This is a genomic window from Acinetobacter sp. ABJ_C4_1 (assembly GCF_044538495.1).
Taxonomy (GTDB): Bacteria; Pseudomonadota; Gammaproteobacteria; order Pseudomonadales; family Moraxellaceae; genus Acinetobacter; species Acinetobacter nosocomialis_A.
The window spans coordinates 1-57671 of record NZ_JBIUCQ010000017.1; the positions used below are offsets into that span (position 1 = coordinate 1).

Consider the following 57671-nt stretch of genomic DNA (forward strand, 5'->3'; position numbering starts at 1 on the left):
AAATATGACATTTGATGCTTAAAAATTTGTCACGGTATAACCAAAAATTTCTAAATAATTTTAATAAACAAACATAAACATATGATAAATATAATAATTTTAATATTTTGCATGCCATAAAATAAAGTTAAGGATATTTTTCACCATTTATTTTTTATATTTTACCGAATGATAAAAAAATACCACCCAATAGATAATAAAAATAAAAAAACCTCTTGTGATAATAAAGTTAATTATTTACCAAATGTTATATTTTAAAAAATTTTATTAAAAACACCATTAATAATTAGATTAAAAAAATAACATTCAAAAAAATATAGCAATTTTTCTTCTTGTTTTTTCATAAATGTATATTTAGATTTAATTAAGATTATTTAAAATCATATTTGTATTTTATGAATACAGTTTAAGCAAAATTAAATTTTACTTAACACTGCCTATAATATTTTAAGGAGAAAGTATTATTTCGATCAAATCGTGTGACATTTTAAATCAATTATATCTCTGTACTTAACCATAAAAATCCACCCAGCGTTAACTCATATTCAGCCAGGAAAGATTAAAAAACTCATGAAACTTAAAACAAATTTTTCGCATCTCGCTTATAGCTGTGCATTGGTATTATTCGGTTCTATGCAATTTGCCCATGCTGCACCTTTACTCACGTCTCATATCACAAATGAAGTCAGCCCTGCACCTACAGCAAATGCATGGATTGAAGTTGACACTCAAGCTTTTGAAGATAATATTAAAAGGACAAATCAATTACTTAATGGCAAAACACAACTTTGTGTAGTCATGAAAGCAAATGCATACGGCCATAGTATTGACCTACTTATGCCGAGTGTGATGAAGTTAAACGTATCGTGTATTGGTATTACCAGTAATGCAGAAGCGGCGATGGTGCGTAAGCATGGCTATAAAGGCAAAATTACACGTTTACGTACAGCAACTGATAGTGAAATCATCAATGCACATGCGTTAAATATCGAAGAGCTTTTGGGGAATTATGATCAGGCTGCCCGTATCTCTAAATGGGCAGAAGCGAACAATACAACTGTACATTATAGCTTGGCTTTAAATTCGGGTGGTATGGATCGTAATGGTCTTGAAATGTCTACAGCTCAAGGTAAAGAACAAGCTGTTGCAATCACTAAGCTTCCAAATCTTAAAATTGACGGCATTATGACCCATTATGCTGTAGAAGATGAAAAATATGTTCGTGAGCGCCTAGCTCAATTTAATGAACAAACAGCATGGTTGATTAAAAAAGCCAAACTGAATCGTAAAGAATTAACATTACATACGGCAAATTCATTTGCTACCGTAAATGTTCCTGAATCACATTTAGATATGGTCCGTGCAGGCGCAATTATTTATGGAGATTTTCCTAATCACCCTGAATTTAAACGCATGATGGCATTTAAAACACAAATTGCTGCAATTAATAATTACCTTAAAGGTTCAACTGTAGGTTATGACCAAACTTATACGTTGACACGTGATTCTAAACTCGCAAACTTGCCTGTAGGTTATTCGGATGGCTACCGTCGTAGTTTTAGTAATAAAGCTTTTGTCTTAGTCAATGGACAAAAAGCGCCAGTGGTTGGTCGAGTATCAATGAATACTGTTATGGTTGATGTAACAGATATTCCAGAAGCCAAAGCGGGCGATGAAGTTGTATTATTTGGACGTCAAGGCAATGCTGAGGTTCAATCTAGTGATTTAACGAGTCTTACAGGCCATATTTTGACAGAGGCCTATACTCCATGGAGTAACTCTAATCCACAAGTGATTAAACCTATTCAATCTCAGCAATCAACGCAAATCAGTAATCATCAAGTTACAGCAACCACTGAGTAAACTTTAGGTGAATTAATAAGTAGCCCTATATTTCAAAAAGTATCGGGGCTACTTTTAGTATGACCATATCTCTTAATCTATTACACCCTACTTAAATTCTTATATAAAAAAAGAGCATTTTCATGCCCTTTTTATTTTTATTTAGTCTTTAGCTTGCATGCTTAAAACTATCAATTTGCTTAATTTCATAAGGCAAACCGACATAATTTTCAGCCAATGTGGTTTTACCTGCAATTGAACCCAGTACATAACTCAACTCGGCTTGTTTAATCTTGTGATCGAACTCACTTTCAGTTTCAAAACGATGCAATAAATGAGTCATCCACCAAGAAAAACGCTCTGCTTTCCATACGCGTTGTAGGCATTTTTCAGAGTATTCATTTATACCTTGTTCGGAACCTTCGGCATAATATTCAATAAGTGCACTTGATAAATAAGCAATATCAGAAGCCGCGAGATTTAGCCCTTTTGCTCCAGTCGGTGGAACAATATGCGCAGCATCACCTGCTAAAAATAGTTTTCCGAAACGCATTGGCTCGGTCACAAAGCTACGTAACGGCGCAATACTTTTCTCAATAGAAGGTCCTGTCACTAACTTTTCACGGCTTTCGGGGTCTAGGCGTTTTTTTAACTCATCCCAAAATTTTTCATCCGACCAGTCTTCGACGTGATCTGTTAAAGGGACTTGTAAATAATAACGGCTACGTGTCTCTGAACGCATACTGCATAAAGCAAATCCACGTTCTGATTGTACGTAAATGAGTTCATCGGCTACAGGTGGCACATCGGCCAACACCCCTAACCAACCAAACGGATAAACTTTTTCAAAGGTCTTAATTTTATCTTGAGGCACGCTGGCACGACATACGCCATGGTAGCCATCACAACCAGCAATAAAGTCACACTGAATTTGAAAGGCTTTACCTTGGTACTCAAACTCAACTTTTGGTGAAGTGTAAAAATCTTTTACTTGTACATTTTGAGCTTCATAAAATGACTTGAGCTGCTCCGCTTCACGTGCAGTCATTAAATCTTTGGTGACTTCGGTTTGACCATATACGGTCACTTGTTTTCCACCCGTGAGTGCAGCCAAATCAACCCGATGTAACTCACCATTGGTCAAGATTTCGATGCCCGAATGTGGTAATCCTCTTTCTTTTAAGTTTTGGTCAACGCCTGCTTGTTTCAGTAAATCGACCGAAACTTGCTCTAAAATTCCTGCACGAATCCGTGAAGCCACATATTCAGCACTGCGTTGCTCAACAATAATATGATCGATGCCAGCTTTATATAGAAGTTGCCCAAGCAATAACCCTGCTGGTCCAGAACCAATAATTGCAACCTGTGTCTTTAAAATATCCATAACTTCATCCTTGTTTCATCCTGACTTTTAAATTACTGGCTTTAAGTTTTGTTCACTATGTATCCAAGACGAAAATAACCGTTTATCATTTAGTTTGTCCGAATAGCGGACAGAAACGATCAAAATAACAGGAATGAATGGATGCCTTCTCTCGATGCTTTTCTAGAGCACCCGAACTCGCATGAGAAAATACGTCAAGATGACTACATTGCAGGATTAGCAAAAGGCTTGGCTTTACTGGAAGCTTTTGGAACAGATCGGCAACGGCTCAATGTCACTCAAGTGGCTGAGCGAACCGGTATTAGTCGTACCGCGGCAAGGCGTTATCTAAAAACTTTAAAATACTTAGGCTATTTAGAAACCGATGAACATTACTTTTGGCTCACTCATCGCGTGCTGCGCTTTTCGAGTTCTTATTTAAGCTCTGCCCACCTGCCTAAAGTTGCTCAGTCATTTTTAAATCTTTTGTGTGCGCAGACATCACTTACTTTTTCAATTGTGGTTCTGGACGATAACGAAGTGGTGCCGATTGCCCGTAGTTATTTACCACAGCAAGATAATTTGCGTGTTAGCCCTTATGGTATGCATTTGGGAAACCGACTGCCTGCCCATGCCACTTCCACAGGTAAAGTATTGTTGGCAGCACTACCTGAAGAAGCCCAACATACGTGGGTAAAAAATTACGGTTTAAAACGCTTAACGCCTTTTACCATAGTAGATGAGTCAAAGTTTTTTGAAGTGCTTAAGGGTATTTCATTATCGGATTATTGTCTTTCCAAAGAAGAACATGAGCTTGGCGTAATTGCGATTGCAGTGCCCGTATTTAACGCCCAAGGTCAAGCCATTGCTGCGCTTAACTGCATGTCTCAAACCAACCGTGTACAAGAAGATTATTTGATTCAGCAAATTTTGCCACTGCTACGCAACACGGCAAATGAACTCAGAAATGTGATTTAAATGGACTTAGAAACTCTTGTGATCAATTAGAGCTGCAAGAGTTTCAACCATAATTTTAAATAGCGGATTCTTTAACTTGCTGACTTGCCAGATCTAATGCATTGCTGCGATAAGCCTGCATGTCTAAGCCTTCTGCATAAATAAAATCGACGTCATGAATACCCATTAGCCCTAACACCGCTTTGAGATAAGGCGTGACTGCCTCAGTTTCTTGGCCGACATGAATACCGCCCCGACTACTTACCACCACCGCTTTTACCCCTTCAACCAAACCTTGAGGATAAGTTTCTGTGTAGCGGAATGTTTGTCTTGCTCGTGCCACTAAATCAAACCAGTTTTTGAGTTGAGTCGGTACATTTAAGTTGTACATGGGTGCACCAATCACGAGTAAATCAGCATTTTTTAATTCAGCAATTAACTCATCAGACAAAGCAACGATTTGTTTAATGTCTGGTTTGTTATTTTCAGCCCCACGAAGCGCTTGGAAAATTTCCAGATCTAATACTGGCAGGTTCATTTCAGCTAAATTGCGTATGGTAATGTCATCTTGCAAACCTTGGTCTTTTCGATGTTCAAGCATTACATCAATTAGGCGATTAGTTTGTGAACCCTCACCCATAATGCTGGATTTTAATACCAATATTTTAGCCATGACTGTCTCCACGTTTTTGATGAAGCCATATTAACTCCACAATAAATTCAACAGTGGTGATATTATTTCTTATCATTGGTTCCTTTTAGGCAACAATCATGCAACATGAACTCAGTGCAATTTCTATATTTGTGACTGTGGTCGAAGCTGGAAGTTTTATGAAAGCTGCCGAGCAATTACATTTAACTCGTTCAGCCATAAGTAAAAATATTGCTCGACTTGAAGATCAGCTTGGTGTTGCTTTATTTAAAAGAACAACACGTTCGCTCAGCATGACTGACGAAGGCGCTTTGTTTTATGAACATAGCCGTCGAGCGTTAAGTGAAATACAAAATGCGGCGGCTTTATTAGACCAAAGGAAAATTAACGCAACAGGCCGTTTGCGAATGTCTGTGCCAGTGCTATTCGGGCAACTCTTTGCTGCCCCGCTCATGGTTAAATTTGCTCAACAGCATGCGGACTTACAGTTAGAAATTTCATTTAATGATCGGACTGTCGACTTGGTCGAAGAAGGTTTTGATTTGTGTATAAGAATCGGGGCATTGTCTGACACCACTCAGCTCGTTGCCAAACCGATTGGCGAACATCGAATGCTACTTTGTGCCTCACCTGACTATTTAAATAAAGCAGGTCCCCTAGAACATATTGAGGACTTAGACCATCACGCCACGATTGCCGACCCGCATTTTGGTCAAATGCAAAAATGGCGACTTCAAAAGGAAAATAGCGAGCCTTTATTTATTAAACCTAAAGCAAAACTTCTTTTGAATGACTTACAAGCTATTAAAAATGCAGCGCTTGCTGGAGCTGGTATTGCGTGGTTACCAGATTGGCTCATTCAAAATGAATTGCATGAAGGAAAGCTTATACAAGTGTTAGAAACCATGTCGAGCATTGCTTTTCCGATTCATTTGGTATGGCCTGCGCTGCCTTTTATGCCACTCAAAACCCGTCTTGCAATTGATTATTTGGCGCAGCATTTACCGTCTGAACTGAGCAAACAAGCTTAAAATAAAAGAGGCCTCGTCCACTTGAACATGGCCTTTTTGTGCAGCCATGCTTGCTTTGCGAATGTCATAATGTATATAGATCAAACTCAATATTTTTTTTAGAAAAAAGCCACATCCAAAGATGTAGCTCAATAGAGTTTACTCATCGTTCAATCGAAAACTTTCAAACAAACTAATCAGCTTTCTCTTTTTTAGAAGAAGGCCCCAAAGCCATACTCGAAAATACGCCATCGCGATAAATCCATGCATGTAATAATGCAGCAGATAAATGACCAATAACGACAGCAAATAATAGCCAAGCCAAAATTCCATGTAATGTACGGAACCAAGCGTAAAGCGTAGAGTTGGTTGGTGCTATAGGTGGAAGGTCCCAACCCGGAAATAAAGTGACAGGCCAATTACCTGCTGATAGCGTTGCCCATCCGAGCAATGGCAAAATAAACATCAAAATATAAAGTAGCCAATGTGATGCATGAGCAAGAAACGCTTGCCAGCGCGGTACAGTCGGCGGCAAAGGTGGAATTGGATAACAGAGTCGATTTATTAATCTTATGATGACCAATAGTAAGATTGCGATTCCTAAAGGACGGTGAATATCGATTAACCATGGACGCCAAGTCATTGAGGTGGTCATTCCTACCCCAATAAATAGCATAGCTAAAATTGCTGCCGCCATAAGCCAATGCAGTATTCGAGCAGTTAAATTAAAATGACGTGGAGCATTATCGTTAGATTTATTTTGCATTGTTCAGCTCTCCTATTTGCCCACAGCATCCGTTGCTTTGCCAAATCCAATTTCACGTAATCGGGCATTGTAAGACTGTGAATAGATAGCCGCTCGTGCTGCGAGTACTGGATCATCTGACAACTCAATTCCCGGTGGCACCAAAGTTGGATCAAAGTTAATATCACGACAAGCGCCATTTACCTGATCAGTCACATTTTTGACTTCTAATGTTCCGGCTATAACTTCTTTACGGTCTTTTGGCCAAGGCTGAGATGGGTCATTCACTGGGTCTTCTGGCTCGGCAAGTTGCAAAACTAAATCCCAATAGAGCGGTCCTTCAGCCAAACGTTTTTTGATGTCTTTAAATAAGAAATCATGATCAGCTTGATCACGTTGTTCTTTGGTCAGACTAATAAATTTTGAATGAGGACGCATAGACCAACGGACTGGCTGTTCTTGTCCATTGGCGGCCCGCAATATAAAGGCATTTACAACATAAAATTCTGCACCGCTAAAACTACCGGTTAATGGCATTTTTGCCTTTTGCTCAATAGATTTACGCGCTTCGGGATATTCTTTTAAAAACGCCTCAACAAGGGCTGGATCAGGTTTACCAGTAGACGGAACCGGTTTAAATGCTTTTTGCTGCGCCAAAAAACCTTCAGCATTTCGCGTCGGGAAATAAGGAAAGTTGTTTAATTTCATGCGCCACTGCGAATGATCGGCTGGAGAAAGTAATAAAGCCATACTCACTGTTGCGGTAGAATTATCTGCCGCATGCGGATTACCGCTTCCAATAGAAAATCGGCCAATTGCTGGTATATCAGACTTAGCAAATACAGTAGCTTTAGAAAGTGCTACTGCCGCACCATTACTATGGTAAGTGCCATCAAAACAAATACCTTTACCGTGTGCACGTCGATATCCGGGATCAAAGTTTTTTAATGTGTCACCCAAAAAAGTTTTGGATGTTGTTCGATGTCCAAATAGACCAGCGGTCCAAGCAAATGCCAATACTAAAGCGCCTGCGATTACAGCAATACCCACGAATCGCAGCCAGTACTTCTTTAGAGTTTTAAAATTCAAATTATTCATTCTTCATCCTGTGTAAATTATATAGCTGCATTTATAAAGAAAAGTTTGATCCTATAAAAAGAGTATTACTTATATTGATGGAATTATGTTCAAGATTAGCTAAGTAAATAAAATCCCGAAATTTCTGAATCTAATAGTGATAAGCCTTAATATAATATTTATTTCTGGCTATATAAGTTACGTACCGTGAGGTTAGTATTAAGTTTATTAACATTTGAATAGAGATAAATAAAGCGAGGTGATCCTTTTACTGGCGAAAATAATTGATTACATGGGCCAGATATAACTTATAAAAGCTAAAAAAGAGGCCGAAGCCTCTTTATTTTTATTGCAATCAAACTCAGTCATCAATCATAGCGAACTCTTGTTCAGGCGTGCCTTTCACCAAATGATGACGGCTATATAACAAGTAATAGAGTATAAATCCGACATAAATCAGCGCGGCTAATAACCAAACTTTTGGATTCACCATTAACCCTGCCACTACAGCAACGGCGGCAAGAATCAAAGCGATACAAGACGTCCATATTCCTCCAGGCGTTTTATATGGGCGTGGTAATTCAGGGCGAGACAAACGTAATTTAATATGTGAGAGCATCATCAACACATAAGAGATTGTTGCACCGAATACTGCCATTAAAATGAGTAAGTCCCCCTCACCTGTTAAAGACAGTAAAAAGCCAATAATGCCCGGAATGATAATGGCCCAATATGGCGCTTTATTTTCATTGGTAAGCGATAAGTTTTTTGGTAAATATCCTGCACGTGACAATGCAAAGATCTGGCGTGAATAGGCATAAATAATTGAGAAGAAACTTGCGACAAGACCCGCAAGACCTACAAAGTTAACAAAGCTTGCCAACCATGTGTGCTGACCATATACCGCAATGAGTGCATCAACTAAAGGTGCTCCCGAATTTTTTAAAGCATTTGAACCCGCTGCGCCTGCTCCTAAAAATAAAATTAAAAGTGCAAACGATGCCAATATCAACATTGAACCAATCAAGCCACGTGGCAATGAACGTACTGGATCTTTTGCTTCTTCGGCTGCCAGGGGTACCCCTTCAACTGCAAGAAAAAACCAGATGGCATAAGGTACTGCGGCCCATATTCCCATATAGCCAAACGGTAAAAAGCTACTCGCACCTGCATGAGAACTGACTGGAATATCAAATAAGCGCGCACTGTCAAAATGTGGAAGCATCGCGACGATAAATACGACCAGTGCAATACAAGCAACGGCGGTAATTCCAAACATGATTTTAAGCGCTTCACCTGCACCTTTCAGATGAATGCCCATAAAAACCAAATAGCAAATTAAATAAACCGCCCAGCCGCCAATTCCAAAGAGTGATTGGCAATATGACCCAATAAATACGGCAATAGCGGCAGGTGCAATTGCATATTCAATTAAAATCGCAGTCCCTGTGAGGTATCCACCAAAAGGACCAAATGCAACACGGGCAAAACTATAGCCACCGCCAGCAGTGGGCAACATGGTTGACATCTCAGACATCACAAAGCTCATGCAAAGATACATAAAAGCGACGATGACTGTTGCAATAAAGAGTCCTCCCCAGCCGCCTTGTGCCAGCCCAAAATTCCAACCTGCAAAGTCACCCGAAATGACGTAAGAGACACCCAGCCCCACTAAAAGTAACCAACCTACTGCCCCCTTTTTTAACTGACGTTTTGCAAAATACTCTGCGTCCTGTTGTAAAGCACCAACATCCACGCTTAATTCAGATTCTTTCATTGTCGTATTGCCTTATCGACCAAATTTACACCACCAATAGTTGCGCAAAAGATATTCATAAAACTTGACAGCAAAACATCTCCCCGACCACTTGAAGTCAAGTTGATTCATTTTTTCTTTTATAAGATCGACGGCATCTCAACACGAAACGTGTTTAAAAATTAAATTGAGGAGATGGGTTATGTCTGTAGAACAAAATGAATTTTTAAGCCAAGTTCAATTACAAATACTGGCAGAACAAGCAATTAAGCAGTATCCATCAGACTATCAAGGACAGGTCAAACTACTGTGTCAGTCTGAAAATGCAACCTATCAAGTTTCGACTGGGTCTGCCCGATATGCACTTCGAATTCACCGTCCGAACTACCACAGCAAACTCGATATACAAAGTGAGCTTGAATGGTTAGATGCTTTAAATGCCAGCGGTATTCAAGTCCCTGTTGCGATTGCAGATCAATCGGGTGAACGCGTCATTACCTTGAAACTATCGAATGATATTTATCGGTATGCAGTTCTTTTTAACTGGGTTGAGGGCGACATGCCAACCGTTGAAGTTGACCCCACTGCATTTGAGCAATTAGGACAAATTACCGCAAAGTTGCACGTACATAGTAAGACATGGCAAGCGCCTGAAAACTTTCAACGTATTGTGTGGAACCATGAAACCATGGTTGGTGCAGATGGTCACTGGGGAAACTGGAAAAATGCACCTCATTTAAGACCACAAGATCACGGCGTAATTGAAGAAGCCATTGCACAAATTGCGAAAGATTTAAATTTCTTTGGCAAAACTCAGGAACGCTATGGCCTGATTCATGCTGATTTGCGTTTAACTAATCTCTTACTACAACAAGAACGTATCGGCGTGATCGACTTTGACGACTGCGGAATGAGCTGGTTTATGCATGATCTCGCCGCTGCGATTAGCTTCAATGAACATTATGCAAATGCGCCTCATTGGGTTGATTACTGGTTAAAAGGCTACGAGCGCGTAGGTCATATTCAGTCTGAAGAATATGAAATGATCCCGACTTTTATCATGCAACGCCGCATTCAAATGATGGCTTGGAATGGTTCTCACGCACAAACAGAAATGGCTCAAAGTCTTGGAGATCAATGGTCCAATGAAACTGTGCGTCTCTGTAAAAAATATCTAAACGGACAAATGCCTGTCGGAATTTGAAAAGTGATTTAGATCGCTTTTCTTCATTTTCAATTTTTAGTTTTTAAATTTTATAGAGTTTAAAGGAAGGGTTTATGCAAGCTACCCATCAACTGAGCAAAGTTGCCAAAGCACTATTACTCACCAGTAGTCTGGCAAGCATGATTGCTCTAAGCGCATGTAACTACAACCCTGTACAAAATACATCTCCCGCAGTCGCTATTCCCAAAAAGGAATATATCCAAAAAGGTCAATGGGACGCTTTTAACTTTGACCAGCTGAATCAATTAATTGCTACCTATGGAAAAGATAGCCCAAACTACAATCCTGACAAGCGTCCCTATATTGTCACTGACTTTGACAATACCTCGGTATTTTTAGACATCGAAGAAGCAACTTTAATTTATCAGCTTGAACATTTAGCATTTAATGTCACGCCAGAGCAGCTTAATCAGATTATTCGTAAAGGAATTAGCTCGCAAAACTTTGAAGCAGCCTACAACAACCAGCAAGGCCAAGCCGTCAATATTGATAAAATTGCCCCAGATATTATTGCCAGCTACACATGGCTTTATCACCACTATAGCGGTCTAAAAGGCAAGCAAAGTCTGGATCAAATTAAACAAGATCCGCATTATCTCGATTTCATTACTAAAATGAGATATCTATATGCGGCAATTGGAGACACCTTTGATCATGAAGTTGCATATCCGTGGGTCACTTATTTATTTACTGGGCTTACCGAACAAGAAGTCCGTAATTTGGTAAAAGCAACAGTGGCTTGGCAAATGCAGCAACCGATTGGACCCGTGACATGGACCTCTCCCGCAGTACTTTCGGGCCAAGCAGGCGTTGTGAAAACCACTTGGGAAAATGGTTTAAGACCATACCGTGAAATGCAAAATCTATTTAAGGCCTTTCAGGACAATGGCATTGATGTCTATGTCTGCTCGGCATCTTTTATTGATGTGATTAAGGAAATTATTTCTAATCCAGAGATCGGCTATAACATTAATGAAAAAAATGCCTACGCCATGGAGCTAGAACGTGATGCACAAAATCGAATTTTACCTGAGTTTCGTCATGGCTATGCGCAAACTCAAGGTAAAGGCAAAACCGCAACCATCCAGCGTTTTTTAGTCTCTAAATATGGTTACGGGCCAATTTTTATCGCCGGTGACAGTGAAGGCGATCAAAATATGATGCAAGATTTTGCAGCGACTCAGAAGGTTCTAATTATTAATCGATTGCGCAGTCCGAGTTCTGATATTGGAAAGTTTTCTCAGCAGGCTGTGCAGAGTTATGGTCAAACCAATACTAAGTTTTTACTACAGGGCCGCGATGCCAATACAGGTCAATTTAGACCTTCAATGGCCAGTTTAAGTTATGGTACGCAAACAGCGAAAACTACAAAAAATTAGTATTTCACTTATTTTCTCATGCCTACAATACATGTTGTATGCATGAGAAGCCGCTTAATTTCTTGTTTTAGTTCTACCCTGTTTGCCTATCTCTAATGCATTTTCTGCCTTCTTTTAGTTCGCTACCCAACGTTAAATACAACTCTTGATCTGTTCTTAAAGAATCAAGACTGAAACTTAAAACAGCAACACATAAGTCATTATTTTATAAAAGCTTTTAATAAAACAAAATCATGGACGCAAGCAAAAACTGGTATGGCTTTTGCTTAATATAAGAATAGTAGGAATAAATATCATGAGACTTGACATGTTACATCTCAACCCAGCTCATCTTGTCGATTCAAATATGTGTAATCAAGGTGTATTGTCTGCAGCTGCCTCTGGATTAAGCGAGTTTATTCGTCAAAAAGGTGCAGATGTTGATCGCGTTTTAGGTATTAGTGGTATTAATCCTGAACTTTTAATTAGCCCAACTCTAAGCTTACAACTCCCCAATTATTGCAAGGTGCTAGAACAGGCAGCGCTGGTTTCTGGTTGTGATAATTTTGGCCTGCACTATGGTCAACAGTTTCAACCGAAATCATTAGGGCTCATTGGGTACATTGGTCTTTGTTCAAACACATTAGAGTCTGCACTCATGAACATGACCAATAACTTTTATTTGCATCAGAAAGATACCCTTAATCGAATGGTAGATTTAGGAGATAGCTGGCGCATAGATTATCAGGTTCAGCACGGCGCGATTTTAACTCGACGCCAAGATGCAGAACTCACCATGGGTATGTTTATGAATGTGATTCGTGAAGTGATGGGTCCTCATTATTCACCACGCGCGATTCACTTTGAGCATACTCGACCTGAATTCTGGCAAGAACACAGCAAATTATTTAACGCGCCTGTTTATTTTGATCAACCTTTTAACTCCATCCTCATTTCAAAAAAAGACGTCCAACATACTATGCCGGGCCGCGATTCTATTTTATTAACAGTGATTTTAGATACGCTGCTATTACTCAATCGTTCTTCACCAAGTCAAAGTCTTGCAGATCAGGTGCGCTCTCACATCCAACTTGAACTGAGTGAAGGTGAACCAAATCTTGAAAAAATCGCGCATGATATTGGTTTAACCAGTTGCACCCTTACCCGCCGTTTAAAAAATGAAGGACTCACCTTCACCCATTTAGTCGATCAGGTTCGTTGTGAGTTGGCCGAGCATTATATTAAACAGAAAAATATTCCAATTTCAGAAATGGCATTCTTATTAGGTTACTCAGAAGTAAGTGCTTTATCTCGTGCATTTAAGCGCTGGTTTGGTGTTACACCACGTCAATTAAGACACTAAAACATCGTAAATACAGGCCTTTAAATAAAGGCCTTTTTATTATTTAAGTTCGAGATAACGTCTAAAGACACATAAGATAATTACACAACAAAATACCCCTCAAATTAGATTTAACATCCAGTTTGAAGGGTATTTTTTATAGAAGGTCTTACTTTAATTTTGTTAAGGCTTGATCCAAAGCGCCAACTAACCAATCGATATCTTTTATTTGGAAAGCCAAAGGTGGGCGCAGTTTTAATACATTGCCATAAGGACCTGCAACTGATGTCAAAACTCGATGAGTATTTCTAAGCTCTTCAATAAGGTTCAAAGCCAATGCTTTATTCGGCTCTTTTGTGGCTCTATCTTTAACCAGTTCAAACCCTATAAACAAACCAGCGCCACGGACATCACCGACCATCTCGTGTTTGTCCATAAGTTTAGTGAGTTCTTTGAGAAGTAGCCCTCCCACATATTTACTATGGGTTTGCAATTCTTCTTCCTGAATGACTTTAAGTACAGCCTGTGCCGCTGCCATAGAAACAGGATTACCACCAAAGGTATTAAAATATGGAATTTTATCGCTAAAAGCAGCAAGGACTTCACTCTTGGCTAAAAGCCCTGACACTGGAACTCCATTACCCATTGGTTTACCTGTGGTAATAATATCAGGCACAACATTGTGACGACCAAAGCCCCAGAAAGAATCGCCAGTGCGCGCAAAACCCGGTTGTACTTCGTCAGCAATAAAAATACCGCCATTGGCATGCACGACATCAACCGCTTTTTGTAAGAACCCAACTGGATTAGGCATCACACCGTCAGAAGAGAATATTGAGTCCGCTAAAAAACCTGCAAACTTGATCCCTTTTGCATTCATATCGTCAATTTGCTGTTGAATCTGCTGCGCAAACCATGTGCCCAAATCATCAGTTTGAACCCGATAATAATCAGGTGCTGGAACTAGACGAGTTGTAGCATCTAAAGGCTGCTCAGTTCCAAGCGCTGGAGAGCATCCTGAGGTTAAACTACTGGTTCCATGATATGACTCTTGAGACACAATAATTCCTGTACCACCGCTATATTCACGTGCAATACGAATCGCTAAATCATTCGCTTCAGAACCTGTACACATATACATGGCACGGTCAATTTCATCGGGAGTGGTTTGTAAGAGTTCTTCGGTATAATCCAAAATATTTTCATGTAAATAACGGGTATGCGTATTGAGCATTTTCATTTGCTCATTTACCGCTTCAATCACCGCAGGGTGACAATGACCAATGCTGGCAACATTGTTGTAAACATCTAGATATTGATGACCTGCTGCATCCCATAAATATTGCCCCTGTCCTTTCACCAGATGCACGGGATTACGATAAAACAAGCGATAGGATTCACCTAAAATTTTATTTCTTTTATCGGTCAGTTTGCGGGTAGCATGGTCCAGCTCAGCAGCATGTTCTGGACGAAAGCTATTGGTATCCATAATGGTTGAACGCGTACCCATGAATGACTCCTCTATTTATATTCAGCATACTTTTGCGCGAGACGATGTGACGTAGGCAACTCATACGCTGATTCGAAATATTTCAGTATTTGATTGAAGTTACGCAAACCATATTGCTGAAGTATCTTTAAAAAAACTTGACCTCAGACCACTTAAGCCACAATTTGAAGTCAACTTATTGCTCTGTTAGTGCAACGCTCAAAGCTCATCTAATCGCTATTTATCATTAGGGCTGATACTTCCCGTAATTGTGGGCTAAAGTTTCTAACAAAAGAATTTAAAAAATAATCCAACACTACATCTCTTTCCTCCAAACCTTGCGAGCCTAAAACCTGTAGTAGTAAACCATCTATCAGGTTTACCACCATGTTGGCATCGAATTGTGGCTCGCAGATTTCACCGCTAAAAATCAGATCAAAAATTTCATGGCGCAGCCACTTTCGATATTCAACCGCCATACGGTAAGCCTGCGGATGAAGCAGTTTTATTTCAAAAATGGCTTTCAGTAAAAGGTTATAGAGGCTGTTTAAATGTGTATGTAAAACGATAATTTCTTTGAGTTTATCTTTTGATGTGTAGTAACGGTTTGAGTAAATGATGGCAAGCACTTCTTCTCTGAGTAAGCTTTTTTGAAAGGCGATGCACATTTCGACTAAGCGCTCTTTTGAGCCAAAATATTTATAAAACGTGGATTTGGTGATTTGGGCTTCTTTAGCAATCAAGTCTACGCCTGACGTGTGAAAGCCACGGGTGGTAAAGAGTTGAATTGCGGTTTGAATAACCTGTAGTTTTTTGGAAGAGATTTCTAAATTTCGCATAATTTTTCCGTTTTAAATTCTTGTTGTTTCTGCATGAGATAAAAAGCCTGTGCCCTTTTTGGGAGAAAAAAAGGCACAGCAAAGCCGTAAAGACTGTGCTTGGCACATCTCAAGTTTTGTTGTTGCTAAGTTTTAAGTAAAAATGACTTTAAGCCTGAAAACCTTGGGTCGTTCAAGCTGCTTTAATTTTTAAGCTGTGTCGTTATAGCTTTTGGCATTGATAGCCAAGAAATAGTGGATGTGCAAAGCCAACTCCTTTTTATTGGGAGTTCTGCCGACATGAATAGAAATTATGGTGGCAGAACGGAAGAAGGTTCGCGGACTGGTACAACAACCAGCACACCCGAAGGTGTCCCTCTCCCGTCCTACCGCTACGGGAGGAGACGAGGAGATGCTCACACAAAATTATCCCTCAGAAAGGAATAATTCTGATGCTGTTGTACTCGGTCCGCGACGACCGGCTGGTAATGTGACCAGCAGGCAAAGAATAGTGCCCAACCCTTTTGCAGTCAAGCACGCAAAATGCCGTTTGTTTTAAATTAAATCATTAAGAAAGTAAGGCTAAATAATGAGGGAGTTATTGTTAAGTCGGGGATTGTAGATGGGTGTAACTTTGTTAAGTTATCGCGAAAGAATACCTTATACTAGATTTCATCTTATTCATTTAGTTGTTAGCCCATTTTACTCTTTTGAAACTATTTTTAAAATTATATAAATCACTAATACTAGCAAAATGCTCATTATATTCATTTAATTTTTACGTCCTTATAAATTAATTAAGTGTTCCTTCAAATAGAATTTATATTTATAATCCCTCCACACAGGAAAATTCTGAATTTCAATTAAATATCAGAAATGTAAAAAAGATAAATTACTAATGACATGAGGAGCATAAGATATGAGCAAAAACCATCTTTCCAGCATATAAAAAACTCTAGCACTTAGTTAATTATTAGTTTGATTTTAAAATAAATTATAGAAGTAATGACAGGATACTCTGAATTATTTCCAAGGTATGAAGATGAAAAGAAATTACTTAAATCTAAACATTTACAATGGGATGGTTAGTTTTGAAAATTTAGAATTTAAAAAAGATGATACAAGTTCATATACAGGAGCTTTTGATTTTTTTATTAATTTTTTGCAAGAAATAGATATACCAGAAAAAGATTTAAAGGGTAAAAATCAAGTAATAGAAAAGCTAGATATATTAGTAAGGATTATCAACAATCTTATAAATTTTAAAGAGAAAAATCACAAACTAGATGAAAAACTTTTATTTATACTTTCCATTATAAATAAAAGTTTTAATAAGTTTATTGAGTATGATATTAGTATTACTGAATTACTAAGAGAAGTTAACACAACTCTTGAAAATGAATTATCTGACATTTTCAACAACTATCTCAACTCAGATTTCAATTTATTTACCTTTAAACAACTAAGCAAAACATCTTTAGAGGAAAAATTAGAAAATTTAAAATTAAAAGAAGAATTAACATCTATAAAAAAATATTATAGCGACAATTTAGTTAAACTCAATAAAATTGAAAATTCAAATAAAAATCAATCTAGTGCTGATATTTATTCAAAAATTGAAAATGATTTTAAAAAGTTAGAAGAAAAATATAGATTTTACTTTTTCACTTTTGTTATCTTAACTTTTATGTTTACCGTAGGTTACAACCCATTAATAGGAATATGGGATAATATATTAGGCTTATCTTGCAGCCTATCAATAAATACAAGTACTAACTGCTTAACTCTAAATAACCAAATTTTATATCCATTCAATGGAAACACATTAAAATATATTATCTTTAAATTTGCAATTTTATTGGTCGGGATCACTCTATCAACATATTTCTTAAAACTCACAAGTTTCTATCAATTAAGACAAGAGCAAGCAAAACAGACAAAACTTGAATTAGAAGCCTTTCCCGACTATGTTTCAGGAATGGACCAAGATGTTGCCAATAATATTCGAAAAGAACTTGCACTAAAATACTTTGGTAAAGATGTAGATAAAACACAAATAGATAAATCTGGAGATTTATTACAAGATCAAATGAAGATAAATACCGACATACTTAAAGCTACTATAGATTTATTTAAGAGCACAACATCAGTAAATACTAAAGATGATGATACTAAGATGAAAAATCCCTCATCATCATAGCTAAATATTAAATTATTCTTAATAACAAAGAGTAATTTTTTATAGCTTTTATCTATGTCAACTGATAAATACCAAGGTTAAATAAACCTATAGCTAATCATGTTAGATACTTATTTAAAAAAAATAAGCCTGTCTTAAGACAGGCTTATTCATAATTAAGATATAAAGATATTTTTAATTTCAAATTGACTTAAAATCTTTATCAAACATAGTTATAGCATCTTCAACTACTGGAAGTAAATTTTCTAAATTAAATTCTCGAGATAGATGATATTCACGACGCTTTATACTTTTTAATAAAAAGTATTCATTTGCAGATTGCCAATATTCATCATTCACCATTTCTTCAGATATTGTTGACATGGCATAAGGTTGAGAAACACCATTAACACTTATTTGATGAAAAAGGTCACAAAAAGCTGCCAACTTTTTGTCCATAGTTACAAGCCAGCAATCTTGTTTTATATTATCTAATAATTTTTTATCCATCGCATTTGTTACATGTAATAAATGAATATCACTCGCTCCATTAAATGCTATTTGCTTAATTTGATTTATGTCTACAGCACGTTTATTTTTGTATTTTACGGAGTTCTCTCTAATTTTTTGACAGAACTTTTTAAGTTTTCCTTCTTGAAGGTTTGTTGTATTAAAAAAACAATATTTGGCTACTTCAATTTCTGTGGCACTTAATAGATCAACTTTTTCTTCTAGTAAATCAACATAAGCTTTAAATTTTTCAATTGGAGTACCTGAATAACAATACTCAATGTAATTCAGATAAAGAAAGTTAAGATAAGGTAATACAAATGCTAACTTTGCTTCTGTGGTTAGATCGACAAAGCCATAGTCGCTACTAAAATCCGTATAAGCTTTACGTGTACTATTAGGTGTATCTACAAAATTTGGTAAATGTACTGAACAAAAATTTTCATAAAAATCCATGGAAATTTTGGCTTTTTGAGGAGGCATTTCTTTCAATGCAAACCCTGGAGATAAACAAACACTATAAGGATTACATTTTTGAAGCAATTTAATTAAATTATCTAATCCATTTTCTTTAACCGAGCTCCACTTATTCCCCGCTTTAACGACACGTTCCATTTTGATTAAGATATTAGAATCCAAGACCAATGTAGTCTCAATACCTTGTTTTTTATTACTATTTATTAAAACAGGATCTAATTTTGGTATATTCAAGCCTAGGTGATTCGGTTTTATAAAGATTGCCTTGTTTTCGTTCATTTAAATTTACCTAAAAATATATTAAGAAAATATAAATTAAACAAAAAACTTTTGGAAAGAAAGTATAAGAAATGCTCTGTGCGACAGTATGTGACGCTTCCTTTAATGTATCATGCTAATCTTATACAAATTATTATGTAATATTTAAAAATATGGAAAGAAATGAATACCAAGAAGATAAGTATAGAAAATTCATTTACTCGAGTAAAAGACGCATTCAGCGAAGAGTTCTACAATTAGAGAAACTTACGGCCGAGGCCATTCATAACTATATTCATCTCAACTACAAAGATGAATGGTTTGAAAGTAACTTTTCAATTTTAAGTTGTTGGAAATTCTCTAAAAAAGACTTTGATAACATTGACAAATTTTGGTGTGATGCCATTTATTTTGAAGACTTCCATATAGAAAAGGAACGAGTATTTACTTTTAATGGACACGCATGGATTGGCTTAGCAAGCAATGTTGGATCAGAATGGAAAGTACCAGTCTCAGGAAAATTTTGTATCAGTTCGAATGGGAAAACTTTAAAAAGCTATATCTTAACTTTTTACAATGAAAGTCAGGAATTGGTTTTATCAAAACGGAATTAATATGAGTATTTTTCTAATCCGACATGCTGAAAGTGAAGCCAACATTAATGGAAAAACCCTTTCACATGCTTCAATTGCTTTAAGTGAAAATGGGCATAAACAAGCGCAGACACTATGTTCAAAACTGCCTAAAATTGATCATGTGATTGTGTCTCAATATTTGCGTACACATCAAACCGCTGCCCCACTACTAGAAAAATATAATCTCAATTTTGAAGTAGATGAACATTTGCATGAATTTAGCTATTTGTCTGAGCGTAAATGTGCCAATACCAATATGGACGACCGTAAAGCTTGGGTAAATGCATATTGGGAAAAAATGGATTATCAGCATAAAGATGCCGACGATGCAGAATCTTTTGAAGATCTATATATGCGAGTTCAAGCTTTTCTTGAGAAGTTAAAAGCTTTGAATGAAAACTATGTCCAAAAGAATTTGGCTGTATTTAGTCATGGACATTTTTTGCAGCTTTTGATGATGCAAATACAACAACCTCAACCAATTTCCAAAGATTTAATGCAGCAATTTAGATACAACTTGGTTTATCAACCAATTAGAAATACTCAGGTTTTTAATTATTGAACTGATCAATTTCGTATAAGTTACTTTTAGACTTTTAGGAACTTCAAAACAATGAAAAAAATAATAACATTGCTACTCTTTTTTTGTATGACAGTAACTCTTTCAGCTTGCTCACAGAAAGAAATTTATCTTACTCCAGAAGTGACAGGCTATATTTATAATAACGCTACGAAAGAACCTCTAAGACAACAAAAAGGCTTTATTGAATTTAATGGTTTAACTCCAAATGATGCTCCCGAGCTTGTTTTAAATAAAGATGGTAGCTTCATATTAAAGCCAATTTCAAAAAAATATTACTTTTTTAAACCAGACATGCATGAGTACTCTAACATGGCTGCTTTAATTTATATTAGTTTTGATGGGTTTAAGGTAAAAGATATAGACTATTCTGAGGAGAAATATAAAAGAATAAAAGCTGATGAAGGTGAATTCAGACCTTATAAAAAAGTTAATTTAGGTGTTGTTTATCTAGACTCTGAAAAATAAGGCCCGTTCACAACTCATTATTTATAAAAGTGAGTAGTTTTAGACAGAAATAACGACTAATAGCTAAATAAAGAGGCCGAAACCTCTTTATTTTTGTGTCATAAAAAATCAGTCATCAATCAGAGTGAACTCTTACTCAGGAGTGCCTTTAACCAAAGACTGACGATCATATAACTAAAGAAAAGAATATATGCGCTCAGACCAACATCGACTGCTGAGCAGAGATACCCGCAATTGCACCCTGCGATGATGCTGCGGTAACTGAAGACATGAGTGGATTAGCGAGATCACCAGCAGCATAGATACCAGACATACTGGTTTCACGACGCTCATCAACTTTAATTGCTATACCGAAAGGTGTATCGACCGTTTCAAGACCTAATGGTTCGTGTAGGCCTGCGGATGGCTTAGTGTCTGGATGTGCGAATAGGATATCAACCATGACGTTTTGGTGGTTATCGAAGCATACCGTTGCACCACGCCCTTCATTGTGGACAATTTCGGTAATCTGGCCTTCTACCACATTTACATTACGGCGTTCGAGATCTGCCAGAATATCAGCAGAAATCTCGTGACCATTAGTAAAGACCGTTAATGTACTCGTCCAATCATGATATAGACGTACATAATTGTGGGACTTTGGGCCAGACCAAATGAGTCCCCAATGTTGTTCAGCAACTTCAAAACCGTCACAGTAAGGACAAGGCACGATGGATCTGCCCCAATTTTCAGCAAAACCAGAAATATCAGGCATCTGGTCGACCACACCATAGCTTAAGATAAGACGGCGTGCGCCCATAGTTTTACCATCGCTCGTAAGGACCGAGAAGTTATCGATAGAACCTGAGATGCTTTCAGCCCGGGCATTGACTAACTTAATCGTTGGATAGCGTTCTAACTGTTGACGTGCTTCAGCTAAGATTTCCAGCGGTGGCTTATGGTCATGTCCAAGCAAACCATGAGAATGACCAGCGAAACGATTGCGCGGCAGGCCCGTATCAAGAACAGTAACCTTACGACGAGCACGGCCGAGTTGCAGTGCAGCAGCAAGACCAGCAAAACTGCCGCCTATAATGATGACGTCATCCATAGTGATAGGCTCCTAATTTAAATCAAGAAGTTAGGTAATGCCTGAGGTTCAATACCCTGCTCAGATATTTAGTTGTAACAGGCAATAAATACACTTCTGCATTGCAGAGAAAGTCACCCATCACTGTGCTAACCAACCGAACGACTAAGATCTTATCAATCGATTGCACATTTAGGATACTTTATGGTATCGTAATTCAATAATTAAGATACTGTCAAGGACTATAATTATTGTGAGCGAGAAAAAGAGAAGTCAACGCGGTCGACCAATAAATCAAGAATTAGCTAAAACGATAGTTGATACGGCGTATGAGCTTTTTGTCGAATTGGGTTTTCAAGCAGCAACATTGGACAAAGTTGCCCAAAAAGCAAAAATATCGAAGCTTAGTATCTATCGGCACTTTGAGAACAAGGAAGCCCTTTTCAGTGCAGCAATATTGGCCCGATGCCAACAGTTTGCACCACAAAATCTTTTTGAAGGAATCCAAGGCTCGGCCGAAGAACAGCTTATGGCAGCAGGTTCATCTTTACTGCGTACATTATTAAGTTCAGATGTTCGCAGTGTCGAGGCTATGATCGTAGCTGACAAAACAAATCAAAAATCATTAAGCAAGCTTCATTACGATGCAGGCCCTACTCATGTCATCGCCCAAATCGAAGCCATGCTATGTCAGTTGCATACAAAAGAGCTTCTGAATGTGCCTAATCCTCATCAATCTGCGCGAATGTTTGCCGCGCTTTTTAAAGGATCTGATTTATTAATGATTGCACGTTTTGATGAAGCGAAAGCAACGGACGATAATGAAATCGAATCCTATTGTCGATCGGCTGTTGAAATGTTCATCGCTGCTCATGGTGGTAGCAACTAGATGAATTAATAGGCTTTGCTTTATCTTACGGCGCAAGCCTATAACAGGTAGATGTAAATAAAGCGACTCTATTATTCAAACCATCTGTTATCACCACTTCATAATGCGCGAATTTTTTACTACTTCCGACTTTAATTGCCGTTGCAAATAACACCTTATCTTTCGCACCGCTCATATAACGAATATCAGCCTGTAGGCCTGTATATGGCGCATCCCCTGCATTACAAGCCATCGCAAAAGCGATATCGGCTAAAGAAAATATAACACCACCATGCACGCCGCCCAATGCATTCATGTGTTCGTCTTTTACATTAAGCTTGCAACGCGCTTCATCAAAACTGCGATGCAGCACTTGTACACCCAATAGCTCTGCGAATTGATCAACCGCAGTAATTTCCATTTTTTGCACAAACGTCTCCCTACTCGTGCGAGTATTCCTTAAGTGTTATAAATCTATGTGTATTGAAATCGACTGATTAAAAGCCGTTAAACACTATCTTGTTTAATCTGATAGTTTGAAGAACTAAAGTCCTTATAGGTCAGGCGGTCATCCAACTCTGAGCTTAAAGGCTGGACCTCTTGCATTGAATTTAAGCAGCGCTGTGCAAGCTCAATGTATTCTTGCGTGCCTCTGGTTTTCCACTTTTTTTCTTGTTCTGATAAATCGCGTGCAACTTTGGCAGGACTGCCCATTGCCAGTACATTTGCCGGAATAATATCTTTGGTTTTGACCAAGCTATTTGCACCAATAATGGTGTTCTCACCAATTTCAGCATAGTCTAAAATTACGCTGTTCATGCCGACCAAAACATTTTTTCCAATGCGGCAGCCATGTAAAGTTGTGCCATGCCCAATGTGGCCCATTTCCTCAACTAAAGTCACGCTTTGCGGAAAGCCATGTACGGTGCAGCTATCTTGTATATTGGCATTTTGCTTAATATGAATACGACCAAAATCGGCACGCAATGAAGCAAATGGCCCTACATATACACCCGCTTCAATAATCACATCACCAATTAAAACAGCGGTTGGATGTACAAAAGCCTCTGGGCTGACCACCGGAATAACACCGTCAATACTATAACAAGGCATGATTTAACCTCTCATTTGTCGCCACCAAACCTCCGAAACGTCGCCAGTAATGTGCTGTGGCATTTGGCATTGGTCCTTCTGCTGTTGCGGCAACAGACAAGAAGTATTCATCCGCAGGTTCAAATACTTTTTTATAAATATTCATTGATAAAGTTCGTGCACTAATTGCAGGCCAGTCAGTTGGCAACAACTCAAGCGGTAATGCAGGGTCTTTCAACAAAATCCGTCGATAATAATGAATCAGCAAAGTTCGAATTTGAAAGGCCTGAACAGGTTCGAGTTGTTCGTTTTCCTGCATCAGCAACACGCCAATTTCTCTAAAAATATCGAGAAACTGTAGATATCTTTGGCGTAATTCATCGATGGGCCAGTTGGTTCTGAGCATACGACCAATGGTATCGACCGAATTATTAAAGAGCTGCAATGTTTCGGCTTTAAACACCACCACTTGCTCACTCATATTTAAGTCAACCAACAAGCGTTGCAGTTCAATACGGTTACACCCCGGATAAGCCATTAAGTTTGTCGAAATATTGGCAAACCCTAACCATTCGAGTTCTTTCTTTAGCAACGCTTTATTTTCGGTGTCGAGACTAGACATCAGAATAAGATCCCAATAATGGTCCCACTCTTTCATCTGGTCGTTATAAATACGTTGCTCGGCTTGCAAATAGGTCGAACGGCTTGAATCGGTAATTCGATAAAAACTGGTTCTGCCAATTTTGTCTGAACATAACCAATCATTTTTAACTAAACGAAAAACAGAGGTTCTTACAGCACGATCATTAAAACCAAATAGCTCTAATAACTGAATCAGGCTTGCAAGACTGATATTTCCACCCCGATGAAGTACTGAATCTCCAAAAATTGTCGAAATAAGCGAAGTTCCACTTAAGGTTTCATTCTTTACAACAGAATCAATTATTTGCTGTATTTTTGCACTCATACTCATGTCTTGGCGTTTAGTTTCAGGGTATAGATTCTATACCCTGAATGATCTTGATGTTAAGCAATCTGACGCATATCGATTACCCGCTTTGCCTTTCCTTCCGAACGAGGTAAGGTCGCTTCTGTAACAACTTCTACAGTAACGCTAATCCCAATCATGGTTTTAATGCGTTTCATCAACTCCTGAGCAAGTTGATTGGCCTGTATAGTACAGTTATGACACATCTCTGTACGAATATGCAAAGTATCCATATGACCTTTCTTAGTCACCAAAATTTCATAATTTGGAACTAAATGCGGAACTTGCAAAATTTGCTCTTCAATTTGAGTCGGGAAAACGTTCACGCCGCGAATAATCAGCATGTCGTCACTGCGGCCCACAATTTTATCCATTTTACGCATCGCCAGATTTTCGCCAGCGAGCAAACGGGTCAAATCACGGGTACGATAACGAATAATCGGCAAGCCTTCTTTGGTAATGGTGGTAAAGACTAACTCGCCAAGTTCGCCATCTTTACAGACTTCACCTGTTTCAGGGTTAATAATTTCAGGGTAGAAATGATCTTCCCAAATGGTTAGCCCTTCGCCTTCACCTAGACATTGCATGGCAACGCCCGGTCCCATCACCTCAGACAAACCATAAATATCGAGTGCTTTAATATTAAGACGTTCTTCAATTTCACGGCGCAGTTCGTTGGTCCACGGCTCGGCACCAAAAATACCGACTTTTAAAGACGTATTACGTGCAGTACCAAATTGCTGTTCTAGCTTTTCAATAATACTCACGCAATATGATGGTGTGACCATAATTGCAGTCGGTTTAAAGTCTTGAATAAGCTGAACTTGCTTTTCAGTTTGTCCACCAGACATTGGAATAACCGTTGCACCTAAGCGCTCAGCACCATAATGTGCGCCTAGTCCACCTGTAAATAGTCCATAGCCATAAGCCACCTGAACCATATCTTTCGCAGTTAAACCCGCCATGCGTAAGCAACGCGCAACAATGTCCGACCACGTATTAATATCTTTTTGGGTATAACCCACCACAGTCGGTTTACCTGTTGTGCCTGATGATGCATGTAAACGCACAATTTGCTCTTGCGGTACAGCAAACATTCCAAACGGATAGTTGTCTCTTAAATCCTGTTTGGTGGTAAATGGAAATTTTGCCAGATCATCTAAAGTCACGAAGTCGTCAGGATGAACACCTGCTTCATCGAACTTTTTCTTATAGACCGGACTATTTTCATATACAAAAGTCAGGGTTTGTTTTAACCGTTTAGTTTGCAGCTCTCTAAGCTCTGCAAGTGTTAATTGTTCAACATTATCCGTTGTAAGGCTGTCCATCGCCTATCTCCTCATTATGTAATTTTTTAAAACCGTCTAAATTAATTTAAATTTTCCAAAATCAGTGCGACGCCTTGTCCAACACCCACACACATCGTGCAAAGTGCATAGCGTCCACCGCGTTTTTTTAGCTCACGTGTTGCCGTAATCACTAAACGTGTACCGCTCATACCGAGCGGATGTCCTAACGCAATCGCACCACCATTTGGGTTAACGCGTTCATCGTCATCTTTTAGGCCAAGTTCACGCATACAAGCCAAAGATTGGGCTGCGAATGCTTCATTTAGTTCAATCACATCCATCTGATCTAGCGTTAAACCTGTTTGCTTTAAAATCTTCTGCACAGCCGGAACAGGACCTATACCCATATATTTGGGTTCAACCCCCGCACTTGCAATGCCAATCACACGTGCTAAAGGTTTTAAACCATGTGTATCTGCAAATTCACGGTTGGTAATTAACACACACGCTGCGCCATCATTTACACCAGAGGCATTTCCGGCAGTCACCGAACCACCTTCTTTTTTAAACGGCGCTTTTAGTTTTGCGAGTGCTTCAAGTGTTGTTTCACGCGGATGTTCATCGCGGTTCACCACATTCACATTTTTCTTACGATCTACAATCTCGACAGGCAAAATCTCGTCGTTAAAAAAACCATTTTGCTGTGCCGCAGCCGTTTTTTGTTGGCTACGCAATGCAAACGCATCTTGGTCTTCACGACTAATCTGATATTTTTCAGCTACATTTTCGGCTGTTTCAGGCATGCTGTCGGTGCCGTATTGTGCTTTGAGTTGCTTATTTACAAAACGCCAGCCAATGGTGGTGTCATAAATTTCAGGTGTACGGCTAAACGCTTCGGTCGGTTTAGCTTGTACAAATGGCGCACGGCTCATTGACTCCACACCACCTGCCAACACAAACTGCGCTTCACCTGCTTTAATTGAGCGCGCCGCAAGTCCTACTGCATCTAAACCCGATGCACACAGACGATTGACCGTCATCGCTGGTACACTATCAGGTAAGCCTGCTAACAGTGTTGCCATACGTGCGACGTTACGGTTGTCTTCACCTGCTTGGTTAGCACATCCTAAAAACACTTCGTCTACCGTATTCCACGGCAAGTTCGGGTGTTTATCTTTTAAATATTTGATGGGCAATGCAGCTAAATCATCTGCACGTACTGCACTTAAGGCACCTGCATATCGTCCAATTGGGGTACGAATAAAATCGCAAATTAAAACGTCTTCCATGTTGACTCCTGATTATGCAAATTCGGTCATATCACGTGAATATTGAGTAGCAATATTTTGAGTTTTCGCTACATATTGCTTGAGGTAGATACTCGCGCGATATTTTTCCTCTCCATACAGTGCAAATAAGTTATTTAAGGTTTGGAGGACATAAGCGCCGCCCATTTGTGTCAACCACTGGTAAGGACCCTTAGGATAATTCACTCCATATTTCATGGCATTATCAATATCTTCCAGACTCGCAACACCATGTAAACTTGCTTCGCAGGCTTCATTAATGAGTAAAGCGATGGTGCGTAAGGTTAACAGTGCCGGATGGTCTTTAATCCACATGACGCTGATACCAAACTGCGCAAAGTACGCTTCAACTTTAGCGAGATCACTTGCTTCACAAAGTTCGTTATGACTGAGTACTAAAGCCTCTGCGTGCTCAAAATCATGGTGCCAATCCATTAAAACCACTTTACGGCTTAAGTAATGAATATTGGCTGACTCACCTTGGCTTAAACGTAAGTCGATATCATCAATTTGAAGGATATTGTCGTCACTCGCAGATCCGCTTTTTAAACCTAAACGCTTTAAAAAAGCAGGTAGCTGAGACCAAGTCCCTTTTAGCTGAATATGGGCATCGACAGGCTTGGCAACCACAGCTTGAGGCTGAAATGTCTCGTACTGATTTTTTTCGTTATAGGTATAAAAGCCTTGTTTTGACTTACGGCCCCAAGCACCTGCATCGACCAATTCTTTTTGAATGAGGCTTGGACGGTAGCGTGGTTCGTAAAAAAACTCTTGGTAAACGCTTTGGGTTACCGAAAAGTTAACATCTTGCCCAATGAGGTCGGTTAGTTCACAAGGCCCCATCGCAAAACCGCCACATTGCTTTAAGGCATAATCTAGCTGGTCATAGCTGGTGACTTGTTCTTGCAGTGCTCTAAAGCCTTCTGCATAAAATGGCCGTGCAATTCGGTTAACAATAAAACCGGGAGTCGACTTGGTGAGTACTGGAATTTTTTTCCAATTCAACATCAAATTTTTTAGAGCCAAACATAAGCTGTTTGGTGTTTTTAAGCCTTGTACAATTTCGACCAATTTCATGACTGGCGCAGGGTTAAAAAAGTGTAAACCTACTACGCGCTCAGGATGAGCAATACCCGCCGAAATTGCAGTCACTGAAATTGAAGATGTATTGCTTGCAAAAATGGTTTGCGCACTACAAATTTCAGCGAGTTGCTTAAATAAAGACTGTTTAACTTCTTTTTTCTCAACCACTGCTTCAATCACCAAGTCGACATCACGCAGTGCTTCAACTTGGTTGACCACCGTTAAACGCGCTAAGGCTTCATCAGCTTGCTGCTCTGTGAGCTTGTTCTTTTCAACCAGCTTTTTAAATGTCTGCCCTAAGCCTTGAGCGGCTTGTTGCGCTTTTTGAGTGTCCAGATCATATAAAACAGTCGAATGCCCATTGACGATCGCTAACTGAGCAATGCCGATGCCCATGGTGCCAGAACCAATAACGGCAATTCGGGCACGAGATAAGTCTAAATCTGTCATGCTTAACGCCCTTTAAAATTTGGTTCACGTTTATTCATAAAGGCTTGTACCCCTTCACGATAATCTTCTGAACGACCCGCAATACGTTGTAAATCTCGTTCTAACAGCATTTGCTCTTCAAAGGTGTTATTGCTTGATTGATGAATGGCTTTTTTAATGAGAGATAGACCAAAAGTAGGTTGTTTCGCTAAACGTTCAGCGAGTTCAGTCACTTTTTCTTTAAGCTCAGCGTCCTCAACCACATCCCAAATCATGCCCCATTCTTTTGCGGTTTCTGCTGGTAGCTTGTCACCTAACAAAGCCAATCCCATCGCACGCGCATGCCCTACAGCACGTGGTAAAAACCATGTACCCGCAGAGTCTGGAACCAAACCTAAGCGGCAAAAGGCTTGTACAAAGTTTGCCGATTTAGCTGCAATCACCAAATCACACGCCAGTGCAATATTTGCCCCTGCACCTGCTGCTACACCATTTACGGCGCAAATCACAGGCTTTGGCATATTTACAATCGTTTTAATGAGCGGGTTATAGTAAGTTTCAATGGAATATCCTAAATCTGGAGCTTCAGCGTTTGGGTCTACTACACGATCACCTAAATCTTGTCCTGCACAGAAGCCACGGCCTTCGCCACTAATCACAACACAGCGGACATCCGGATTTTTGGTCCACTGGTTTAAAACCTCGGCCACTTCACGGTGCATATCAACGTTAAAGCTATTCAGTGCTTTTGGGCGGTTAAATGTCAGGTAGCCAACACCATTTTTTTCTTCAGCAATAATATTTTGATAGTCCATCACTCACCTCTAAACACTGGCTTTCTTTTCTCAAAGAAAGCATTAATCCCTTCGTTTCGATCTTTTGTAGCCGCCAGCCAGACAAAGTTTTGACGTTCAAACTTCAGTCCCTGACTTAACGTTGTTTCATGAATACTTTTAATTGATTGTTTAATCACGCGAATCGCTAAAGGCGCTTGTTTGGCAATTTTTTCTGCAAGTTGAACCGCATATTCAACGGTTAATTCGGTCGGAACCACTTGACTACAAATGCCATGTTGCTCGGCTTGTTTTGCCGAAATCATCTCACCTGTCATGGCCCAGCGCATGGTGAGTTGTTGTCCAACCAAGCGCGCTAAACGCTGTGTTCCGCCTGCACCCGGCAACATACCAAGACCAATTTCAGGTAAAGCAAAACGGGCATTTTCACCGCAAATCACCATATCTGAATGCAAAACCAACTCAAACCCAGCGCCTAAGGCATAGCCATTGACTGCGCTAATGAGTGGCTTACTAAACGCATCAATTTTCTGCCAAAGCTTCGGGCGAATATCGAGTTGCAAAGACACGGCGTCCATTGCAGCCAACTCACTAAGATCTGCTCCAGCCGCAAAACACTGAGCGTTACCCGTTAAAACCACTGCTTTGACTTGAGCATTATGTTCAGCTTCTTCGAGCAACTCGCATAAACACTGCAATGTTGCATTGTTTAAAGCATTTCTTTTTTCTGGACGGTTTAGGGTTAATAATAAAACACCGTCAGCAGCTGTACTGGCTTTGATCAACTCTTGCATGACAGCCTCTATTCATCAAAACTCAAGCGAACATTTGAGCCTTTTGGTAAGGTCTGACAGCTCAGCACATAGCCCTTTTCAACTTCATCTTCTTCAAGACTATAGTTAAGGAACATATCAACTTCGCCAGAAAGCACCTTACAACGACAGGTCGCACACACCCCACCTTTACATGCATACGGTAAGTCGGCACCCGCACGTAAAGCCGCATCAAGAATACTTTCATCATCTTGAGCCACAGAAACAATCAGCTCACGACCATCTAAAATGATGTTTACTTTTTCTTCTTTACGGTTTGCATCCGCTTCAACACTACGTTTACGCGCTTGTCCTGTATGGAAACGTTCGGTGTGAATGCGCTCTTTGGCAATACCAAAGTTCGGTAAAGTATTTTCTACGGCATTCATCATTTCGTCCGGGCCGCAGGCAAAAACATGGTCAAAGTTTTTTTCAAGCACTTCAAAATCAAAAAGTTGCTTAAGCTTTTCTGCATCAATACGACCGTTCATCAGTTCACTATCGTTGAACTCACGAGAAAAAATATTGATGAGTTGAAAGCGTTCTTTAAACTGATCTTTCAAATCCATAATTTGCTCGGCAAACATGGTTTGTTTCCATGAACGATTGCCATAGAGCAAGGTAAAGTTAGCTTCAGGTTGTTCAAATAAAACTTGTTTAATAATTGATAGAATTGGCGTGATACCACTACCCGCAGCAACGCCTAAATAGTTTTGTCCGCCCATCTTGGCTGCTTTTTGAAAAAACACACCTTGTGGTGGCATGACTTCAAGCACATCGCCCACTTTTAAATGGTCATTTGCCCAGTTTGAAAATTGACCCTGATCAATTTTTTTAACCGCAATACTGATGTCTTCTTTGCCCGCATAGCTACAAATTGAATAGCAACGGCGGATTTCACCCGCTTCAGTTAAATGGCGAATGGTTAAATGTTGCCCCGGTTGAAATTGAAATTGTTCTTGTTGTTCAGGTACAACGTCAAATGCAATACAAATTGCCTGATCGGTTTGCGGTGTAATACTTTTTACTTTTAATGGTACAAATTGGCTCATGGCTGATTTCCTTATCTAAAGACTTAAATACATTTGAAGTAATCAAAAGGCTCAAGACAGTCCTGACATTTATAAAGTGCTTTACAGGCGGTGGAACTAAACTCTGTTAACAGTCGGGTATGTCGGCTTTTGCAACGTGGGCACTCGACACCATCATTTAAATGAACGTGAGTTCCACACTGATGCGCCAACCCCTCAGGTGGTGCAATGCCATAAACTTGCAGTTTCTTTTTCCCTGCTTCAGACATCCAGTCCGTGGTCCATGCTTCTGATAAATCGACCATGACTTTGACCGGTGTCAAAGCTTCTGCGGTAAATGCCTCCACAATTTGTGCTTTGAGCATATCTGTTGCTGGGCAACCGCTATATGTCGGAGTTAGACGAACAATAATTTCTTGTTGATCGTTAATCTCTACACCGCGAATCATGCCCAAATCGACAACCGATAAAACCGGAATTTCAGGGTCACTTACCGTTTGTAGAACATCCCAACATTGGTCGATGCAATGACGAATCATTTGCATGGCTCACCTCCTTGTCTTACCAGGTCATGCCCGGATAAGTTCTTTGAATACATTGCATTTCAGCCAATAAATAACCCAAATGCTCGGTATGCAATCCTTGTTTCGCACCACGGCGATAAGCACCGTTCACAGCAACATTTAATTCAAAACGCTTAAGCTCATCTGCAATGGTTTGGTTCCATTGTTCTTTTTCATTTGAAAAATCTGGAATCACACCTTCTGCAACTAATACTTGTTCGTCTGCACTCAGTTCAAATAATTCAGCGGTAAAGCGCCATAAATTATTTAAACCGTCTTGTACACGTTGATGTGCTTCATCTGTGCTTAAACTTAAACGTTCCATCCAGCTAGTCGAAAAGCGGATGTGATACTTCACTTCTTTTAAAGATTTGACAGCAAGCGCACTTAATTCAGGAAGTGAGCTTTGTGTTAAAGCCGTAAATAAATGAAGATGGTAATGGTCCATCAACCACTGGCGTACAATCGTTTGTGCAAAGTCACCATTGGGTTGTTCACACAACAAAAGGTTTAAAAACTCACGTTCTGTACGGAAATACGCAAGTTGGTCTTCATCACGCTTAGCTTCATCATATTGACCAGCCAAAGTCAGAAAGTTTCTTGCTTGACCTAACAAGTCCAAGCTGATATTTGCTAAGGCAATATCAATTTCTAGCTCAGGTGCATGCCCGCACCATTCAGCCAAACGCTGAGATAAAACCAGTTGACTGTCGCCAATATGTAATAAGAATTTAGATAAAACTGAATGATTCATTTGCCATTCCCCTTACATGTGCTCAATGCCATCTGGGATATGGTAAAAAGTCGGATGACGATAAACCTTGTCTAAAGAAGGATCGAAAAATTCAGCTTTTTCATCTGGCTGTGAAGATTTAATCAGTTCTGAACGAACTACCCAAATGCTAATTCCTTCATTACGACGCGTGTAAACATCACGAGCATGTTGCAGTGCGATTTCATCATCAGGTGCTCTTAAGCTGCCTACATGACGGTGGCTTAAGCCTTGTTTACTACGTACAAATACTTCGTAGAGCGACCAGTTGTTTTTATCTTCCATTTTGATTTCCTCAAATTTTTCCATAAATCTTGTTAAGCCACTTTGTTCGCTTCAAGCTGCTGTTTTTTCGCGTAGACCACTGCTGCATCACGAACCCATTTGCCGTTTTCCCATGCTTTACGGCGTGCTTCAATACGCTCGTGATTACATGGTCCACGTCCGGCAATTACTTCATTAAATTCGTGCCAGTCAATCTCGCCAAACTCATAGTGGCCTGTTTCTTCATTGAACTTTAAATCTGGGTCCGGTACTTCCAAGCCAAGTTGCAACACTTGTGGCACGGTGTTATCAACAAACTTTTGACGTAATTCATCGTTACTAAAGCGTTTGATTTTCCACGCCATGCTTTGTGCGCTGTTTGGAGAGTGCTCATCACTTGGACCAAACATCATGAGTGCTGGCCACCAGAAACGATTCACTGCATCTTGCGCCATCTGTTTTTGTTCCGGTGTACCGTTTGCCAAAGCCATCATGGCTTCAAAACCTTGACGTTGGTGGAAACTTTCTTCTTTACAAATACGTACCATTGCACGTGCATATGGCCCGTAAGAGGTACGGCAAAGCGCAACTTGGTTCACAATGGCTGCCCCATCGACAAGCCATCCAATTGCAGCAACATCTGCCCAAGTCAAAGTTGGATAGTTAAAGATTGATGAGTATTTCATTTTCCCATTAATCAACTTTTCCATCATGTCATCACGGTCAGCACCTAAAGTTTCTGCTGCGCTATACAGATATAAACCATGACCCGCTTCATCTTGTACTTTCGCGAGCAAAACCGCTTTACGTTTTAAAGTCGGCGCACGCGTAATCCAGTTTCCTTCAGGCAACATACCTACAATTTCAGAATGGCCATGTTGCCCGATTTGACGAATCAATGTTTTGCGGTAGGCATCAGGCATTTGATCCTTAGCCTCGATCGTAATTTCATTGGCAATATTTTGTTCAAATTTCTGGTAATTGTTTTCCATTCTTTCATTCCCTGTAGGTATCACCCTTAAATCTATTTTTCGATACACAAAAAACAAAGTCAACTAATTTTTTAGTATCAAATTAAATCTACAGCAACAAAACAATACAAGCTATTGAAATTAATAAAATTAAGTTAAATGTAAAAAACTTTTTTACTTTTAAAAATCAAAATAAAGTTGACTTTTAGACAAATTAATCTGAAATTATGAATCATATTTTTGCAATTTTTATAATTGATGTATCAAATAAAAAAGGAGTTTGGTCATGCTTGAACAAGCACACCTAGAAGGAACCTCAACTGACACAGATTTTCAGCAGTCTGAGCATCAACTGCCTCATCTTGCTTCTTATGTCTATGGAACATGGCATTCGTCTGACGAAGAATTACGTACCGTTTATCATGCCATTACAGGTGAATCGATTTATGCCGTAAGTAGTCATGGCATAGATATGAAACGTGTTGTTCAATATGCCAAACAGAATGGTTCAGAACTGGCTAACTGGACGTTTCACCAACGTGCCAATGCGTTAAAACAAATTGCCCAACATTTACTTGAACGTAAGGAAGACTTCTACAAACTTGCTTATGCCACAGGCGCAACTCGTAAAGATGCGTGGATTGATATTGAAGGCGGGATCCAGACATTATTTGCTTATTCAAGTCTGGTTCGCCGTGAACTTAATGATGAAAAAATTATTACTGAAGATAGCTGGATTCAACTCTCTAAAAACGGCACTTTCGGCGCTAAACACATTTTAAGCCCTAAAGCAGGTGTTGCCGTTCACATTAATGCTTTTAACTTCCCAATTTGGGGAATGCTTGAAAAGATTGCACCGGCTCTACTAGCAGGCGTGCCATGTATAGTGAAACCAGCAACCGATGGTGCCCAATTAACTCAAGCGGTTGTAAAAGCCATTGAAGAGGCACATGTATTACCAAAAGGCTCGCTACAACTCATTTGTGGTCAGACTTATGACCTGTTAGAACAGTTAGGCCCACAAGACTGTGTCACGTTTACGGGTTCTGCTTACACAGGCCAAAAACTGCGTAACCACCCTCACCTCAATAAATATTCGATTCCATTTAGTATGGAAGCCGACTCGGTAAACAGTGCAATTTTAAGCCCTGAGGCAAATGAAGAAACTGTCGATTTATTTGTGCGTGAAGTCTTCCGTGAAATGACCACCAAAGCAGGCCAAAAATGTACTGCAATTCGTCGTGCTTTCGTTCCTGAAAATTTGTTAGCGACTGTGCAAGAGAAGCTAACTGCCAAACTTGCTAAAGTTGTGGTGGGTGATCCTCAAAAAGAAGAAACCACCATGGGGGCTTTAGCGAGCATTAAACAAAAACATGACGTTGCAGAAAAAGTTGCCGAACTCAGCAAAGATGCAAAAATTGTTTTTGGTGGCAACGATAACTTCACATTTAATGCAGACCATCCTGAAAAAGGTGCTTTTTTCGCTCCAACTTTATTGGTGTGCGAACAACCTTTACAAGCGACACATGTGCATACCACAGAAGCTTTCGGTCCGGTATGTACACTCATGCCATATCAAAACATTGAAGAACTCGCTGACCTTGTTTCACGTGGTGAAGGTAGCTTAGTGGCTTCTGTCGTTAAAAATAACGATGAGAATATTGAGCAGATTATTCAAAAAATTGCGCCTTGGCATGGGCGTGTGCATGTACTCGATGCAGAGTCAGCAAAAGAAAGTACAGGTCATGGTTCACCACTTCCACATTTAGTACACGGCGGCCCTGGTCGTGCAGGTGGCGGTGAAGAATTAGGTGGTATTCGCGCGGTTAAACATTATATGCAGCGCACTGCAATTCAAGGCTCTCCAAATAGCCTGACGCAAATTACTCACTCATGGACTGCTGGCTCAAAAGTTAATGAGGACCGTGTACATCCATTTAAAAAGTCTTTTGATGAGTTAGTGATTGGTGAACGTTTATTAACGGCGCGTCGTACAGTCACCGAAGCAGATATTGTCAATTTTGCTTGTTTAAGCGGTGACTACTTCTATGCACATACTGACAAAATTGCGGCTGCCGAGTCTTTCTTTGGAGAGCGTGTGGCACACGGCTATTTCATTGTGTCTGCCGCAGCAGGTCTATTTGTAGATGCAGCACAAGGCCCTGTGATTGCCAATTACGGTATGGACAACTTACGCTTTGTTGAACCGGTTAAAATTGGTGACTCGATTCAGGTTGAACTCACCTGTAAGCAAAAAACACCTAAACCACAAAAAGACCCGTCTCAGCCTGCACATGGCGTTGTGGTATGGGATATTAAAGTCAAAAACCAACGCGGTGAACTTGTCGCAACTTACGACATTTTAACTTTAGTTGCTCGCGAGGCTTAATGTTTAAAATGAGATGGGGTCACCTCGTCCCCATCTCATTTTTTTAACACTCAATGGCGTTAACAGCAAGGCCACCTTTTGAAGTCTCTTTATATTTCTCAGACATATCTTTACCTGTTTCCTTCATAGTCTGAATGACTTTATCTAGTGTGACAAAGTGTTCATCGTCATCATGAAGTGCCATTTGGGCTGCATTAATGGCTTTTACGGCTGCAATTGCATTTCGTTCAATACAAGGCACCTGAACCAAACCACCAATCGGGTCACATGTTAAACCCAAGTTATGTTCAAGCCCAATTTCAGCCGCATGTTCCACCTGTTCAGGCGATGCTCCTAAAATCTCGGCTAACCCTGCCGAAGCCATTGCACATGCCGAACCGACTTCACCCTGACACCCTACTTCTGCACCAGAAATAGAAGCATTGAGTTTACATAAAATGCCAACGGCTGCCGCACTTAAAAAGAAACGAACCACTTTATCTTCGGAAAAGTCTTTAGAGAAAGTCACGTAGTAATATAAAACTGCCGGAATAATTCCTGCGGCCCCATTTGTAGGTGCCGTCACTACTCGACCGCCAGCAGCATTTTCTTCATTTACCGCTAAGGCAAATAAATTGACCCATTCCATCGCATGAAAAGTCGTCACAATCAGGTTTGAGTTTTTCTTATTTAATAACTTATCGTGAATTTTTTTAGCCCGACGTTTTACGTTTAATCCGCCCGGTAATATGCCTTCATTAATTAATCCGTTGTGAATACATTGCTGCATCACTTTCCAGATTTCCATAATCTTGCTACGAATCTCAGCTTCACTCCGCCAGCTTTTTTCATTTTCAAGCATTAACTCGCTCACTGATAAATGATGAGTTCTACATAAGCTTAAAAGTTCAGCCGCACTGTGAAACGGATATGGAACCTTAACGTCGTTAGTTTCAGTTTGAGTTGTTGCTAATTGCCTTTGGCTAACAATAAAACCGCCACCAACCGAATAGTAAGTTTCTGCATATAAAATTTCTTGAGCCTCGTTATACGCAATCAATTCCATTGCATTGGGGTGATAAGGCAAAGATTCATCTAAAAAAAGCACATCATGCTTATAGTCAAAAGAAATAGTTTTTTGCTGATTAAGCTGGATGGCTTTATTTTCAAGAACATCTTCAATCAAGCTTGTACTTACTTGGGTATCGATATGTTCAGGGTCAAAACCCATTAAACCTAACAGAACCGCCTTGTCTGTCGCATGACCGACGCCAGTTGCCGACAGCGAACCATATAAATTCACCTGAACTTTAACCGTTGCTTGTAAATCGTTTTGCCTCAATAAATCATCCACAAAACTGTATGCCGCTCGCATGGGTCCAACTGTATGGGAGCTAGATGGACCGATGCCAATTTTAAAAAGATCAAATACACTAATAAACACTGGGTCCTACCTTAGATTCATTATTATTCGTATGTTCGTCATTATTGTGTCCTTTCGGATAGCTCTAAAATTATCATTAAGCCAAGCACAAATCACGAATAACTCTTGGGTAGTCGCACAAAAAGACAACGGTTGAACAATGGCCCTAAGCTCATGAGTCCATAGTCATAAATTTTAAGACTTCTATTTTTTAGTAGATGTTTAAAATGATTCTTAAATTAATTTAATGCATCAATTTGTATAAATAACAAACAGCATATATTAGCCATTAGTCGCACGCCCCTATTTTTACTCATTTTTACTGGTAAAGTGCTTTACATGGTTTGATACAACCTACTTAACTCAGATGCATAATTCACCTGTTCTTGCATCTGAAGTTTTTCTGCCTCTAGTCCGCTAGGGGCTTTTTTTTGAATAAGTGAAATAAAATAATAAAAGCCCATCTTTTGACAGGCTTTCTTGTTCGGTCTTAAATCAATTTTTAATTAAAAAATTAACCACAGTTCGCGTTGGTAATTTTTTTAGTCGATGGATCAATGGTAACAGTGACACGGTTTGTACGATAATCCATTGTCATTGGCTGACCTGGAGCGACTCTACGTACAATTTCTGACTTGGTTTTTTGTTTGATTTGGTCATCAGTTAAGCCAGACTGATCAACTAATTTTTGAGCTTCTTCAGCTACACAGTTAGCTTGGTTATCGCGGAATAATTTCCACTCTTCGACCACTTGACCATTTGGCAAATGACAATACCCAACCTGACCATTTGCTTCATTTCTAATTTCTAATTTTCCACCTTGCTCAACACAATATTTACTTGCTGGATTTGGTGAACCAATTTTTGGTGGAGTTGACTCTTTATGTTGTACTGCTGAGCAAGCCGTTAACGAAACAAGCGCTAATCCAAGAAAGATAGTTTTTTTCATAAATTTTACTTCTTACTAAAAAAGCTAAAGATATCAAAAAAACTCATGTTTTATATGCGTTGTTTACAATAAAAAACCTTCATAGAGAGTAACTTACAAAATAATAAATTATTCCAAGCGGTAAATTATGATGAACAAGATCAAGCAACAGATGTATGAGCTACGATCTTTCTAAGATACGTGCTCCAACGCCTTCTTGTCCCAATACATCATCTGGGTTTCTTAAAGGACATTGTTCTAATGACAAGCATCCACAGCCAATACACCAATCCATCTCATCTCGCAGCCGCGTAAGCTTTTGAATACGATCATCCAAATTTTTCCGCCAGTCCAGAGATAACTCTTTCCATTGCTGCGCAGTTAATTTAGATCCCATTGGGTACTTGCTTAAAGCTTGTTTAATTTCCTCTAATGGAATACCAACCTTTTGCGCAATTTTAATGATTGCAATATAACGCAGCACAACTAAAGTAAAACGACGTTGGTTACCATTGGTTCTTATACTTTTAATCAAACCTTTAGATTCATAAAAATGAAGCGTTGAAACTGCAACACCACTACGTTTTGCAACTTCACCTACAGTCAACAAACGGCTTTGATTCGTTTCAGTCATTTCTATTAACCATAACTTTAGTTGAGGTTTTATAAAAGGATGCTGAAACTTTGTCAAATAAAGAGCTAAATTTAACAATTCAACAGCTCAGACTATTTATAGAAATTTTAAACAATGAGAAGAATTAAAAATATGATCCGACAAAATGTATAAAAAATAATCAAATTACTTAAATTAATACTGCATTTCAGATTTCATAAACAAAATACTAGGGTCTAGTTTCACAGCCACAAATCCAAAACATATTGTAAACAAACGGCATGGGCGCACCGAGTGGATAGACTTTAGCCTCTTCTATTTTATATGTCTTCTTTCTTGATTCGATATGTAAAATATTATCGCAGCGCGCGATCACTGTTCCTTTTTTATATAGTTTTTTTCTTTCATTTTTTGCGTCGAATTTATATACCAAAAAGTAAACTTTTTCCCCTACCTCTATCTTTGAATGATTAACCATAATGTAACCATTACAATACTTACATTGCCAATCGTCCATATCTTAAAATATCACATACTCAAATTAAAAAAGTAGAATAACTGTTTTAGTATAAATTTAATAAAAATATAAATCTAAAAAAATATTTAAATTTAAAAAATAATACTTATTTGTGACATCTATCACACTAATCCCAGATCAAAATATAAAAAATAAATATATAAAAGACAAATAGTTACAAAACTATAAAACCATCACCCTTTTCCATCTAATTGAGCTTTTTGACACATCAAATTAACTTTTATAATATTGCATAAATATAATGTGCTTATTATTTCATAAAATAAAAATATAGATTAATTTATGTCTGAGTTAATATAATAAAATTAATAATTAAATATTTTCATCTTAAATTGAAAAAATTTCATTTCAATATTGATTTAAACAACTTAAAATACATAAAAATATATCTTAATTTTCTATGATGACTACTCAAAGACAAAAACTTGAACTGCCATTAGGACATAATAAATTATTACTCCATTCATGTTGCGCTCCCTGCTCTGGAGAAGTAATGGAGGCATTAATTGAGTCCAATATAAACTTTTCTATATTCTTTTATAATCCCAATATCCATCCAGTGAAAGAATATCTCATTCGCAAAGAGGAAAATATCCGCTTTGCTGAAAAACATAATATTCCATTTATTGATGCAGATTACGATACAGAAAATTGGTTTGCCCGTGCGAAAGGTATGGAAAATGAACCTGAACGTGGTATTCGCTGTACCATGTGTTTTGATATGCGTTTTGAACGTACTGCTTTATATGCTTATGAACATGGGTTTAGTTTAATCAGTAGTTCTTTAGGAATTTCACGATGGAAAAATATGGCTCAAATCAACGATTGCGGGATTCGTGCTGCTGCACACTATCCTGAAATCCAGTACTGGGACTACAACTGGCGTAAAAATGGTGGCTCTAGCCGTATGATCGAAATTAGTAAACGTGAAGAATTTTATCAGCAAGAATATTGTGGTTGTGTATATTCTTTACGCGATACAAATCGCTGGCGCATGAGTAATGGCCGAGATCGTATTAAACTTGGTGTTAAATTTTATAGTAATGCTATGGAAGAAGATTAAAAAAATCTCTATAGCGATTTAAAAATAAATATTTAATTATATTTATTTCGTTTTCTAAATTTTTTAACCTTAAATAAAAAGAGCCACATCTGGAGAATGTGGCTAAAAGGTGTACTTAGACGAGCTTTGATGTTTTTAGAATAATTAAGTTAGCTTAAAATAATATTAATAAATTTTTAAATTTAAAATATTTTTCAACTTTAATTAAATTTCATAAAACTATTAAATTCCACTAAATATTTTACCTAACGAATTAAAAATAAAATTAGCCTATATTTCATATATAAGACTGAAAAATTTAACTATTTACTTTTTGAGACTAAAAGCGAGTTTCTTAATATTTTCTATAATTTCCTCAGGTTGATGGGCAGCATAGCCTAACAAAACAGCAGCTTTTTTCGGTGCAAGTTGACAATATCGAGACAGAGGCTGAATCGCTAAATCCAAAGCCGAACAATGAGCAATAAACTTTTGCTCAGTCCATGCGCCTTTTAACCAGCATATAAGATGAATGCCTGAGTCTGTGGGCTGAACATCAAGTATGTCTGAAAGGTGCTCATTAATCGCTTTAATTAATATCTGCTGACGCTCATAGCATGCTTTGCGAACTTTACGCACATGCCTAGCATAGTGACCTTGTTGTATAAATAGAGCTAAAGCAACCTGTTCTAAGTATGAACTTCGCACGTCTGTATAGTATTTAGCAGCACTAAAGGTTTCGATTAATGCTTCAGGTACCACCATGAACCCTAAGCGAAATTCAGGAAACATCATCTTGGTAAAAGTACCAGAGTAAATAACACGTTGCTGCTGATCTAAGCCTTGTAGCGCTTGGATGGGGTGAGTGCCATAGCGGAATTCACTATTATAATCATCTTCAAAAATCCATTTTTCTGCTTTGTTCGCCCAATCTAATAAAGCAAAACGGCGAGCCAAACTCAAAGTTCCACCTAAAGGAAACTGATGCGATGGCGCAGTGTAAACAAGTTTGCTTTTTAAATAATGCTTGGTAATGTCTGCGACTTGCATGCCCTCTTCATCACTCGCGATTAAATTCACCTGAGCTCCAAAACTTCGAAAAATATTAAAAGCTGCATCATAACCCGGCTCATCTAGGCACACTTCATCATTTGCTTGAAGCAACGCATAGGCAGTCAAATGAATAGCCTGCTGAGTCCCGTTTACAATAATGATTTGCTGTTCATTACAGTTCAGCCCACGGGTTGAACGAACATATTCGCAAATCGCCTGACGCAGTGGTAAATAGCCACGCGGGTCGTGAAATTGACCCAATTGATAATAAGATTGTCGCCAAGCTTGAGTTAATAGCTTTCCCCAAAGCTGATGAGGGAATAAATCTACACAGCCCACTCCCACATGGAACATTTTTTTCTTTTGACTTGACGAAGACTGCTCTTGCCATGATGCCAATAATGCTTCCATATTCGGATTAATATTTAAGGCATGAGGCTTACTTGTTGTCGTTTTTTTTGAAATTTCTTGGATATGTATGAGTTGATCTGGTACAACTTCAGCAACGTAAGTCCCTGAACTCGGTTTAGTAAATAAATATCCTTCATCGAGTAAACGTTCAAGAGCCGCCAATACGGAATTTCGTGAAATCGACATCATGTCTGCTAAAGCACGACTTGAGGGTAATTTTGTTCCAGCGGTGAGTCTTCCATCTAAAATAGCATTACGCAAAGCTGAATATAGCCCATCTTTAATCTGGCCCTTTGGCAAAATCAAATGAGGAAAAGGCGCAGAAATTGGAGCAGCCATAACAAAACTGGTACTGTAAAAAATACAAAAAGTGTACCTTATAAAAATACCACTTTCAAAACTACACTTTAGTTGTCAATTTTCCATTACTTTAAAAATAGAGTGTACTTTTTATGCAAAAACAAGAGATTCAAATTGTCCCTGTCCAGCAACAAGACTATGCACAATGGGAAAAGTATTGGCTTGCCTATCAAAAATTTTACCAAGTTAGTTTACCTCTTCAGGTCACAAAAATAACTTGGGATCGTTTTTTCGATACAAAAGAACCTATGTATTGTGCTGTTGCCAAACAAGGTGAGCATATTTTAGGAATTGTGCATTATGTTATTCATCGTTCAACATGGGCAGAGAATAATTACTGCTATTTAGAAGACCTTTATGTTGCACCTGAAGCCCGTGGGCAACACATTGGTAAGCAACTTATCGAATATGTTCAGAAGCAAGCCATTGAACAAAACTGCAATCGTTTATATTGGCATACCCAAGAGACCAATCATACAGCTCAAAAACTCTATGACTGGATTGCACAAAAACCAGGTGTTATTGAATACCGCATGTCTTTAACCTAACAAGTAAAAACACCAAAAGCCTTAATTCTTTTGGTGTTTTATTTTTAACCCTAGAATAGTGTTTATTTACTTCTTACTGCGAATAAGCTTACTTACCTTGTCATTCACAGTTAAACATTGGTTAAATGCTGCGAAACGTTTGAGCTCTTGATCTAATTCAAAAAAGAAATGCTCTTTATCTTTTACTGTTTTTTCTAAATGTAAGCTAATTACCTCTAACTCTTTCACACTCCGATGTGCTTTACAATCAATTCGGCCGACCAACTCATCTTGATAAAGAATAGGTAAACAGAAATATCCAAATACGCGTTTGGCTGCTGGTACATAACATTCGATCCGATAATCAAACTCGAATAAAGAAGTTAAACGGTCACGATGAATGAGAGAATTATCAAAAGGCGAAAGTATTTTTAAACCAAAGTCAGTCTCCACTTTTTGTTCTATTGCAGCTACATCCACATATAAAGTTTGACCGTCGGCAAGTTTCACCGCTGATACAACACCAGCATCAACCTGCTCTTTTAGTACAACTCGCATAGCCTCTTTTAAATCATTTTTCTTCAAATGAACTAATTGCTTCCATGTGAAAGCCCCATGTGCTCGAAGCGTATTATTAAATAAATACTGCGCATATTCATAAAGCGTTGGTATTCTTAAATCAATATTTTCAGGCAAGCAACGCTCAGTCAAATCATAGACTTTTTCCATGCCGTTACGCTCACAAATCATCAGATCACCCTGCATATATAACTGCTCAAAAGCACGGCGACCCGGACCTGTATTCCACCAATTCCCTAAACTTTTTTTATTTTTCTTATCGATATCACGTAGTCGAATTTTACCTTCGGCACGAACACGCGCCAATATTTCATTCATCAGGTGTTGATCACCTCTATTAAAATATCGGCTTTCCCCATTCTTAACCGACATCATAGCAGGCAAAGCATAGCGATAATCTTTCATAGGAAGATAAGACGCCGCATGATACCAATATTCAAAAATCTGACGTTCACGAACCAAACTATTTAAATGACTTAAATCATATTCAGGCACTCGGCTCCACAATATATGGTGATGAGCACGCTCAACGACAGAGATGGTATCAATCTGCACATATCCTAAATGTTCAATCGCCTGTAAAGTCCCATCTACTCCTGTCGCAAATGGACTATTTTTTCCTAAGCCTTGTTTAAGTAAGGCAATTTTTTTCAAAGAAGATGTCATAAAAATCAAATATTGTTGTATTCATTTAAAATCTAAAAATTTCAGTAACATCCTATCATTATTCCTTAATGTTCTTTGCATGCAAATCGTATTTCTTTAGATGGGTAATATTCTCAAACTACATCATATTTTATAGGTGAATTTTGCGATAACTTTTAGGTGCCAGCCTTACCACTAAAGTCATCACGAGCATCACACAACATAAATGAAAAATCCATCCCGCTTTATAAGCACCTGTAAAATCATGTAATGCCGCTACGAACCAAGGTGGTATTGCCGCAAGTAAAAAACCACCACCTTGCATGAGTGCAGATAAAGCTCCTGCATTGTTAGGCTCTTCAAAATGGTCGAGTGCAACAATAAGTGTTAGAGCAAAACAGCCTCCCAAGCCAACGCCCAAACAAATTGCCCATAAAATAGAGGCAAGTTCAGGTACAAATGCGAGACCAGAAAACCCAGCAAATTGCATGAATAGAGTAAACCATAGCCATGGACGGCGATCTTTATAGTCTCTAGCCAAAATCGGCAAAACTAATGCCGATGCTGCTTGGCTTAAAGCAAGTAAAGCGAGCAATTTTCCACTTTCCCCACTACTCCAACCATGATCTTGAAATGAAGGTGCTAACCAAGCAACAACCGAAGAATAACCACCATTAACGAGCCCAAAACACAGCATTAATAACCATGTTCTTGGTTTCTTAAGCAACATCTTTACAGGTGCTGGAGGTACATTCGAACTTACGATAGAGGGTAAAAAAATAAATGTTGAGATTAATGCCAATACAGCTGGTATAGCAAAAAAAGCCAGTCCAACAGACCATAAACCCGTTATATTGGAGACTACAGGCGCTAACCATGCGCCTAGTGCACCACCGCCCATAAGCATGGCTGAATAAAGGCCCATCATCGGACCAATATGTTGACTGAACTCTCTTTTGATAATGCCAGGAAAAGCTGCTTGTATCAGCGCGACGCCTAAACCAATCACGACTGCACTGGTAATTAAACCCTCAGCAGTAGGAAATAAAAATCTTAGTCCGCATCCAATACAAATAGTCAGTAAGGAGCCCAAAACAACGCTACGTTCCCCAACCACGCTCTGTACGATTGGACCAACAAAGGCAATAACGCCCATCAACATCATGGGTAATAAAGTGAGTAAAGCTATTCCTTGTAGACTTAATCCAGTTCCTGCCCGAATACTGGAGACTAATGGACCAATACTCGTCATAAAAGGTCTTAAATTAAGTCCAACCAAAGCGACTGTTACGATGAGCATGGGCCTAGCCAAGAAAGCTCCAGACTGCTTCATTACTCTGAGCCTGACTTATTGGTTTGATAATTTTGCCAAAGTACATAAAGATCGGTACGATCTTCAAATCGAACGGGTACATATTCAATTTTCATAGTCTGCTCAGCAAATGGTTTTGCAAGATCAGCATATATTTCAGCTGTAGATAAACCAAAGGGTGTTCCGTCTTCATTAGAATACGCATAGTGAACTGCTTTGATACCTGCTAAACGCATTGCAGCCATACACATTGGGCATGGATGTCCACTTGCATACACAGAGCAGCCTTCTAAGTTTGCAGATCCTAAAACTTGACTAGCTGCACGAATTGCAAGTAATTCAGCATGAGCCGTTGGATCATTGGTTATCAAAATTTGATTTACACCCGAAGCAATCACTTGGCCATCCTTTACAATCACTGCGCCAAATGGCCTGCCACCCTTTTCAATATTGTGATAAGCAAGTTCAATGGCTTGGCGTAAAAACATTTGATTTTCTTTCATCCGTTATCCTCAACCTAGTTTGCGCCTGCAAAAAGAAGTAACTTTTTCAATTTCACGGTATTCGCTTCAACATGCATGCTGTAGCAACGATCAGATTGATCCATATAAGAAATTTACTTATGAAAAACTCTAAGTAAACTTTAAGAGCAGAACAATTTGGAACTAGAATAAGCGTGCTTAAAACTATTTGGAAATTAAATTATTTAATCGATTGTATTAAGATTATAAATACTTAAGCATTCCGTTCTTTGCCTAGTTGGTGATAATTCTTATGTTTGACCCTCGTCTTCTTCGTGCATTCGTGACTATTTTCGAAAGTGGCAGTTTTACTGCCGCTGCTGATAAATTACACCTGACACAATCAACGATTAGTCAGCAGTTGGCACGTCTTGAAGAATCTGTTGGTCATTCTCTTATTGATCGCACATCACGACCTTTACAATTGACTGCCTCAGGTGAATATTTAATTGGTTATGCTCAAAGGATTTTGACACTTCAACAAGAAGCAGAAGCTGTTTTAAAAGATCCAGCAGGTAGTATTCCTATTCGGATTGGCTTACCAGAAGATATGATGAGTACCGCTATGGCTGAAATTTTCGGCATGTTCGCACAAGCTCATCGGTCTATTCGCTTAGATGTTACTTCTGGCCTAAGCCGTAACCTAACAGAGCGTTATCGAAATGGTGAGCTGGATATTATTATTGTAAAAGAACCAGCTGCTAGTGCTGATTGTTATGCATCTTTTCCGGAAGAAATGGCATGGTTTGAAAGTGAAAATACAACTACACCTATGTCCGATCCTATTCGTTTAGTGACTTTCCCCCAAGGAGGACTTTATCGAGATGAAATGTTTGAGACCTTAGAACGTGAACGGAAACGTTGGTATATTGCTTTTACAGGCAGTAGTTTAGAAAGTGTTTTAGTGAGTGTTGAAACAGGTTTGGGAATATCATTACTTCCTGTAAGTACCACTAAAGGACGTCGTATACGTAAATATAGGTCGTTAGGCGAAGCTTCACCTATGGTAGTTTCAATTTACACATGGGAAAAAGCTGGGTTGATTTCCCAGCTTGCTGATAAGATGACTACTATATTGCATGATCGTTTCCGATCACTCTCTTAAGCTTTTAACTTATTTCATTTAAGCTTTCAGCAATTAATTTTTCCGCCATTTCCTGAGTTTTCTTCAGACCTGGCATTCTATACTCCGTATGTCCATAGTCTTGTATAGATTTCCAGCGACCGCCCCATGTCAGTCCAACTGACTCTGCAACTTGCCCATACAGTCGATAACCCTGCATAGCCCATGGATCACGTTCAGAAATAACAACTTTACCATTTCGTTTAAATGCTACATCCGCCGCTAAACCAAATTGATGGTAACTTTGATACCCTTTTGCCTTGGTTGTATTCGGGTTGCCTGCCAACATATTTTGGCGTCCTGGACTGCGATAACCTTCAAGCAAAACAAGCTCATAACCATATTGCTCTTTCATAATTTTAAAGACCATAAGCAAACGCTGCTTATAGCGTGGATTCATTTTGTCCCACTTACGATTGACCATGTTGGTATCTAAAATTGAACGACCATCGAAACTTGCTTTATCAATAGGTGAAGAATTAATCGCACCACTGTCTTGAGAAGCATACTGCTGCTCTAATTGCGTCGCTTCAACAATTGCCGCTTCAATCAGACCTTCATCAACTTCAGGCGGTGGTGATAAGATTTCTCCATTTAATAACGCATAAATTTGCGGGTCAGTTTTTTTCAAATATTCGGCTTCAATCCGAGTTGAGCTAATCGGGCGAGTAAAGGCAAAAACTAAAATACTGGTAAATAAAAAAAATCCTGCAATTACAATCCACCATTGTTGCAAATGCCAATGAGATTGTAATTTTTCAGGTGCGGCTGCCTGATTCATAGTTTGGGCAAATTGCCTAACCTGATTCAGTTGCCGACGTCCCTGAGGTAATAACGATAGAACAAATGTTCTACCCTTATTTCTGAGTTCATAAGACATTAAAAAAGCCAGCCCTATAGCAAGGCAGGCAAAACAAAAGAAAATTAGAAAAATCATCATGAATTTACTAATTCACCGCAAACGGGCTGCGAGTCACTTTGATATCAACCGATGCTTTTGGTGCTTCCACCTCAGCTTCTGGCTCAGCTGGAGCTTTCTTAGCTTCCGCAGGTTTAGCTTGTTGGACTACCTTAGGTTGAGCGATAGGTTTTTGCTGAGCTGGCTGTATGGGGTGAGTGGGTTTAGCCACAACTTGTTGCTTAGGTGCTACCCGTTCCCCCGTTAGCTGGGCATCAAAAGGTGAAACACGTTGCTGAGTTGTTGGAGCTGCATTTTTATGAGGAGCAGGTTTAAAAATACCACTCAGTTCATTTTCTTTAGGTTGCTCAAAACCATCATGGCTCATTGGATCTGCTTGCTCTTGCTGATCAGCTGCAACTTGCCCATGTGCAGAGGAGTTCGTCATCAATACTTGATCATGTTCCTGATCTTGATTTGACTTATTCTCAACAGTTGCAGGATCTGACGAATACGGTTGAGACAAGAACAGGAACAGTGAGATGCTTACAAACACCCCGGCAATAATACCAATGATGATATAGATTACTGGTGATCTCGACTTTTTTTTATTCGATTGCAAAACTCGAATAGAAGTTGGTTTTTCCTGAGCCATTTCGTTCCATCATCAAGGTAAATAAATTGTAATATGTGCCTGCTCTTGTGGGGCAGAAATCACATTTTGATAAGTAGATAATGCTTTATCATTTTGATTATTGAGCATAAATCTTAGACCCGCGAAGGTAAGCAATGCAAAAATCAACAAGAAAATCAAAATCCAGAAAAAAGGTAATTCGCGATGAATAATATTTCGTATCTGATCGGGAATTGCCGAGAACGGCGAGAAAGCAACTTTTTTACCTTTTAAATAATCAATTTCGTCACCTACTCGCGCAACCAAATGATTCAGGCTTTCAATAGACTCAATTCGATATTTACCTTGAAAGCCCAATAACAGGCAGTAATGAAATACTTCAAGAGCCGCTAAACGGTCTTTTCCGCGGCTTCGCAATTGTTCTAATATTTCGAAGAACTGATAACCCGCCAATTGAGAACCAAATAAGCTCAATTGCAATGGACTAATCAACCAAGCATTTTGCAAATTAAAATAGCTTGGGTCTTGTTGGGTCACGATTGTTTCATCAAGCAGCGCACAAAATGCATATTTAGCATCATGAATATCATCTGCTGAAAACTGCAACTTTTTAGCTTGTTGCTCAAACCGATTAAGCAAATCTAAAATTTTTTCACGAAACCGCTGTGGGTCAGCTGGTACATACTGATTTCGAATCAAAAAGATTAAATAAAAACCATCGTGCAATAAATCGATCAGATTAATCGCCTGAAGTTTTGCTTGGGACTGACTATTATTGTTTCCTCCAGTCCCGATTTGCCCGTCATCAAATAAAGAAGGAGCACCTGTAGATTGTGACATTTTTCTCTCCTTTATCTTTAAGCGTTCATGACCGCAATCAGCTCAATACTGATATCTTGGAAGCCAGCTGGAACGTAAATACAAATCGTCTCTGAATCTAACATGCGTTGATAGAGTTCATGATGTGGTTCGATTTCGAAATAACTTACGCCAGAACGTACTGGAATAGCCGTTGGAACTTGTATTAAGTGGTGTAATGGAATGGCCGGCAATGCTGCAACAACACGCTGCTCAACATCCAGCGTACTACCGATTTTAAATCGTAGAGGTACAATCTGAATCAATTCGTGAGTCTGCATTGCACTACTTGATACGGCTATATAAAGTCTAGTGTCACGAGTAATCTTATCTGTCTCAAGACTTCCCACCCAATATGAAGGTCGAATTTCTTTAAGTGCAATACTGATGTAACGACTAGAAATAATAGTGTCTAATAAATCACGCAAAATGGTGTCGAGCTGAGTAAAGCTTTCTTGCAAATTGTGATGTTTATATGCAGGTAACTGATCGACTTCATAAGCTGTCGAAAAAGTTAATAATGAGCCTGCTAAACGCAATAATTCAAAAAACAATCGTTCTGGATGAATTTGCGGATATTGTAAGAAATGGTTCAGACCAGCATGTGCAGTATTTAAAGCATTTACCAACCAAAACGAAACGATATCACCTGAACGGAATTCAATTAATTTCTGTTCATTTTCTCGGTTGTTGGTTTGAATGGTTTTAATTTTTGCCTTAATAACATTCAATGTTCTTTTTAAATTCGAAACCAATGTTTCAGATGCATCGACATGCAAAATAGGTGGAATAAATTTGCGATCAATTTCAAAAGCACCTGAACTCTGACGTTTGATTTTACCTATTGGCAAATAGAGGAAACCATCCAGATTATGATCAGGATTGCTGTTTGCATCTAATAATTTAAACACAGCTCGACGACGTAACAAGCTGATATCTGCTTCTGTCGCATTTGTGAAAAGATCGTGAGTCTCCACAAGATGCGATTGGTAACGTCCCTTCTGTGACTGGTTTTGATCGATTAAATTTTGTTTATTGGCTTGTAGTAGTGGTAATGCCAAATAAATGACCATCTCACCACGTAAATTAAGCTCATCAAGCAAAATTGGTTCAGGTAGTAAGTCATAAGCCGGTGCTTGGTATATTTCACCGTCTTGCCAAATCATTTCTACCGACTCAAGCGCAAGAATATGTGTACTAAGCTGTGCTTCATCAAAACTAAGTTTTTGAACACCATATGAAAATGGCACAACAGCGCGGACGGTGTGATTTAAACGTTGTTCATGATAAGTATCTTGAATTTGGAAATGTTGAGGTCTTAAAAATAAACCTTCGCCCCACAGGACTTTTTCAGCTTTAAACATATGTCTTTACCAATCTTTATTCGTATTCATTTTTAGGCTGTACACCTAACATTTCCTGAACCATTTGTAATGGATTTTCATCTTTAATGACTTGTGCCAACCATTCATGTAATGGCATTTGACTCCATTTAATGGTCTTTTGAAGCATATAACTCACAGGACTATGTGGCTCATTGGCCTGAAAATAATCGGCTATTTCTTGTAGCACTTTCATTGCTTGCTCACGGTTAGCCAAGTGAGTTTGTGCTTGAGGCTGAAACATAGGCTGTTCTGATACGATTTGTTGTACAGGCACTTGATTTTCCATAGATGGAGTCGTGATAACAGCAGCCTGTTCTTGGGTTTGGGCAAGCCCAGTACCAAAAGCCTCTGCTTTATAAATCTTGCGTAAAGTGCTGTGAATTGTTTCAAATGCAGAATCAATTGCAGCAAAACTTGGTGAATCTAATCCCATTAAGTGATCAAGCGTCTGTTTTAAGACATTCCACTCAGTTAAAACTGAAGTAAATTCTTGATAATTTGAATATTGAAAGGTTTTAGACGTATTAAAGATCGCTTGATCAAATTGTTCCAATTCAGATGGGCCTGATTGGCTGTCATAATCTTCAGTTTGCTTACGACGAATGTTCTCGTGATATAGAAAATTATCGTAATCAAGCAAATTGTAATAAGGCACTGCGCTAGTTAAAGACACTTTCTTCAACAAACCAGGCAACTGATTAATTAAACCTTGTAATAAACCAATGCGTTGGTCCAAATCATCATCTTCAATAATCGGATGAATATCCTGCCAGTATTGGTTCAGCATGGTATGGGTTAATGTTAAACCCTTTACCATACCTTCAAAACCATTTAGATGAGTCCAGGCTTCTATTAACCATGTTAATAGACGGATATCTTTGGTTTTTTCTGTGAGCAAAGTGCTTACACTCTTTGCAACAAAATCCCAATCTGCCTGTTTCCGCTCAGCAACCCAATCCCCCTGATCTAATAGTAGATCATCCTCTGTTCTTGCTTTCTTTATTTCGTGAAATTCATTAGAAAATGAATAATCCTCACCACAAAGTAAGCTGTCATTAATGGGTTTAAGTAGTTCAGAAATATCAATACTCATCTAATTTTGGCTCTATTAATTTTAAACTTCTGATTTCAACTTTTTACTAGTCCGTTTTTTAGCGGGCTTCGCCACCGGATCTAATAAATATTGGATTTCATCATCTTTCGCATCAATCATGATCACTTTCGGCAATTTTTGATCTGCTAACGCCACTAAAATTTCAGTTGCCAAAGCAGGTAAAACTGTCGAATTTAAGATGTTATCGACATTACGGGCGCCACTATCCACTTCAGTACAACGGCTGAGTAGCAACTCGACCAAGTCATCTGAATATTGGACTTCTGTTCCATATTGTTTTTCAATTCGAGCGGTAATTTTGCCCAATTTATGTTTAATAATTCGAACCAATAAATCGTCATGCAACGGGAAATATGGCACAACTCTCATACGCCCTAAAAAGGCTGGTTTAAATTGTTTATATAAACTTGGTTTTAAATGTTCGATTAATTCTTCTGCTGTAGGCCACTCTTCAACAGGCTGATTTAAACACGCCTGCATAATTGCACTAGAACCTGCATTTGAAGTTAATAAAATTGTCGTGTTTTTAAAATCAATAACGCGACCTTCACCATCTTCTAAAGTACCTTTATCAAATACTTGGTAGAACAGCTCTTGTACATCACTATGTGCTTTTTCAATTTCGTCGAGTAGTACAACACTATAAGGATTACGACGTACTGCTTCGGTTAACACACCACCTTGACCATAGCCCACATATCCTGGAGGTGCACCTTTAAGTGAAGATACCGTATGCGCTTCTTGATATTCAGACATATTAATCGTGATTAAATGCTGTTCACCGCCATACAGCTCATTTGCTAAGGTGATTGCAGTTTCAGTTTTACCTACCCCGCTAGGTCCAACTAAAAGGAATACACCTTGAGGTTTATTCGGATCTTCTAATTTAGCTTTTGATGTTTTAATACCTTGAACCAATTGTGTAAGTGCATAATCTTGGCCCATTACACGCTCGCCCAATTTATCTTCAAGCGTTAAGATTTGCTTAATTTCATCATTTACCATTTTCCCAACAGGAATACCGGTCCAATCAGAAATAATTTCATTAATAATTTGAGAATTTACACGCTCAAAAACTAATGGCTGTTGGCCTTGAAGATCAGCAAGGTCTTTGCGCATTAAATTAATCTGATCATAGGCTTCAGACTCATTAGAATGACTCTGCGCTTCTAATTCCTGGATTTTACGAACTAGCTCTAATTCTTTTTGCCATTGTTCCTGAGTCTCTTGAATTTCATTTTGTAAAAACTCTAAATGATTTTTCAGGTTCTCTAATCGTTCATGATGTATTGGAATCTGACGATGTTCATTTTCCAAAATCTGTTGCTCAAGCTTTAAGTTATGTTCTTGTGCCTTCAATTGATCAAGTTTGACTGGCTGTGCATTTTGGGTCAAAGCTACGCGTGCTGCCGCAGTATCTAGAACACTCACTGCTTTATCCGGAAGTTGACGACCACTGATATAGCGATGAGAAGCATGTACAGCTGTGATAATTGCTTCATCATCAATTTGTAAATTAAAGTGCTTCTGCATCACTGGAATCATTGCACGCAGCATATCAACAGCAACTTCTTCGGTCGGCTCTTCAACCTTTACGACCTGAAAACGGCGGCTTAAGGCAGCATCTTTTTCAAAATACTGTTTATATTCAGCCCATGTTGTTGCAGCAATCGTTCGTAGCTCACCACGTGCAAGAGCAGGTTTTAAAAGGTTAGCAGCATCATTTTGTCCTGCTTGGCCACCTGCACCAATAAGTGTGTGTGCTTCATCAATAAATAAAATAATAGGATGAGCCGAAGCCTGAACTTCTTGAATCACTTGTTTTAAACGATTTTCAAACTCACCTTTAACACTTGCACCTGCTTGTAAAAGGCCCATATCTAAAACATGCAAATGTACATTTTTTAAAGCTTCAGGCACTAAACCTTGAGCAATTTTTAAAGCTAGCCCTTCAACTACAGCTGTTTTACCTACACCTGGTTCGCCAGTTAAGATCGGGTTGTTTTGACGTCTACGCATTAAAATATCGAGCATTAAACGAATTTCAAATTCGCGCCCAATAACAGGATCAATTCCACCATTCTTCGCTTTTTCAGTTAAATTAATCGTATATTGATCTAAAGCTGGTGTTTTTTGAGTTTTTACAGTTGGAGTAGCGACTTGTTCTAGCTCATCTTCTTCTTGTGAAGAGGTTTTAGTTTCTTCTTGTTGTTCTACGCTCTTTTCACAAATCTCAAGAAACTTATGTTTCATTGAATCTATAGGTAAAAGATCAAATAAACTCGAAGCTCTTGTTGCGATTTGATATAAATCTGGTGCAGTTAATAATGCAACCAATAAGTGACCACTACGAATGACAGGATTTTGTTCTGCTGAAGCCAGTAACCAAGCTTGCTCAAATAAACGCACAATTGATTTGGCAAAAATTGGAGTACGTGTATTCCCTTTTGGTAATTGAGAGATTGTCTCTTTTAAATCATCTGCCAAAGCGTCAGCTGAGATTTTATATTTTTTTAATAAAATTTTTAAATCATTTTCTAAAGGCTGATTAAGTAGCTCTAAAAATAAATGTTCAATTTCAATTTCGTAGTTTTGCTGAAGAACACAAGCATTAGCTGATTTTTCTAAAGCAGTGCGCGCAACTGTAGAAAGTTTTGTAATTAAAATTTTTAAACTACTCATCATTACTCTCAATATTTTTAAATAATTTAATACTTAAAATCATAATGCCCGTATATTACCAAAATTTAGCTTTATCCGACAAATAACCTAGCATCATAATCATTAATATGATTTGTTCGATTTCTTATCTCTATATAAAAAATCTAATATCATTAAGAACATTTAATTAGTACATATATCTTTTCAAGTTAATAGTTTAAGTGAAAAGATATATCCTCTGCTATCCTTGATTAACCAAACTTTGTTTCGGTAATAATTTACAACCACAAGATAATGAATCATTTACTCTTGCTGCTGATTTTCCCATGACCTGCATATTTGGATCTCCAGAAACAATCGTAGAAACCGTTTTATGCGCCGGACAAGTTGCTTTATCACCTACGCACGCAATTGCAATTCCATTTATTAAAAATGCACTATTACCAGAAATGACTTGCCCTCCACCTGTCGTTGGGCAACCAATCGTAATATAAGGGCTAGCCATATTCTTCTCCTTATGTTTATAAAACGGTGAACTCAATTCGACGGTTTTTCTTTCTTCCTTCTGGAGATGTATTATCCGCTACAGGTTTAGTCGAACCTAATCCTTCTGCAGACAAATGATCAGCAGGAATGTTTTTACTCACCAAATAATTTTTAACTGCTAATGCACGGTCTTGACTGAGTTTTAAGTTTTTAGTCGCATCTCCAGAACTATCGGTATGTCCTACAATTTTGACTTTTTTACCGCCAACTTTATTTAAAGCAACTGCCATTTCATCTAGAATTTTTTGGCCAGCATCTGTGAGCACGGCACTACCAGATTCAAATTCAATAATTCGATTTTTTAAAGCATCATCAATGACTTTCTGCTCTGCCTGATTTACAGAAAGCTGTGAAAATAATTGATATGGTGGCTGTACTAAACCTTGAAATATCTGAATAGTAGGCTGTATTTCTGTAGGATTTAGCATTTTTCCAGTCAGTTCAAATCGTGTGCCGTTAACACTTAACTTGCCTTGAGAAACTTTTTTAAGATCTGGTGTAATCACTCGCGTTACAGAGTCACTCCAGCCATTTGGAGCTGCTACTGGTCGAACTTGTATTTTATCTACCACTTGGTCTGCACCATAAACAGACTGCATTTTCATTAAAATGGCCTGTTTACTCACTTCATTTGGCACGACACCTTCAACAACAATTGGCTGTGCTAAAGCATAATTTGCAATCGCATAAATAAAACAGCCTTTTATTAATTGTGAAAGTTTAATTTGATATTTTTGATTCATTGTTATTCACCCAAAAAAGTCTGTCTAAATAGTTTTAAACCTTGATTTAAACTTAATTGGCGTTGGCATAAAGATTGTTCTAGCGTAGCTAAACCAGCATTTTGTTCCAAATAAGTATCAATCCATTGAGCTTCTATTAAAGAAACCCAATGTTTACTATCCATATTCTGAGTAAAAATATCGCTAAGAGCTAAAATATCCGCACCCTGAAAACCAAAGAATAATACTGGCTGCTCTCGATGTAACAATCCAATCAAGACTTCAGTATTATGTTGTTTTAAAAAACGACAAATGATACTGACCCAGAATGCTGCTATTTCATAACAATAAGCAGGATTGTTAATCGGCAAAATCAGCACTTTATTTAAGCGACTAGTCCCATTTTGTAAAATTGGCTGCAGTAATAATCCCAGCCCAATCATACTTTGAGCTAATTCATAAATACTCAGCTTCATTAATTGAGCAAATGAATGCATTGTATGATTTTCATAAAAACCGATACATTCACGTTCAGATAAGACTTGAATTTGATTTGGTAAATGATTGAGCTTACCAAATAACAAGTCAGAATCTTTAATACCTCTTAAAGCACGATTATTTTGAAATAAATCGACTAAAACATGCTTATAACTATAAGGTGCATATAATAAATTTTCGTAAGGTAAATCAATCTCAAGTAAATGACTGAGTACCATTGGAAAAGCTCGGCCTGAACTGTCTTCGCTCGCCAGTAAATTTGCAGCTAAAAACATATTCTCTTGTGGATTTGCAATAAAGAAGTCCAATGGAGGCAACGTACCATATGCCTCTTTGAACGTAGTGGATTGCATTGCATATTCCAGCGCTTCTGTAATCCACTGGTCAAGGACCTGTATTAAGGCATATTGACCCTTTGTTTTTAAGAAATCACCGCGTGCCGGACTTTTCCCATAATACAGAGGAGTTGTTTTTAATGTATGCATTAGACCTCCTCCTTTAATGTTGAGGTTATTTTCCCTGTCATGGCTTAACTCCCGCAGCTGGTTGAGTTGCAGCAGGTTGTGTTAATGCAGCAACTGGATTTGCAGGTTTCGCAGGAGCAGCTGCCTGAGCTGGTGCTTGCTGCGCCGATACAACACGGGCAGCTTTATCAGCAGTAACTTTGTCAACCAATTGCATACCAGAGTAACCGCGACTTGAACCAATACTGCCTGAGTTACTACTAATAAGACGGAAGTTCATTTTCACAAACAATGATGGATCCGTCTTACTGCGCCAAAGCATTTCGAAACCACCGTTCTGCTCTTTACGCTGTGCACTATCAATTAAGCGGTTAA

At 38.6% G+C, this 57671-nt stretch carries 55 protein-coding genes (1 of these 55 running past the window's edge); 15 read left to right on the forward strand and 40 right to left on the reverse strand.

Annotated features, from left to right (window positions below; genetic code table 11):
- Positions 1 to 570: 570 nt before the first annotated feature.
- The gene (gene alr / locus ACIF8R_RS16285) at positions 571 to 1863 is read left to right on the forward strand and encodes an alanine racemase (RefSeq protein WP_396481950.1); all 1293 of its coding nucleotides are present in this window, start codon (positions 571 to 573) and stop codon (positions 1861 to 1863) included.
- Positions 1864 to 2011: 148 nt separating this feature from the next.
- Here alr and pobA read toward each other — a convergent pair whose 3' ends face one another.
- Positions 2012 to 3226, reverse strand: coding sequence for a 4-hydroxybenzoate 3-monooxygenase (gene pobA, locus ACIF8R_RS16290; protein ID WP_396481952.1), 1215 nt, complete (start codon positions 3224 to 3226; stop codon positions 2012 to 2014).
- A 141-nt stretch (positions 3227 to 3367) separates the two neighbouring features.
- Between pobA and pobR the strand changes: the two genes are divergently transcribed.
- Positions 3368 to 4183: an IclR family transcriptional regulator PobR gene (gene pobR / locus ACIF8R_RS16295; protein ID WP_396481954.1), complete on the forward strand. Its 816-nt coding sequence runs from the start codon at positions 3368 to 3370 to the stop codon at positions 4181 to 4183.
- A gap of 55 nt (positions 4184 to 4238) precedes the next feature.
- Here pobR and ACIF8R_RS16300 read toward each other — a convergent pair whose 3' ends face one another.
- The gene (locus ACIF8R_RS16300; protein ID WP_396481956.1) at positions 4239 to 4835 is read right to left on the reverse strand and encodes an NAD(P)H-dependent oxidoreductase; all 597 of its coding nucleotides are present in this window, start codon (positions 4833 to 4835) and stop codon (positions 4239 to 4241) included.
- A gap of 98 nt (positions 4836 to 4933) precedes the next feature.
- Between ACIF8R_RS16300 and ACIF8R_RS16305 the strand changes: the two genes are divergently transcribed.
- Positions 4934 to 5845: a LysR substrate-binding domain-containing protein gene (locus tag ACIF8R_RS16305; protein WP_396481958.1), complete on the forward strand. Its 912-nt coding sequence runs from the start codon at positions 4934 to 4936 to the stop codon at positions 5843 to 5845.
- Between the two features lie 172 nt (positions 5846 to 6017).
- Here ACIF8R_RS16305 and ACIF8R_RS16310 read toward each other — a convergent pair whose 3' ends face one another.
- From ACIF8R_RS16310 to eat, 3 genes are all read right to left on the reverse strand, one after another.
- On the reverse strand, positions 6018 to 6590 hold the full coding sequence (locus ACIF8R_RS16310) for a cytochrome b (protein WP_396481960.1): 573 nt from the start codon (positions 6588 to 6590) through the stop codon (positions 6018 to 6020).
- 12 nt (positions 6591 to 6602) lie between these two features.
- Positions 6603 to 7667, reverse strand: a complete 1065-nt coding sequence (locus ACIF8R_RS16315; RefSeq protein ID WP_396481962.1) for a catalase family peroxidase — start codon at positions 7665 to 7667, stop codon at positions 6603 to 6605.
- Between the two features lie 340 nt (positions 7668 to 8007).
- The gene (eat, locus tag ACIF8R_RS16320; protein WP_069122716.1) at positions 8008 to 9423 is read right to left on the reverse strand and encodes an ethanolamine permease; all 1416 of its coding nucleotides are present in this window, start codon (positions 9421 to 9423) and stop codon (positions 8008 to 8010) included.
- A gap of 181 nt (positions 9424 to 9604) precedes the next feature.
- Here eat and ACIF8R_RS16325 point away from each other — a divergent pair, with 181 nt between their 5' ends.
- The 3 genes from ACIF8R_RS16325 to ACIF8R_RS16335 all read left to right on the forward strand — a co-directional run bounded on the left by ACIF8R_RS16325 (position 9605) and on the right by ACIF8R_RS16335 (position 13348).
- The gene (locus ACIF8R_RS16325; RefSeq protein ID WP_068614093.1) at positions 9605 to 10606 is read left to right on the forward strand and encodes a phosphotransferase enzyme family protein; all 1002 of its coding nucleotides are present in this window, start codon (positions 9605 to 9607) and stop codon (positions 10604 to 10606) included.
- Positions 10607 to 10680: 74 nt separating this feature from the next.
- Entirely contained in the window at positions 10681 to 12006 is a 1326-nt protein-coding gene (locus ACIF8R_RS16330) for a haloacid dehalogenase-like hydrolase (protein WP_396481965.1), read from the forward strand.
- Positions 12007 to 12313: 307 nt separating this feature from the next.
- Positions 12314 to 13348, forward strand: a complete 1035-nt coding sequence (locus ACIF8R_RS16335; RefSeq protein WP_396482033.1) for an AraC family transcriptional regulator — start codon at positions 12314 to 12316, stop codon at positions 13346 to 13348.
- A 148-nt stretch (positions 13349 to 13496) separates the two neighbouring features.
- Here ACIF8R_RS16335 and ACIF8R_RS16340 read toward each other — a convergent pair whose 3' ends face one another.
- Both ACIF8R_RS16340 and ACIF8R_RS16345 read right to left on the reverse strand, forming a co-directional pair.
- Positions 13497 to 14837 carry an aspartate aminotransferase family protein gene (locus ACIF8R_RS16340; protein ID WP_396481967.1) on the reverse strand — a complete coding sequence of 447 codons (1341 nt, stop codon included), beginning with the start codon at positions 14835 to 14837 and terminating at the stop codon, positions 13497 to 13499.
- A 209-nt stretch (positions 14838 to 15046) separates the two neighbouring features.
- Positions 15047 to 15655, reverse strand: coding sequence for a TetR/AcrR family transcriptional regulator (locus tag ACIF8R_RS16345; RefSeq protein WP_396481969.1), 609 nt, complete (start codon positions 15653 to 15655; stop codon positions 15047 to 15049).
- 1021 nt (positions 15656 to 16676) lie between these two features.
- Between ACIF8R_RS16345 and ACIF8R_RS16350 the strand changes: the two genes are divergently transcribed.
- Entirely contained in the window at positions 16677 to 17834 is a 1158-nt protein-coding gene (locus tag ACIF8R_RS16350) for a hypothetical protein (protein WP_227819253.1), read from the forward strand.
- Between the two features lie 180 nt (positions 17835 to 18014).
- Here the strand turns inward: ACIF8R_RS16350 and ACIF8R_RS16355 are convergent, their stop codons facing one another.
- Positions 18015 to 19079, reverse strand: a complete 1065-nt coding sequence (locus ACIF8R_RS16355) for a hypothetical protein (RefSeq protein WP_396481971.1) — start codon at positions 19077 to 19079, stop codon at positions 18015 to 18017.
- A gap of 152 nt (positions 19080 to 19231) precedes the next feature.
- On the opposite strand from ACIF8R_RS16355, the gene ACIF8R_RS16360 reads away from it, so the two are divergent.
- The 3 genes from ACIF8R_RS16360 to ACIF8R_RS16370 are packed head-to-tail and all read left to right on the forward strand — an operon-like array spanning position 19232 to position 20741.
- A complete protein-coding gene (locus tag ACIF8R_RS16360; RefSeq protein WP_396481973.1) occupies positions 19232 to 19672 on the forward strand; it encodes a hypothetical protein in 441 nt (146 codons plus the stop codon).
- Between the two features lies 1 nt (position 19673).
- The gene (locus ACIF8R_RS16365) at positions 19674 to 20255 is read left to right on the forward strand and encodes a histidine phosphatase family protein (RefSeq protein ID WP_396481975.1); all 582 of its coding nucleotides are present in this window, start codon (positions 19674 to 19676) and stop codon (positions 20253 to 20255) included.
- Between the two features lie 51 nt (positions 20256 to 20306).
- Positions 20307 to 20741, forward strand: coding sequence for a hypothetical protein (locus ACIF8R_RS16370; RefSeq protein ID WP_396481977.1), 435 nt, complete (start codon positions 20307 to 20309; stop codon positions 20739 to 20741).
- Positions 20742 to 20937: 196 nt separating this feature from the next.
- Here the strand turns inward: ACIF8R_RS16370 and ACIF8R_RS16375 are convergent, their stop codons facing one another.
- Positions 20938 to 21831 carry an NAD(P)/FAD-dependent oxidoreductase gene (locus tag ACIF8R_RS16375; protein ID WP_396481979.1) on the reverse strand — a complete coding sequence of 298 codons (894 nt, stop codon included), beginning with the start codon at positions 21829 to 21831 and terminating at the stop codon, positions 20938 to 20940.
- Between the two features lie 232 nt (positions 21832 to 22063).
- On the opposite strand from ACIF8R_RS16375, the gene ACIF8R_RS16380 reads away from it, so the two are divergent.
- Positions 22064 to 22699, forward strand: a complete 636-nt coding sequence (locus ACIF8R_RS16380; RefSeq protein WP_396481981.1) for a TetR/AcrR family transcriptional regulator — start codon at positions 22064 to 22066, stop codon at positions 22697 to 22699.
- A 25-nt stretch (positions 22700 to 22724) separates the two neighbouring features.
- On the opposite strand, the gene ACIF8R_RS16385 is transcribed toward ACIF8R_RS16380, so the two are convergent.
- From ACIF8R_RS16385 to paaA, 13 genes are all read right to left on the reverse strand, one after another.
- Positions 22725 to 23108 (reverse strand): PaaI family thioesterase, encoded by a 384-nt coding sequence (locus ACIF8R_RS16385; RefSeq protein ID WP_396481983.1) that lies wholly within the window; start codon positions 23106 to 23108, stop codon positions 22725 to 22727.
- 77 nt (positions 23109 to 23185) lie between these two features.
- Complete coding sequence (locus tag ACIF8R_RS16390) at positions 23186 to 23791, reverse strand: DapH/DapD/GlmU-related protein (protein WP_022574860.1); 606 nt, start codon at positions 23789 to 23791, stop codon at positions 23186 to 23188.
- Complete coding sequence (paaX, locus tag ACIF8R_RS16395; protein WP_000062822.1) at positions 23778 to 24743, reverse strand: phenylacetic acid degradation operon negative regulatory protein PaaX; 966 nt, start codon at positions 24741 to 24743, stop codon at positions 23778 to 23780. The genes ACIF8R_RS16390 and paaX overlap by 14 nt, the downstream gene beginning before the upstream one ends.
- 53 nt (positions 24744 to 24796) lie before the next feature.
- Positions 24797 to 26086, reverse strand: a complete 1290-nt coding sequence (paaK, locus tag ACIF8R_RS16400; RefSeq protein WP_017481515.1) for a phenylacetate--CoA ligase PaaK — start codon at positions 26084 to 26086, stop codon at positions 24797 to 24799.
- A gap of 41 nt (positions 26087 to 26127) precedes the next feature.
- The gene (gene pcaF / locus ACIF8R_RS16405) at positions 26128 to 27336 is read right to left on the reverse strand and encodes a 3-oxoadipyl-CoA thiolase (protein WP_000390387.1); all 1209 of its coding nucleotides are present in this window, start codon (positions 27334 to 27336) and stop codon (positions 26128 to 26130) included.
- Between the two features lie 12 nt (positions 27337 to 27348).
- Positions 27349 to 28887: a 3-hydroxyacyl-CoA dehydrogenase gene (locus ACIF8R_RS16410; protein WP_396481988.1), complete on the reverse strand. Its 1539-nt coding sequence runs from the start codon at positions 28885 to 28887 to the stop codon at positions 27349 to 27351.
- A gap of 2 nt (positions 28888 to 28889) precedes the next feature.
- Positions 28890 to 29681, reverse strand: a complete 792-nt coding sequence (gene paaG / locus ACIF8R_RS16415) for a 2-(1,2-epoxy-1,2-dihydrophenyl)acetyl-CoA isomerase PaaG (protein WP_396481990.1) — start codon at positions 29679 to 29681, stop codon at positions 28890 to 28892.
- Positions 29681 to 30454: an enoyl-CoA hydratase-related protein gene (locus ACIF8R_RS16420; RefSeq protein ID WP_396481992.1), complete on the reverse strand. Its 774-nt coding sequence runs from the start codon at positions 30452 to 30454 to the stop codon at positions 29681 to 29683. Before ACIF8R_RS16420 ends, paaG begins: the two co-directional genes overlap by 1 nt.
- Before the next feature lie 8 nt (positions 30455 to 30462).
- On the reverse strand, positions 30463 to 31524 hold the full coding sequence (gene paaE / locus ACIF8R_RS16425; protein WP_396481994.1) for a 1,2-phenylacetyl-CoA epoxidase subunit PaaE: 1062 nt from the start codon (positions 31522 to 31524) through the stop codon (positions 30463 to 30465).
- A gap of 23 nt (positions 31525 to 31547) precedes the next feature.
- Positions 31548 to 32048, reverse strand: coding sequence for a 1,2-phenylacetyl-CoA epoxidase subunit PaaD (gene paaD, locus ACIF8R_RS16430; protein ID WP_001177938.1), 501 nt, complete (start codon positions 32046 to 32048; stop codon positions 31548 to 31550).
- 16 nt (positions 32049 to 32064) lie between these two features.
- Entirely contained in the window at positions 32065 to 32820 is a 756-nt protein-coding gene (paaC, locus tag ACIF8R_RS16435) for a 1,2-phenylacetyl-CoA epoxidase subunit PaaC (RefSeq protein ID WP_396481997.1), read from the reverse strand.
- Between the two features lie 12 nt (positions 32821 to 32832).
- Positions 32833 to 33123: a 1,2-phenylacetyl-CoA epoxidase subunit PaaB gene (gene paaB / locus ACIF8R_RS16440; protein WP_000389648.1), complete on the reverse strand. Its 291-nt coding sequence runs from the start codon at positions 33121 to 33123 to the stop codon at positions 32833 to 32835.
- Positions 33124 to 33155: 32 nt separating this feature from the next.
- Complete coding sequence (gene paaA / locus ACIF8R_RS16445; protein WP_000431128.1) at positions 33156 to 34094, reverse strand: 1,2-phenylacetyl-CoA epoxidase subunit PaaA; 939 nt, start codon at positions 34092 to 34094, stop codon at positions 33156 to 33158.
- Between the two features lie 265 nt (positions 34095 to 34359).
- On the opposite strand from paaA, the gene paaZ reads away from it, so the two are divergent.
- Positions 34360 to 36462, forward strand: coding sequence for a phenylacetic acid degradation bifunctional protein PaaZ (gene paaZ / locus ACIF8R_RS16450; RefSeq protein WP_396481999.1), 2103 nt, complete (start codon positions 34360 to 34362; stop codon positions 36460 to 36462).
- A 43-nt stretch (positions 36463 to 36505) separates the two neighbouring features.
- Here the strand turns inward: paaZ and ACIF8R_RS16455 are convergent, their stop codons facing one another.
- The 4 genes from ACIF8R_RS16455 to ACIF8R_RS16470 form a co-directional block, all read right to left on the reverse strand.
- The gene (locus ACIF8R_RS16455) at positions 36506 to 37885 is read right to left on the reverse strand and encodes an L-serine ammonia-lyase (RefSeq protein ID WP_396482001.1); all 1380 of its coding nucleotides are present in this window, start codon (positions 37883 to 37885) and stop codon (positions 36506 to 36508) included.
- 493 nt (positions 37886 to 38378) lie between these two features.
- Positions 38379 to 38813: an I78 family peptidase inhibitor gene (locus ACIF8R_RS16460; RefSeq protein ID WP_396482003.1), complete on the reverse strand. Its 435-nt coding sequence runs from the start codon at positions 38811 to 38813 to the stop codon at positions 38379 to 38381.
- 160 nt (positions 38814 to 38973) lie between these two features.
- Positions 38974 to 39426, reverse strand: a complete 453-nt coding sequence (gene soxR, locus ACIF8R_RS16465; RefSeq protein WP_263613421.1) for a redox-sensitive transcriptional activator SoxR — start codon at positions 39424 to 39426, stop codon at positions 38974 to 38976.
- A gap of 208 nt (positions 39427 to 39634) precedes the next feature.
- Positions 39635 to 39922 carry a hypothetical protein gene (locus ACIF8R_RS16470; protein ID WP_263613420.1) on the reverse strand — a complete coding sequence of 96 codons (288 nt, stop codon included), beginning with the start codon at positions 39920 to 39922 and terminating at the stop codon, positions 39635 to 39637.
- Between the two features lie 424 nt (positions 39923 to 40346).
- On the opposite strand from ACIF8R_RS16470, the gene ACIF8R_RS16475 reads away from it, so the two are divergent.
- Positions 40347 to 41006, forward strand: a complete 660-nt coding sequence (locus tag ACIF8R_RS16475) for an epoxyqueuosine reductase QueH (RefSeq protein WP_396482035.1) — start codon at positions 40347 to 40349, stop codon at positions 41004 to 41006.
- Between the two features lie 306 nt (positions 41007 to 41312).
- Here ACIF8R_RS16475 and ACIF8R_RS16480 read toward each other — a convergent pair whose 3' ends face one another.
- The gene (locus ACIF8R_RS16480) at positions 41313 to 42788 is read right to left on the reverse strand and encodes a PLP-dependent aminotransferase family protein (protein ID WP_396482005.1); all 1476 of its coding nucleotides are present in this window, start codon (positions 42786 to 42788) and stop codon (positions 41313 to 41315) included.
- A 113-nt stretch (positions 42789 to 42901) separates the two neighbouring features.
- On the opposite strand from ACIF8R_RS16480, the gene ACIF8R_RS16485 reads away from it, so the two are divergent.
- Positions 42902 to 43357, forward strand: a complete 456-nt coding sequence (locus ACIF8R_RS16485; protein ID WP_396482007.1) for a GNAT family N-acetyltransferase — start codon at positions 42902 to 42904, stop codon at positions 43355 to 43357.
- 66 nt (positions 43358 to 43423) lie between these two features.
- Here ACIF8R_RS16485 and ACIF8R_RS16490 read toward each other — a convergent pair whose 3' ends face one another.
- From ACIF8R_RS16490 to ACIF8R_RS16500, 3 genes are all read right to left on the reverse strand, one after another.
- Positions 43424 to 44581: a DNA glycosylase AlkZ-like family protein gene (locus ACIF8R_RS16490; protein WP_343569428.1), complete on the reverse strand. Its 1158-nt coding sequence runs from the start codon at positions 44579 to 44581 to the stop codon at positions 43424 to 43426.
- Positions 44582 to 44711: 130 nt separating this feature from the next.
- A complete protein-coding gene (locus tag ACIF8R_RS16495) occupies positions 44712 to 45893 on the reverse strand; it encodes a cyanate transporter (protein WP_396482009.1) in 1182 nt (393 codons plus the stop codon).
- Positions 45893 to 46375 (reverse strand): nucleoside deaminase, encoded by a 483-nt coding sequence (locus tag ACIF8R_RS16500; protein ID WP_396482011.1) that lies wholly within the window; start codon positions 46373 to 46375, stop codon positions 45893 to 45895. The genes ACIF8R_RS16495 and ACIF8R_RS16500 overlap by 1 nt, the downstream gene beginning before the upstream one ends.
- A 271-nt stretch (positions 46376 to 46646) precedes the next feature.
- Here ACIF8R_RS16500 and ACIF8R_RS16505 point away from each other — a divergent pair, with 271 nt between their 5' ends.
- On the forward strand, positions 46647 to 47498 hold the full coding sequence (locus ACIF8R_RS16505; protein WP_396482013.1) for a LysR family transcriptional regulator: 852 nt from the start codon (positions 46647 to 46649) through the stop codon (positions 47496 to 47498).
- Between the two features lie 4 nt (positions 47499 to 47502).
- Here ACIF8R_RS16505 and ACIF8R_RS16510 read toward each other — a convergent pair whose 3' ends face one another.
- From ACIF8R_RS16510 to tssM, 10 genes are all read right to left on the reverse strand, one after another.
- Positions 47503 to 48456 carry a M15 family metallopeptidase gene (locus ACIF8R_RS16510; RefSeq protein ID WP_396482014.1) on the reverse strand — a complete coding sequence of 318 codons (954 nt, stop codon included), beginning with the start codon at positions 48454 to 48456 and terminating at the stop codon, positions 47503 to 47505.
- Between the two features lie 7 nt (positions 48457 to 48463).
- Positions 48464 to 49069 (reverse strand): hypothetical protein, encoded by a 606-nt coding sequence (locus tag ACIF8R_RS16515; protein ID WP_396482016.1) that lies wholly within the window; start codon positions 49067 to 49069, stop codon positions 48464 to 48466.
- A 12-nt stretch (positions 49070 to 49081) separates the two neighbouring features.
- Positions 49082 to 49888 carry a type IVB secretion system protein IcmH/DotU gene (gene icmH / locus ACIF8R_RS16520; RefSeq protein WP_263613411.1) on the reverse strand — a complete coding sequence of 269 codons (807 nt, stop codon included), beginning with the start codon at positions 49886 to 49888 and terminating at the stop codon, positions 49082 to 49084.
- A 17-nt stretch (positions 49889 to 49905) separates the two neighbouring features.
- Complete coding sequence (gene tssK / locus ACIF8R_RS16525; RefSeq protein ID WP_004702450.1) at positions 49906 to 51270, reverse strand: type VI secretion system baseplate subunit TssK; 1365 nt, start codon at positions 51268 to 51270, stop codon at positions 49906 to 49908.
- A gap of 16 nt (positions 51271 to 51286) precedes the next feature.
- A complete protein-coding gene (gene tssA / locus ACIF8R_RS16530; protein ID WP_198071307.1) occupies positions 51287 to 52384 on the reverse strand; it encodes a type VI secretion system protein TssA in 1098 nt (365 codons plus the stop codon).
- Between the two features lie 21 nt (positions 52385 to 52405).
- The gene (gene tssH / locus ACIF8R_RS16535; protein ID WP_396482018.1) at positions 52406 to 55090 is read right to left on the reverse strand and encodes a type VI secretion system ATPase TssH; all 2685 of its coding nucleotides are present in this window, start codon (positions 55088 to 55090) and stop codon (positions 52406 to 52408) included.
- 217 nt (positions 55091 to 55307) lie between these two features.
- Positions 55308 to 55571 carry a PAAR domain-containing protein gene (locus ACIF8R_RS16540; protein ID WP_396482020.1) on the reverse strand — a complete coding sequence of 88 codons (264 nt, stop codon included), beginning with the start codon at positions 55569 to 55571 and terminating at the stop codon, positions 55308 to 55310.
- Between the two features lie 16 nt (positions 55572 to 55587).
- Positions 55588 to 56355, reverse strand: a complete 768-nt coding sequence (locus ACIF8R_RS16545) for an OmpA family protein (protein WP_174725233.1) — start codon at positions 56353 to 56355, stop codon at positions 55588 to 55590.
- A gap of 2 nt (positions 56356 to 56357) precedes the next feature.
- The gene (tagF, locus tag ACIF8R_RS16550) at positions 56358 to 57317 is read right to left on the reverse strand and encodes a type VI secretion system-associated protein TagF (protein WP_022574835.1); all 960 of its coding nucleotides are present in this window, start codon (positions 57315 to 57317) and stop codon (positions 56358 to 56360) included.
- Positions 57318 to 57354: 37 nt separating this feature from the next.
- On the reverse strand, positions 57355 to 57671 hold the final stretch of the coding sequence (gene tssM, locus ACIF8R_RS16555) for a type VI secretion system membrane subunit TssM (RefSeq protein WP_396482023.1). 3523 nt of this gene lie beyond the right edge of the window; the window shows 317 of its 3840 coding nt (coding positions 3524-3840); its start codon lies beyond the right edge, outside the window; its stop codon occupies positions 57355 to 57357.

Bases quoted from the DNA above. Each gene is read 5' to 3' on its own strand.
- alr (WP_396481950.1), top strand. From the start codon at position 571: ATGAAACTTAAAACAAATTTTTCGCATCTCGCTTATAGCTGTGCATTG.
- pobA (WP_396481952.1), bottom strand. From the start codon at position 3,226: ATGGATATTTTAAAGACACAGGTTGCAATTATTGGTTCTGGACCAGCA.
- pobR (WP_396481954.1), top strand. From the start codon at position 3,368: ATGCCTTCTCTCGATGCTTTTCTAGAGCACCCGAACTCGCATGAGAAA.
- ACIF8R_RS16300 (WP_396481956.1), bottom strand. From the start codon at position 4,835: ATGGCTAAAATATTGGTATTAAAATCCAGCATTATGGGTGAGGGTTCA.
- ACIF8R_RS16305 (WP_396481958.1), top strand. From the start codon at position 4,934: ATGCAACATGAACTCAGTGCAATTTCTATATTTGTGACTGTGGTCGAA.
- ACIF8R_RS16310 (WP_396481960.1), bottom strand. From the start codon at position 6,590: ATGCAAAATAAATCTAACGATAATGCTCCACGTCATTTTAATTTAACT.
- ACIF8R_RS16315 (WP_396481962.1), bottom strand. From the start codon at position 7,667: ATGAATAATTTGAATTTTAAAACTCTAAAGAAGTACTGGCTGCGATTC.
- eat (WP_069122716.1), bottom strand. From the start codon at position 9,423: ATGAAAGAATCTGAATTAAGCGTGGATGTTGGTGCTTTACAACAGGAC.
- ACIF8R_RS16325 (WP_068614093.1), top strand. From the start codon at position 9,605: ATGTCTGTAGAACAAAATGAATTTTTAAGCCAAGTTCAATTACAAATA.
- ACIF8R_RS16330 (WP_396481965.1), top strand. From the start codon at position 10,681: ATGCAAGCTACCCATCAACTGAGCAAAGTTGCCAAAGCACTATTACTC.
- ACIF8R_RS16335 (WP_396482033.1), top strand. From the start codon at position 12,314: ATGTTACATCTCAACCCAGCTCATCTTGTCGATTCAAATATGTGTAAT.
- ACIF8R_RS16340 (WP_396481967.1), bottom strand. From the start codon at position 14,837: ATGGGTACGCGTTCAACCATTATGGATACCAATAGCTTTCGTCCAGAA.
- ACIF8R_RS16345 (WP_396481969.1), bottom strand. From the start codon at position 15,655: ATGCGAAATTTAGAAATCTCTTCCAAAAAACTACAGGTTATTCAAACC.
- ACIF8R_RS16350 (WP_227819253.1), top strand. From the start codon at position 16,677: ATGAAAAGAAATTACTTAAATCTAAACATTTACAATGGGATGGTTAGT.
- ACIF8R_RS16355 (WP_396481971.1), bottom strand. From the start codon at position 19,079: ATGAACGAAAACAAGGCAATCTTTATAAAACCGAATCACCTAGGCTTG.
- ACIF8R_RS16360 (WP_396481973.1), top strand. From the start codon at position 19,232: ATGGAAAGAAATGAATACCAAGAAGATAAGTATAGAAAATTCATTTAC.
- ACIF8R_RS16365 (WP_396481975.1), top strand. From the start codon at position 19,674: ATGAGTATTTTTCTAATCCGACATGCTGAAAGTGAAGCCAACATTAAT.
- ACIF8R_RS16370 (WP_396481977.1), top strand. From the start codon at position 20,307: ATGAAAAAAATAATAACATTGCTACTCTTTTTTTGTATGACAGTAACT.
- ACIF8R_RS16375 (WP_396481979.1), bottom strand. From the start codon at position 21,831: ATGGATGACGTCATCATTATAGGCGGCAGTTTTGCTGGTCTTGCTGCT.
- ACIF8R_RS16390 (WP_022574860.1), bottom strand. From the start codon at position 23,791: ATGCCTTGTTATAGTATTGACGGTGTTATTCCGGTGGTCAGCCCAGAG.
- paaX (WP_000062822.1), bottom strand. From the start codon at position 24,743: ATGAGTATGAGTGCAAAAATACAGCAAATAATTGATTCTGTTGTAAAG.
- paaK (WP_017481515.1), bottom strand. From the start codon at position 26,086: ATGGACAGCCTTACAACGGATAATGTTGAACAATTAACACTTGCAGAG.
- pcaF (WP_000390387.1), bottom strand. From the start codon at position 27,336: ATGGAAGACGTTTTAATTTGCGATTTTATTCGTACCCCAATTGGACGA.
- ACIF8R_RS16410 (WP_396481988.1), bottom strand. From the start codon at position 28,887: ATGACAGATTTAGACTTATCTCGTGCCCGAATTGCCGTTATTGGTTCT.
- paaG (WP_396481990.1), bottom strand. From the start codon at position 29,681: ATGGACTATCAAAATATTATTGCTGAAGAAAAAAATGGTGTTGGCTAC.
- ACIF8R_RS16420 (WP_396481992.1), bottom strand. From the start codon at position 30,454: ATGCAAGAGTTGATCAAAGCCAGTACAGCTGCTGACGGTGTTTTATTA.
- paaE (WP_396481994.1), bottom strand. From the start codon at position 31,524: ATGAGCCAATTTGTACCATTAAAAGTAAAAAGTATTACACCGCAAACC.
- paaD (WP_001177938.1), bottom strand. From the start codon at position 32,048: ATGCAAATGATTCGTCATTGCATCGACCAATGTTGGGATGTTCTACAA.
- paaC (WP_396481997.1), bottom strand. From the start codon at position 32,820: ATGAATCATTCAGTTTTATCTAAATTCTTATTACATATTGGCGACAGT.
- paaB (WP_000389648.1), bottom strand. From the start codon at position 33,123: ATGGAAGATAAAAACAACTGGTCGCTCTACGAAGTATTTGTACGTAGT.
- paaA (WP_000431128.1), bottom strand. From the start codon at position 34,094: ATGGAAAACAATTACCAGAAATTTGAACAAAATATTGCCAATGAAATT.
- paaZ (WP_396481999.1), top strand. From the start codon at position 34,360: ATGCTTGAACAAGCACACCTAGAAGGAACCTCAACTGACACAGATTTT.
- ACIF8R_RS16460 (WP_396482003.1), bottom strand. From the start codon at position 38,813: ATGAAAAAAACTATCTTTCTTGGATTAGCGCTTGTTTCGTTAACGGCT.
- soxR (WP_263613421.1), bottom strand. From the start codon at position 39,426: ATGACTGAAACGAATCAAAGCCGTTTGTTGACTGTAGGTGAAGTTGCA.
- ACIF8R_RS16470 (WP_263613420.1), bottom strand. From the start codon at position 39,922: ATGGACGATTGGCAATGTAAGTATTGTAATGGTTACATTATGGTTAAT.
- ACIF8R_RS16475 (WP_396482035.1), top strand. From the start codon at position 40,347: ATGACTACTCAAAGACAAAAACTTGAACTGCCATTAGGACATAATAAA.
- ACIF8R_RS16480 (WP_396482005.1), bottom strand. From the start codon at position 42,788: ATGGCTGCTCCAATTTCTGCGCCTTTTCCTCATTTGATTTTGCCAAAG.
- ACIF8R_RS16485 (WP_396482007.1), top strand. From the start codon at position 42,902: ATGCAAAAACAAGAGATTCAAATTGTCCCTGTCCAGCAACAAGACTAT.
- ACIF8R_RS16490 (WP_343569428.1), bottom strand. From the start codon at position 44,581: ATGACATCTTCTTTGAAAAAAATTGCCTTACTTAAACAAGGCTTAGGA.
- ACIF8R_RS16495 (WP_396482009.1), bottom strand. From the start codon at position 45,893: ATGAAGCAGTCTGGAGCTTTCTTGGCTAGGCCCATGCTCATCGTAACA.
- ACIF8R_RS16500 (WP_396482011.1), bottom strand. From the start codon at position 46,375: ATGAAAGAAAATCAAATGTTTTTACGCCAAGCCATTGAACTTGCTTAT.
- ACIF8R_RS16505 (WP_396482013.1), top strand. From the start codon at position 46,647: ATGTTTGACCCTCGTCTTCTTCGTGCATTCGTGACTATTTTCGAAAGT.
- ACIF8R_RS16510 (WP_396482014.1), bottom strand. From the start codon at position 48,456: ATGATGATTTTTCTAATTTTCTTTTGTTTTGCCTGCCTTGCTATAGGG.
- ACIF8R_RS16515 (WP_396482016.1), bottom strand. From the start codon at position 49,069: ATGGCTCAGGAAAAACCAACTTCTATTCGAGTTTTGCAATCGAATAAA.
- icmH (WP_263613411.1), bottom strand. From the start codon at position 49,888: ATGTCACAATCTACAGGTGCTCCTTCTTTATTTGATGACGGGCAAATC.
- tssK (WP_004702450.1), bottom strand. From the start codon at position 51,270: ATGTTTAAAGCTGAAAAAGTCCTGTGGGGCGAAGGTTTATTTTTAAGA.
- tssA (WP_198071307.1), bottom strand. From the start codon at position 52,384: ATGAGTATTGATATTTCTGAACTACTTAAACCCATTAATGACAGCTTA.
- tssH (WP_396482018.1), bottom strand. From the start codon at position 55,090: ATGATGAGTAGTTTAAAAATTTTAATTACAAAACTTTCTACAGTTGCG.
- ACIF8R_RS16540 (WP_396482020.1), bottom strand. From the start codon at position 55,571: ATGGCTAGCCCTTATATTACGATTGGTTGCCCAACGACAGGTGGAGGG.
- ACIF8R_RS16545 (WP_174725233.1), bottom strand. From the start codon at position 56,355: ATGAATCAAAAATATCAAATTAAACTTTCACAATTAATAAAAGGCTGT.
- tagF (WP_022574835.1), bottom strand. From the start codon at position 57,317: ATGCATACATTAAAAACAACTCCTCTGTATTATGGGAAAAGTCCGGCA.